This is a genomic window from Actinomadura barringtoniae (assembly GCF_017573505.1).
Lineage (GTDB): Bacteria > Actinomycetota > Actinomycetes > Streptosporangiales > Streptosporangiaceae > Spirillospora > Spirillospora barringtoniae.
In genome coordinates, this window is record NZ_JAGEOJ010000019.1 from 112,171 (window position 1) to 169,054 (window position 56,884).

At 69.8% G+C, this 56,884-nt stretch carries 54 protein-coding genes (2 of these 54 running past the window's edge); 32 read left to right on the top strand and 22 right to left on the bottom strand.

Annotated elements, in window-relative coordinates:
* The 10 genes from J4573_RS39190 to J4573_RS39235 form a co-directional block, all read left to right on the top strand.
* Positions 1-472: the end of an FAD-binding protein gene (locus J4573_RS39190; protein ID WP_208261192.1), read on the top strand. It extends 1,292 nt beyond the left edge of the window; only the last 472 of its 1,764 coding nucleotides appear in the window; the start codon falls outside the window, past its left edge; its stop codon occupies positions 470-472.
* Positions 469-1,335: a branched-chain amino acid ABC transporter permease gene (locus J4573_RS39195; protein ID WP_208261193.1), complete on the top strand. Its 867-nt coding sequence runs from the start codon at positions 469-471 to the stop codon at positions 1,333-1,335. Before J4573_RS39190 ends, J4573_RS39195 begins: the two co-directional genes overlap by 4 nt.
* Complete coding sequence (locus J4573_RS39200; protein ID WP_208261194.1) at positions 1,332-3,200, top strand: branched-chain amino acid ABC transporter ATP-binding protein/permease; 1,869 nt, start codon at positions 1,332-1,334, stop codon at positions 3,198-3,200. Before J4573_RS39195 ends, J4573_RS39200 begins: the two co-directional genes overlap by 4 nt.
* On the top strand, positions 3,197-3,922 hold the full coding sequence (locus tag J4573_RS39205; RefSeq protein WP_208261195.1) for an ABC transporter ATP-binding protein: 726 nt from the start codon (positions 3,197-3,199) through the stop codon (positions 3,920-3,922). The genes J4573_RS39200 and J4573_RS39205 overlap by 4 nt, the downstream gene beginning before the upstream one ends.
* Positions 3,923-3,980: 58 nt before the next feature.
* Entirely contained in the window at positions 3,981-5,198 is a 1,218-nt protein-coding gene (locus tag J4573_RS39210; RefSeq protein ID WP_208261196.1) for an ABC transporter substrate-binding protein, read from the top strand.
* A gap of 39 nt (positions 5,199-5,237) precedes the next feature.
* Positions 5,238-6,098: an alpha/beta fold hydrolase gene (locus J4573_RS39215; RefSeq protein ID WP_208261197.1), complete on the top strand. Its 861-nt coding sequence runs from the start codon at positions 5,238-5,240 to the stop codon at positions 6,096-6,098.
* Positions 6,095-6,910 carry a 2-keto-4-pentenoate hydratase gene (locus J4573_RS39220; RefSeq protein ID WP_208261198.1) on the top strand — a complete coding sequence of 272 codons (816 nt, stop codon included), beginning with the start codon at positions 6,095-6,097 and terminating at the stop codon, positions 6,908-6,910. Before J4573_RS39215 ends, J4573_RS39220 begins: the two co-directional genes overlap by 4 nt.
* 1 nt (position 6,911) lies before the next feature.
* Positions 6,912-7,847 carry an acetaldehyde dehydrogenase (acetylating) gene (locus J4573_RS39225; RefSeq protein ID WP_208261199.1) on the top strand — a complete coding sequence of 312 codons (936 nt, stop codon included), beginning with the start codon at positions 6,912-6,914 and terminating at the stop codon, positions 7,845-7,847.
* Positions 7,844-8,854 (top strand): 4-hydroxy-2-oxovalerate aldolase, encoded by a 1,011-nt coding sequence (gene dmpG / locus J4573_RS39230; RefSeq protein WP_208261200.1) that lies wholly within the window; start codon positions 7,844-7,846, stop codon positions 8,852-8,854. Before J4573_RS39225 ends, dmpG begins: the two co-directional genes overlap by 4 nt.
* A gap of 102 nt (positions 8,855-8,956) precedes the next feature.
* Positions 8,957-9,679 carry an IclR family transcriptional regulator gene (locus tag J4573_RS39235; protein ID WP_208261201.1) on the top strand — a complete coding sequence of 241 codons (723 nt, stop codon included), beginning with the start codon at positions 8,957-8,959 and terminating at the stop codon, positions 9,677-9,679.
* A 102-nt stretch (positions 9,680-9,781) separates the two neighbouring features.
* Here the strand turns inward: J4573_RS39235 and J4573_RS39240 are convergent, their stop codons facing one another.
* Together J4573_RS39240 and J4573_RS54585 are read right to left on the bottom strand one after the other, a co-directional pair.
* Positions 9,782-11,581, bottom strand: a complete 1,800-nt coding sequence (locus J4573_RS39240; protein WP_208261202.1) for a flavin-containing monooxygenase — start codon at positions 11,579-11,581, stop codon at positions 9,782-9,784.
* An 82-nt stretch (positions 11,582-11,663) separates the two neighbouring features.
* Entirely contained in the window at positions 11,664-12,653 is a 990-nt protein-coding gene (locus J4573_RS54585; protein ID WP_208261203.1) for a cyclase family protein, read from the bottom strand.
* Positions 12,654-12,940: 287 nt separating this feature from the next.
* Between J4573_RS54585 and J4573_RS39250 the strand changes: the two genes are divergently transcribed.
* Genes J4573_RS39250 through J4573_RS39270 form a run of 5 tightly spaced genes read left to right on the top strand, consistent with a single transcriptional unit; the run spans position 12,941 to position 18,069 of the window.
* Positions 12,941-13,945, top strand: a complete 1,005-nt coding sequence (locus J4573_RS39250) for a 3-carboxyethylcatechol 2,3-dioxygenase (protein ID WP_208261204.1) — start codon at positions 12,941-12,943, stop codon at positions 13,943-13,945.
* The gene (locus J4573_RS39255) at positions 13,942-15,639 is read left to right on the top strand and encodes an FAD-dependent oxidoreductase (RefSeq protein WP_208261205.1); all 1,698 of its coding nucleotides are present in this window, start codon (positions 13,942-13,944) and stop codon (positions 15,637-15,639) included. The genes J4573_RS39250 and J4573_RS39255 overlap by 4 nt, the downstream gene beginning before the upstream one ends.
* Positions 15,636-16,475 (top strand): alpha/beta fold hydrolase, encoded by an 840-nt coding sequence (locus J4573_RS39260; protein WP_208261206.1) that lies wholly within the window; start codon positions 15,636-15,638, stop codon positions 16,473-16,475. The genes J4573_RS39255 and J4573_RS39260 overlap by 4 nt, the downstream gene beginning before the upstream one ends.
* Positions 16,472-17,296: a coniferyl-alcohol dehydrogenase gene (locus J4573_RS39265; protein WP_208261207.1), complete on the top strand. Its 825-nt coding sequence runs from the start codon at positions 16,472-16,474 to the stop codon at positions 17,294-17,296. Before J4573_RS39260 ends, J4573_RS39265 begins: the two co-directional genes overlap by 4 nt.
* The gene (locus J4573_RS39270) at positions 17,293-18,069 is read left to right on the top strand and encodes an SDR family NAD(P)-dependent oxidoreductase (protein ID WP_208261208.1); all 777 of its coding nucleotides are present in this window, start codon (positions 17,293-17,295) and stop codon (positions 18,067-18,069) included. Before J4573_RS39265 ends, J4573_RS39270 begins: the two co-directional genes overlap by 4 nt.
* Before the next feature lie 341 nt (positions 18,070-18,410).
* Here J4573_RS39270 and J4573_RS39275 read toward each other — a convergent pair whose 3' ends face one another.
* Positions 18,411-18,566 (bottom strand): hypothetical protein, encoded by a 156-nt coding sequence (locus J4573_RS39275; RefSeq protein ID WP_208261209.1) that lies wholly within the window; start codon positions 18,564-18,566, stop codon positions 18,411-18,413.
* Between the two features lie 200 nt (positions 18,567-18,766).
* On the bottom strand, positions 18,767-20,140 hold the full coding sequence (locus tag J4573_RS39280) for a COG1361 S-layer family protein (RefSeq protein ID WP_208261210.1): 1,374 nt from the start codon (positions 20,138-20,140) through the stop codon (positions 18,767-18,769).
* Between the two features lie 991 nt (positions 20,141-21,131).
* Here J4573_RS39280 and J4573_RS39285 point away from each other — a divergent pair.
* Complete coding sequence (locus tag J4573_RS39285; RefSeq protein ID WP_208261211.1) at positions 21,132-21,587, top strand: hypothetical protein; 456 nt, start codon at positions 21,132-21,134, stop codon at positions 21,585-21,587.
* A gap of 934 nt (positions 21,588-22,521) precedes the next feature.
* Here the strand turns inward: J4573_RS39285 and J4573_RS39290 are convergent.
* Together J4573_RS39290 and J4573_RS39295 are read right to left on the bottom strand one after the other, a co-directional pair.
* Entirely contained in the window at positions 22,522-23,193 is a 672-nt protein-coding gene (locus tag J4573_RS39290) for a response regulator (RefSeq protein ID WP_208261212.1), read from the bottom strand.
* Entirely contained in the window at positions 23,190-24,377 is a 1,188-nt protein-coding gene (locus J4573_RS39295; RefSeq protein ID WP_243774284.1) for a sensor histidine kinase, read from the bottom strand. The genes J4573_RS39290 and J4573_RS39295 overlap by 4 nt, the downstream gene beginning before the upstream one ends.
* Positions 24,378-24,518: 141 nt before the next feature.
* On the opposite strand from J4573_RS39295, the gene J4573_RS39300 reads away from it, so the two are divergent.
* Both J4573_RS39300 and J4573_RS39305 read left to right on the top strand, forming a co-directional pair.
* Entirely contained in the window at positions 24,519-25,280 is a 762-nt protein-coding gene (locus tag J4573_RS39300) for an ABC transporter ATP-binding protein (protein WP_208261213.1), read from the top strand.
* Positions 25,281-25,479: 199 nt separating this feature from the next.
* The gene (locus J4573_RS39305; RefSeq protein WP_208261214.1) at positions 25,480-27,801 is read left to right on the top strand and encodes an ABC transporter permease; all 2,322 of its coding nucleotides are present in this window, start codon (positions 25,480-25,482) and stop codon (positions 27,799-27,801) included.
* A 403-nt stretch (positions 27,802-28,204) separates the two neighbouring features.
* On the opposite strand, the gene J4573_RS39310 is transcribed toward J4573_RS39305, so the two are convergent.
* From J4573_RS39310 to J4573_RS39320, 3 genes are all read right to left on the bottom strand, one after another.
* A complete protein-coding gene (locus J4573_RS39310; RefSeq protein ID WP_208261215.1) occupies positions 28,205-29,101 on the bottom strand; it encodes a lysylphosphatidylglycerol synthase transmembrane domain-containing protein in 897 nt (298 codons plus the stop codon).
* A 217-nt stretch (positions 29,102-29,318) separates the two neighbouring features.
* Positions 29,319-29,930: a phosphatase PAP2 family protein gene (locus J4573_RS39315; protein ID WP_208261216.1), complete on the bottom strand. Its 612-nt coding sequence runs from the start codon at positions 29,928-29,930 to the stop codon at positions 29,319-29,321.
* A gap of 258 nt (positions 29,931-30,188) precedes the next feature.
* A complete protein-coding gene (locus J4573_RS39320; RefSeq protein ID WP_243774286.1) occupies positions 30,189-31,004 on the bottom strand; it encodes a PIG-L deacetylase family protein in 816 nt (271 codons plus the stop codon).
* Positions 31,005-31,014: 10 nt separating this feature from the next.
* Between J4573_RS39320 and J4573_RS39325 the strand changes: the two genes are divergently transcribed.
* The 4 genes from J4573_RS39325 to J4573_RS39340 all read left to right on the top strand — a co-directional run bounded on the left by J4573_RS39325 (position 31,015) and on the right by J4573_RS39340 (position 35,003).
* Positions 31,015-32,247: a glycosyltransferase family 4 protein gene (locus J4573_RS39325; RefSeq protein ID WP_208261217.1), complete on the top strand. Its 1,233-nt coding sequence runs from the start codon at positions 31,015-31,017 to the stop codon at positions 32,245-32,247.
* A gap of 32 nt (positions 32,248-32,279) precedes the next feature.
* Positions 32,280-33,095, top strand: coding sequence for a phosphatase PAP2 family protein (locus J4573_RS39330; RefSeq protein WP_208261218.1), 816 nt, complete (start codon positions 32,280-32,282; stop codon positions 33,093-33,095).
* Between the two features lie 31 nt (positions 33,096-33,126).
* Positions 33,127-33,885 (top strand): polysaccharide deacetylase family protein, encoded by a 759-nt coding sequence (locus J4573_RS39335; RefSeq protein ID WP_243774287.1) that lies wholly within the window; start codon positions 33,127-33,129, stop codon positions 33,883-33,885.
* Between the two features lie 155 nt (positions 33,886-34,040).
* On the top strand, positions 34,041-35,003 hold the full coding sequence (locus J4573_RS39340; protein WP_208261220.1) for a YncE family protein: 963 nt from the start codon (positions 34,041-34,043) through the stop codon (positions 35,001-35,003).
* On the opposite strand, the gene J4573_RS39345 is transcribed toward J4573_RS39340, so the two are convergent.
* Positions 34,970-35,641: a response regulator gene (locus tag J4573_RS39345; protein ID WP_208261221.1), complete on the bottom strand. Its 672-nt coding sequence runs from the start codon at positions 35,639-35,641 to the stop codon at positions 34,970-34,972. The two genes, J4573_RS39340 and J4573_RS39345, sit on opposite strands and share 34 nt — an antisense overlap.
* Positions 35,638-36,777, bottom strand: a complete 1,140-nt coding sequence (locus tag J4573_RS39350) for a sensor histidine kinase (RefSeq protein WP_208261222.1) — start codon at positions 36,775-36,777, stop codon at positions 35,638-35,640. Before J4573_RS39350 ends, J4573_RS39345 begins: the two co-directional genes overlap by 4 nt.
* A gap of 164 nt (positions 36,778-36,941) precedes the next feature.
* On the opposite strand from J4573_RS39350, the gene J4573_RS39355 reads away from it, so the two are divergent.
* Both J4573_RS39355 and J4573_RS39360 read left to right on the top strand, forming a co-directional pair.
* Positions 36,942-37,658: an ABC transporter ATP-binding protein gene (locus J4573_RS39355; protein WP_208261223.1), complete on the top strand. Its 717-nt coding sequence runs from the start codon at positions 36,942-36,944 to the stop codon at positions 37,656-37,658.
* Positions 37,655-38,467, top strand: coding sequence for a hypothetical protein (locus J4573_RS39360; RefSeq protein ID WP_208261224.1), 813 nt, complete (start codon positions 37,655-37,657; stop codon positions 38,465-38,467). Before J4573_RS39355 ends, J4573_RS39360 begins: the two co-directional genes overlap by 4 nt.
* A 120-nt stretch (positions 38,468-38,587) precedes the next feature.
* On the opposite strand, the gene J4573_RS39365 is transcribed toward J4573_RS39360, so the two are convergent.
* The 6 genes from J4573_RS39365 to J4573_RS39390 all read right to left on the bottom strand — a co-directional run bounded on the left by J4573_RS39365 (position 38,588) and on the right by J4573_RS39390 (position 42,593).
* A complete protein-coding gene (locus J4573_RS39365) occupies positions 38,588-38,914 on the bottom strand; it encodes a winged helix-turn-helix domain-containing protein (protein WP_208261225.1) in 327 nt (108 codons plus the stop codon).
* Between the two features lie 7 nt (positions 38,915-38,921).
* On the bottom strand, positions 38,922-39,659 hold the full coding sequence (locus J4573_RS39370; RefSeq protein WP_208261226.1) for a hypothetical protein: 738 nt from the start codon (positions 39,657-39,659) through the stop codon (positions 38,922-38,924).
* Positions 39,660-39,825: 166 nt separating this feature from the next.
* Positions 39,826-40,584, bottom strand: a complete 759-nt coding sequence (locus J4573_RS39375; protein ID WP_208261227.1) for a hypothetical protein — start codon at positions 40,582-40,584, stop codon at positions 39,826-39,828.
* Positions 40,581-40,880, bottom strand: coding sequence for a PadR family transcriptional regulator (locus tag J4573_RS39380; RefSeq protein WP_208261228.1), 300 nt, complete (start codon positions 40,878-40,880; stop codon positions 40,581-40,583). The genes J4573_RS39375 and J4573_RS39380 overlap by 4 nt, the downstream gene beginning before the upstream one ends.
* A gap of 112 nt (positions 40,881-40,992) precedes the next feature.
* The gene (locus tag J4573_RS39385; RefSeq protein ID WP_208261229.1) at positions 40,993-41,685 is read right to left on the bottom strand and encodes an ABC transporter permease; all 693 of its coding nucleotides are present in this window, start codon (positions 41,683-41,685) and stop codon (positions 40,993-40,995) included.
* Positions 41,682-42,593 carry an ABC transporter ATP-binding protein gene (locus J4573_RS39390; protein WP_208261230.1) on the bottom strand — a complete coding sequence of 304 codons (912 nt, stop codon included), beginning with the start codon at positions 42,591-42,593 and terminating at the stop codon, positions 41,682-41,684. The genes J4573_RS39385 and J4573_RS39390 overlap by 4 nt, the downstream gene beginning before the upstream one ends.
* 40 nt (positions 42,594-42,633) lie before the next feature.
* Here J4573_RS39390 and J4573_RS39395 point away from each other — a divergent pair, with 40 nt between their 5' ends.
* The gene (locus tag J4573_RS39395) at positions 42,634-43,641 is read left to right on the top strand and encodes a hypothetical protein (protein ID WP_208261231.1); all 1,008 of its coding nucleotides are present in this window, start codon (positions 42,634-42,636) and stop codon (positions 43,639-43,641) included.
* A gap of 60 nt (positions 43,642-43,701) precedes the next feature.
* Here J4573_RS39395 and J4573_RS39400 read toward each other — a convergent pair whose 3' ends face one another.
* The 3 genes from J4573_RS39400 to J4573_RS39410 form a co-directional block, all read right to left on the bottom strand.
* The gene (locus J4573_RS39400) at positions 43,702-45,915 is read right to left on the bottom strand and encodes a bifunctional glycosyltransferase/CDP-glycerol:glycerophosphate glycerophosphotransferase (RefSeq protein WP_243774289.1); all 2,214 of its coding nucleotides are present in this window, start codon (positions 45,913-45,915) and stop codon (positions 43,702-43,704) included.
* A 62-nt stretch (positions 45,916-45,977) separates the two neighbouring features.
* Complete coding sequence (locus tag J4573_RS39405; protein ID WP_208261233.1) at positions 45,978-46,322, bottom strand: DedA family protein; 345 nt, start codon at positions 46,320-46,322, stop codon at positions 45,978-45,980.
* Between the two features lie 141 nt (positions 46,323-46,463).
* Positions 46,464-47,699: an MFS transporter gene (locus tag J4573_RS39410; RefSeq protein ID WP_208261234.1), complete on the bottom strand. Its 1,236-nt coding sequence runs from the start codon at positions 47,697-47,699 to the stop codon at positions 46,464-46,466.
* A gap of 226 nt (positions 47,700-47,925) precedes the next feature.
* On the opposite strand from J4573_RS39410, the gene J4573_RS39415 reads away from it, so the two are divergent.
* From J4573_RS39415 to J4573_RS39425, 3 genes are all read left to right on the top strand, one after another.
* Positions 47,926-48,087, top strand: coding sequence for a hypothetical protein (locus J4573_RS39415; protein ID WP_208261235.1), 162 nt, complete (start codon positions 47,926-47,928; stop codon positions 48,085-48,087).
* Positions 48,088-48,126: 39 nt separating this feature from the next.
* A complete protein-coding gene (efeU, locus tag J4573_RS39420; protein ID WP_208261236.1) occupies positions 48,127-48,966 on the top strand; it encodes an iron uptake transporter permease EfeU in 840 nt (279 codons plus the stop codon).
* Between the two features lie 76 nt (positions 48,967-49,042).
* The gene (locus J4573_RS39425) at positions 49,043-49,648 is read left to right on the top strand and encodes a phosphatase PAP2 family protein (protein WP_208261237.1); all 606 of its coding nucleotides are present in this window, start codon (positions 49,043-49,045) and stop codon (positions 49,646-49,648) included.
* A gap of 91 nt (positions 49,649-49,739) precedes the next feature.
* Here J4573_RS39425 and J4573_RS39430 read toward each other — a convergent pair whose 3' ends face one another.
* Positions 49,740-51,230 carry a sensor histidine kinase gene (locus J4573_RS39430; RefSeq protein WP_208261238.1) on the bottom strand — a complete coding sequence of 497 codons (1,491 nt, stop codon included), beginning with the start codon at positions 51,228-51,230 and terminating at the stop codon, positions 49,740-49,742.
* On the opposite strand from J4573_RS39430, the gene J4573_RS39435 reads away from it, so the two are divergent.
* From J4573_RS39435 to J4573_RS39450, 4 genes are all read left to right on the top strand, one after another.
* A complete protein-coding gene (locus tag J4573_RS39435; protein ID WP_208261239.1) occupies positions 51,229-51,876 on the top strand; it encodes a hypothetical protein in 648 nt (215 codons plus the stop codon). The genes J4573_RS39430 and J4573_RS39435 overlap by 2 nt on opposite strands.
* Positions 51,864-52,610 carry an ABC transporter ATP-binding protein gene (locus J4573_RS39440; RefSeq protein ID WP_243774323.1) on the top strand — a complete coding sequence of 249 codons (747 nt, stop codon included), beginning with the start codon at positions 51,864-51,866 and terminating at the stop codon, positions 52,608-52,610. The genes J4573_RS39435 and J4573_RS39440 overlap by 13 nt, the downstream gene beginning before the upstream one ends.
* A gap of 137 nt (positions 52,611-52,747) precedes the next feature.
* Positions 52,748-53,503: an ABC transporter ATP-binding protein gene (locus J4573_RS39445; RefSeq protein ID WP_208261241.1), complete on the top strand. Its 756-nt coding sequence runs from the start codon at positions 52,748-52,750 to the stop codon at positions 53,501-53,503.
* A complete protein-coding gene (locus J4573_RS39450) occupies positions 53,500-56,295 on the top strand; it encodes an ABC transporter permease (protein WP_208261242.1) in 2,796 nt (931 codons plus the stop codon). Before J4573_RS39445 ends, J4573_RS39450 begins: the two co-directional genes overlap by 4 nt.
* Before the next feature lie 64 nt (positions 56,296-56,359).
* On the opposite strand, the gene J4573_RS39455 is transcribed toward J4573_RS39450, so the two are convergent.
* On the bottom strand, positions 56,360-56,884 hold the 3' portion of the coding sequence (locus tag J4573_RS39455; RefSeq protein ID WP_208261243.1) for a response regulator transcription factor. It continues 174 nt past the right edge of the window; the window shows 525 of its 699 coding nt (coding positions 175-699); its start codon lies off the right edge, out of view; it ends in the stop codon at positions 56,360-56,362.

Genomic DNA, 56,884 nt, shown 5'->3' on the forward strand with positions numbered 1-56,884 from the left:
ACTCGACGAGATCGCCGGGCGCATCGGCGTTCCGGCCGACCGGCTGCGCAGGACCGCCGAACGGTACGACGCCATGGCCAAGGCCGGGCGCGATGCGGACTTTCGGCGCGGGGACAGCCTCTATGACCGCTACTACAGCGACCGCACGCTGCCACATCCGAACCTGGAGCCGCTGGGGGAGGGCCCCTACTACGCCTTCGCCCTCGTGCTGTCCGACCTGGGCACCAACGGCGGCATCGTCACCGACGAGCGGGCCCGCGCGCTCGGCGCCGGCGGCGCGGTCATCGACGGGCTGTACGCGACCGGCAACGCCTCCGCGACGGTCATGGGCCGCAGCTATGCGGGCGCGGGCGCCACGCTCGGGCCGGCCATGACGTTCGGATACGTCGCCGCCAACGACATCGCCAACGACATCGCCGACGGCACCGGGGACGGCACCGGGGACGCGGCGCGACAGGGGGACCCGTCGTGACCGACATCATCGCGGGGCTTGCGATCGGGGCCATCTACGCCATGGTGGCGCTCGGCTACAACGTGACCTACCTGGCGTCGGGCGTCCTCAACTTCGCGCACGCGAACATGATGGTCGTCGGCATGTACGTGGCCTACTGGGCCTACAGCTCCGGCGGCCTGCCGACGCCCCTGGTGTTCGGGATCGCCTTCCTGCTCGCCGGATTGGCCGGTCTCGTGGAGGAACGGTTCGCGATCCAGCCGCTCCGCCGGGCCACCGGAAGCGCCGAGCTGGTGACGATGATCGGGGTCGCGACGGTCATCACCGGGATCGTCGAGCTGAGCTACGGCACCGACGCCCTGCGGGTGCCGTTCTTCGGACCCGACCACACCCTCGTCCTGGCCTTCGGCACCCGGACACAGCCGGTCGATCTCATGATCATCGCTGCCGCCGTCCTGCTCGCCGTGCTGCTTCAGCTGGGGACTCGGCGTACGAGGATCGGCCTCGCCGCGCTCGCGCAGATCGATGACCGGGAAGCGGCACAGCTACGCGGGATCAATGTCGGCGCGCTGTCGATGTGGGGGTTCGCCTTCGCCTCCGCGGTCGGCGGGCTGCTGGGACCACTGCTGGTGGCCAAGACGTTCGCGGCGCCCTCGCTCGCGCTCGTGCTGGCCGTGAAGGGATTCGTCGTGCTCGTCCTCGGGGGTGTCGGAAGCCATCGGGGCGTCCTCCTCGCCGCCTTCGCGATCGGGGTCGCCGAAGCACTGGGCGCCCGGTACATCGGGCCGCTCTATCGGGACGTCGTCGTGTTCGCGGTGTTCGCGGTCACCTTGCTGGCCTTCCCGCAAGGCCTGGCGAGGCGGCAGAAGGTGAGGCTGGTATGACGCCGACTGCGACGGCACGCACCGCGCTCGCCGGATGGCCCATCGTCGTCGGCCTGGTCTGCGTGCTGCCCTGGCTGGGCCTGAGCGGCGCGACGATCCGGCTGGTGACGCTCATCGCGATCCTCTCGCTCGTCGTCAGCGGGCTGAACCTGACGCTGGGCTACGCCGGTGAACTCGCCCTCGGGCAGGTCCCGCTCTACGCGGCGGGTGCGTACGCGACCGGCTACATAGCGATCAACGTCGTCAACGACCTGCTCGTCTGCATGCTGGTGGCCGTCGTGCTGGCCGTCGTGCTGGGAGTGGTCACCGGTCTTCCCGGTCTGCGCCTGGGCGGCTGGGCGCTGGCCATCACCTCCTTCTTCATCGTGTTGCTGATCCCCTCGGTCATCAACATCTTCGGTGACCGTCTCGGCGGGCTCGAGGGGCTGAACGGGATCCCGGTCCCGGCCGTCCTCGGCGTCGAGCTGGACGGCAACGCCTTCTACGTCGTGGTCATCGGAGTCACGGCCTGCTGGTTCGCCGTCTTCCGCAACATCGCCGTCTCCCGGCACGGGGCCTCGTTCCTCGTCCTGAAGCAGAGCCCGGTGCTGGCGACCGCCGTCGGCACGTCCACCTTCGCCACCAAGGTCACCGTCTACGCCCTCAGTGCCGCACCGGCCGGCCTGGCCGGCTGCTTCAGCGCCTATCTGGACTCCTTCCTGTCGCCTTCGACGTTCGGGCTGGAGCTGGCGATCGTCATCCTGGCGGCCTCCATCCTCGGCGGGGCGACGAGCGTTTACGGAGCGATCGTCGGTGCGGCGATCATGGAGATCGGGCCGCTGCGGATCACGGCGTTCGACAAGTACTCGCTGGTCGCCTACGGCGCCTTCCTGGTCGTCGGGGGGCTCCTTCTCCGCAACGGGCTCGCCGGTGTCGCCACCAGGATCGGCCGCAGAGCGGCCGTCAGGATCGGCAGCCGGACCGCGCCGGCGGACGCGGCGCCGACCGAGGCGGCCACCGTGGACTTTCCGGCCGTGCAGGGGCTGCCGCTCACCGTGGTGGGGGCCACCAAGCGGTTCGGCGGCAACGTGGCCGTCGATGACGTCTCCTTCGAGGCGGAGCCGGGCCAGATCACGGCGCTCGTCGGCCCCAACGGGTCCGGCAAGACCACGCTGATGAACCTCATTTCGGGCTACTACACGCTCGACGCGGGCACGATCAGGCTCGGCGACCAGGTGATCTCCGGCCTTCGCGGCCATCAGGTCGCCCGCCGGGGCGTCGGGCGCACGTTCCAGACACCGCTGATCCCCGAGGGGCTCTCGGTCCAGGACTCGATCATCACCGGGCGGTTCGCCCGGCATCGGGTCTCGCTCCTGGCGACGGCCCTGAGGTTGCCCCGCCACTGGAGGGCGCTCGACGCCGAACGCCGCCTCAGCCGGCGGATCATGCGGACCCTCGGCCTGACGCAGCAGGCCGACACCCGGGCGGCCGACCTCGCGCTCGGCACGCGCCGGATGCTCGAGCTGGGCCGGGCGATCGCCGGGGGGAGTTCGGCGGTGCTGCTGGACGAGGTGGCGTCGGGCCTCGACGAGGACGACATCCACGGGCTGGTCCGGGTGCTGACCGGGATGCGCGATGCCGGCATCACGATCCTCCTGGTGGAACACAACTTCGCCCTCGTCAGGGCGCTCGCGGACCGCATCGTCGTCCTCGCCGAAGGACGGGTGATCGCCACCGGCGGCCCGGACGAGATCGCGGCCCATCCCGAGGTCCTGCGGATCTACCTCGGCCAGGGCGGCGAGATCACCGGGACCCGCATCGCGGCCGACCGGCTCGACAGCGCGGTCGACACTGCGCTCGACAACGCGAAGGCGGACCGGGCATGACCACGCTGGACATCAAGGGACTCGCCACCGGTTACGGTGACCTGCGCGTCGTCAGCGATGCCACGCTGCGCGTCGACAGCGGATCGGTGACCGCGTTGCTCGGGCGCAACGGCGCGGGCAAGACGACCACGCTGCGCGCCGTCGCCGGGCTGAACAAGATCAATGCCGGCACCGTCACCCTCGACGACGCCGACCTGTCCCGAACGCCGCCGTACCGCAGGGCGCGGGCGGGCGTCGGATACGTCCAGGAGGGCAAGCGGGTCTTCGGGTCCCGGACGGTGGAGGAGAACCTCCTGCTCGGCACCTACGCGGGCCGGGACAGGGCGCGCGGACGCGAGCTCACCGAGGAGATGTACGAGCGCTTCCCGGTGCTCGCCCAGCGCCGGAAGCTGCCGGCCGCACAGCTCAGCGGCGGGCAGCAGCAGATGCTGGCCATCGCGCAGGCGCTGGTCGCCGCCCCGAGCGTCCTGATGCTCGACGAGCCCTCCGCCGGCCTGGCACCGGCGATCGTCGGCCAGGTGCTCGAGGTGATCAACGACCTCCGGGCGCGCGGCCTGGCCGTGCTCCTGGTGGAACAGGCGGTCGACTTCGCCCTCGCGGCGGCGGACCGGGTCGTGGTCCTGAACGTCGGACGCACCGTCTACTCGGGTCACGCCGATGACCCCGATCTTCGCGACGCGATCCAGCGCGCCTACCTGGCCGAGGAGAGCGAGCCTTCGTGACGCGGCCCGTGCCTGCGCGCAGGCCGGCCACCTGTTCGAAACGAGAGAGGCACACCCGATGAAGTCACCCACCCCAGCGATCGGGCGCCGCCCGGTCGCCGCCACCATGCTCGTGGCGGCATCCCTCCTGCCGGTCCTGTCCGCCTGCGGCACCTCCGCGGGAGACGACAAGGAGTTCGACGTCCTGTTCATCGGCGGTATCACCGGTCCGACGGCCGCGACGGTCAAGGCGACGACCACCGCGTTGGAGGCGGCCGCGCAGTCGGTCAACGACGCGGGCGGGATCAACGGACGCCACATCAAGCTCCAGCTCAAGAACTCGCAGGGCGACCCCACCCGGGCGGTGAGCCTGCTGCAGGAGTCGTTGTCCGGGTCGGACCAGCCGGACGTGGTGATCCCGAGCGCGTCGAGCGCCGAGGCGCTCGCGATGGCGCCGCTGCTCACCCGCAAGAAGATCGTGTCGGTGTCGTTCGGGGCCAGCCCGCTGCTGAACGACCCGAAGAAGTACCCCTATCACTTCCAGACGACGCCGAACAGCGCCGCCCAGCTCACCGGCCTGCGCGGGCACCTGGAGAAGAAGGGGATCAAGAAGCTGGGCGTCCTGGTCTCCAAGGACGAGTACGGCAAGGGCCTCGTGCAGGCGATCAAGTCGCAGCTGAGCGGGAGCTCCATCCAGGTGGAGACCTTCGAGTTCGTACCGACCGATGTCGACCTGTCGGTCTCCTACCGGCGCATGCTCGCCTCCAACCCCGGCTTCGTCTACCTCGACACGACCGGCGAGGCGGCCGTCCGGCTGCTGCAGGCGCGGGTGCAGGCCGGCGCGACGAACATCCCGACCATCGCCGGCAGCGGAATGTCGCTCACCGCCGGCGGCCCCCACAAGTACGGGTCCGCCGAGGCCAACAAGAACCTCGAGATCCTGGTGTTCAAGGTGGAGAAGGCGGTCCCGGAGGGTCAGCAGTCGCCGACGTTCAAGGACTTCTTCCGGCGCTACTCCGGGGGCAAGCCCGTTAGCACGAGCCTGTCCACGCCGTCGCTGGCATGGGACCAGGTCCGCCTCATCGCCGCGGCGGCCAAGCGCCAGGGCGCGCTTGACGACACTCCCAAGTCGCTGGTGAAGGCGTTCTACGGATTGCAGATGCCGGAGGGCTACTGGCTCACCGAGAAGCAGTTCTCGTTCACGCCGGACAAGCACACGCCGACTCCCACACCCGACGATTTCCCGTTCATCCCCTCGTCTCCTCAGGAGAACGGCCAGTACCAGATCGGCTCGTGACCGGTCGATCGGAGGACTCGATTGGAGGAGGAGCATCCGATGACGCTCTGGACCGACCTGGCCTCGACCCCGTTCACCCTCTCCCGGATACAGGTGGGGGAGTGGTCGACCCGGGTGCTGGAGGCAGGCACGGGCACGCCGCTGGTTCTGATGCACGGGACCGGCGGGCATCTGGAGGCGTTCGCGCGCAACGTGCCGGCCCTCGCCGAACACTTCCGGGTGATCGCCTACGACTTCCCCGGTCACGGCCGGACGTCCCTGGCGACCGCGGACCTGGAGATCGCCGACTACCTGGAGCACCTCGCCGGGCTGCTGGACGCACTGCGGATCCCCCGCGCCCATCTGAGCGGCGAGTCGCTCGGCGGCTGGGTCGCGATCAAGTTCGCGGCGGCCCATCCGGAACGGGTCGACGGCCTGGTCCTCAACACCCCCGGTGGCACCATGGCGACTCCGGAGGTCATGGAGCGCATCAGGTCGCTCAGCCAGGCGGCGGCCGACGAGCCGACCGAGGAGCGCATCCGCACCCGGCTGGAATGGCTCATGGCCGATCCCGCGTCGGTCACCGACGAACTCGTCGCCGTACGCCGCGGGATCTACACACGGCCGGGGTTCGCCCGATCGATGCGGCACGTCCTGTGCCTGCAGGATCCGCAGGTCCGGCGGCGCAACATGGTCACCCCTGACGACCTGTCGGCGATCAAGGCGCGGGCGCTGGTGATCTGGACCAGCCACGACCCCTCCGGGCCGCCGAGCGCGGGGGTCGAGATGGCCGAGCGCATCCCGCACGGTGAGTTCCGGCTCATCGATGGCGCCGGACATTGGCCGCAGTGGGAGCGGCGCGCGGAGTTCGACCAGGCCGTTCTGGAGTTCCTGGGGCGACGGCCGGTGAGCGGCCGGTGAGCGGTGCCGAGGCCGCGGCCGAGACCGCGGCCGTCCAGGCGGCCGCCGACCGCCTGGACCGTGCCGCGATCGAGCGCGAGGCCTGCGCCCCGGTCGCCGACCTCATCGGTCCTTCGGACGTGGACGCGGCGTACGCGGTGCAGTCGGTGCTGACCGATCGCAGGATCGAGCGGGGCGCCCGGATCGTCGGCAAGAAGATCGGCCTGACCTCCGCGGCCGTCCAGCGCCAGGTGGGGGTCGACCGGCCGGACTTCGGCGTGCTGTTCGACGACATGCGCTACGGCAGCGGCGACGTGGTGCCGATGGAACGGCTGCTGCAGCCCAGAGCCGAGGCGGAGATCGCCTTCGTGCTCGCCACCGACATCCTCGATCCCGGCCCGGCCGGCGTCCGGGAGGCCATCGGCTCGGCCATCGCGGCGCTGGAGGTCGTCGACAGCCGGATCGAGGACTGGCGAATCGGGATCACCGACACGGTCGCCGACAACGCCTCCAGCGGCGTCTTCGTGCTCGGCGACCGCGCGCTGCCGGTCGGCCGGTTCGCGCCGGTGGAGGTCACGATGCGCATGTTCCGCAACGGCGAGGCGGTGAGCGGCGGAACGGGCCGCGACTGCCTCGGCGACCCGCTCAACGCCCTGGAATGGCTGGCCCGGACCGCGCTGGACATCGGTGCGCCGCTCCGCCGCGGCGACATCGTGCTGTCCGGTGCCCTGGGCCCGATGGTCCCCGTCCGGGACGGGGACCTGATCGAGGCCGAGATCCACCCGCTGGGGCGGGTGGCGGCGACCTTCGAGAGATTCGAGAGAGGAGACTGACGTGGCACGCCAAGTGGCGATCATCGGGTCGGGCAACATCGGCACCGACCTGCTCATCAAGATCCAGCGGGAGTCCGCATCGCTGGAGGCCGTGGCGATGGCCGGCATCGATCCGGCGTCGGACGGCCTGGCCAGAGCCCGGCGGCTGGGCGTGGCGACCACCGCCGAAGGCGTGCGCGGTCTGATCGCGATGCCCGAGTTCGCGGGCGTCGACATCGTCCTGGACGCCACCAGCGCCGCGGCGCACATCGCCAACGCGGCGGAACTGCGGCCGTACGGCACACGGCTGATCGACCTGACGCCGGCGGCCCTCGGCCCGTTCGTCATCCCACCGGTCAACCTCGACGATCACCTGGACGCTCCGAACGTCAACATGGTGACCTGCGGGGGCCAGGCGACGGTGCCCGTCGTGGCGGCCGTATCCCGCGTCACCGACGTCGCCTACGCCGAGATAGTCGCCGCGGTGGCCTCCAGGTCGGCCGGGCCGGGGACCCGGGCGAACATCGACGAGTTCACCGAGACGACCGCGCACGCGCTGGAGGTGGTCGGCGGCGCGCGCCGCGGCAAGGCCATCATCATCCTCAATCCCGCCGAGCCCCCGCTCATCATGCGGGACACCGTCCTCTGCCTCATCGGCGACGCCGATCACGACCAGGTCCGCGAGTCCGTCCACCGGATGGTCGCCGACGTCGCCGCCTACGTGCCCGGCTACCGGCTGAAGCGGGAGGTTCAGTTCAACCGGATCGACCCCGACGAGGTGAGCATCCTGCTGCCCGCCGGCGCTCCACCCGTCGCCTGGAAGGTCACCGTGTTCCTGGAGGTGGAGGGCGCCGCCCACTACCTGCCTGCGTACGCGGGCAACCTCGACATCATGACCTCGGCCGCCCGGCGTACGGCCGAACGCCTCGCGCTGTCGATGAAGGAGAACCCCCGATGAGCGGACCCGCGATCTACCTCCAGGACGTCACGCTCCGGGATGGAATGCACGCCATCCGGCACCGCATCTCCCCGGAGCGGGTCGGCGAGATCGTCGCGGTGCTCGACCGAGAGGGCGTGCCGGCGATCGAGGTGACCCACGGCGACGGGCTGTCCGGGTCGAGCCTGACCTACGGCCCCGGCAGCCACACCGACTGGGAGTGGATCGAAGCGGCGGTGGCGAGCGCCTCGCAGGCGACCATCACCACCCTGCTGCTGCCCGGCGTGGGCACCATCGCGGACCTGCGCAGGGCCTACGGGCTCGGCGTGAGGTCCGTCCGCGTGGCGACGCACTGCACCGAGGCCGACGTCGCCGCCCAGCACATCGCCGAGGCCCGCGACCTGGGCATGGACGTCTCAGGCTTCCTCATGATGAGCCACATGCTGGAACCCGCGCAGCTCGCCGCCCAAGCGAGGCTGATGGACTCCTACGGTGCCCATTGCGTCTACATCACCGACTCGGGCGGACGGCTGACGACCGAGGACGTTCGCGAGCGCGTTCGTGCCTACCGCGACGTTCTCGACCCGGAAACGCAGATCGGCATCCACGCGCACGAGAACCTGTCGCTCTCGGTCGCCAATTCGCTCGCCGCCGTGGAAGAGGGCGCCTACCGTGTCGACGTCTCCCTCGCCGGTCAGGGCGCCGGTGCCGGCAACTGCCCGATCGAGCCGTTCATCGCCGTCGCCCTCCTGCGCGGCTGGGACGTCGGCTGCGACCTCCTCGAACTCCAGGACGCCGCCGAAGACCTGGTACGACCACTCCAGGACCGCCCTGTCCGCGTCGACCGGGAGACGCTGACCCTCGGCTTCGCCGGCGTCTACTCCAGCTTCGTCCGGCACGCCGAGATGGCGGCCGAGGCCTACGGAGTGGACGCCCGGACCCTCCTGATCGAAGCCGGCAACCGTAAGCTGGTCGGCGGCCAGGAGGACATGCTCGTGGACATCGCCCTGGAACTGGCGGCGGGGTGACCGAAGCGGCGAACCGTGTCACCTGTGCCGTGCGCTGGTCACCTGGCGTGGGCCGGTGGGCCAGTGGGCCAGTGGGCCGAACGGGACGTGTTGAGGAGGCGCATGGCTGAGAAGAACGCGGGTGCGGGGGCGCAGGCGGGCAGCCAGACGCTGGCCCGCGGTTTGACGGCTCTGATGACCATTGTCGAGTCCCCGGACGGCATGTCCGGGCAGGATCTCGCCGACCGCCTCGCCGTCCACCGCACCATCGCCTACAGGCTGCTGCAGACGCTGACGTCCTTCGGCCTGGTCGCTCACGGCGCCGACGGCCTGTACCGGCCGGGGGCCAGGCTCGCGATGCTGGCCGACTCGTATCTGCCGGCGTTGCGCGAGGCCTCGCTGCCGATCATGAAGGAGGTCGCCGACGAGCTGGGGTGCACGGTGTCGCTTTTCGTCGCCGCGCGCTCCGAGGCCGTGTCGATCGCGCTGGTGGAGCCGACGACGGTGTCCTGGCACCTGCGGTTCAAGGTGGGAATGCGCACGCCGATCGACCGCGGCGCGGCCGGCTACGCGCTGCTGGCGGCGGGGGAGCAGCTGCCGGGCGAGCCCGCTGCGGTGACCCGAGCCCGCGAGTGCGGCTTCGCCGCCAGCCACGGCGAGGTGGAACAGGGCGCGTACGCGGTCGCCGCGGCGATTCCGCAGGCGCGGCCCCGCGCCTGCCTGAATCTCATCACCTACCGCGAGGACCAGGCCAAGGCGGCCGAGAAGCACATCGGGGCGGCGGCCGCGCGTCTCGGCCAGGTACTGCATGTCGCGCGTTCGGCCGATGGGGCGGACGCGCAGTAGCCGTTCTGCCGAGAACGTTCAGGGTTCGGCACTGGTCGATCCATATTCGTACGGCAGCGCCCGGCCACGGCATCGCAGGTGGCCGGGCGCGTCGGACCTGGCTTACGCGCCGGGGTCCTTCGGCGTGAGTCCCGTCTCGATCGCCTTGATCAGCATCGTGAGCGACCGGGAGTAGAAGCGCGCCATGGTCACGAAGCCGGTGGCGAACCAGAGGCCCGGCTGACGTGAGCGCCGCCAGGCCTCGCTGTACTCGCCGTCGTCGGCCAGGCCGTACACCTTCTGGACCTTGGCCGCGGCTGGGCCGAGCAGTCCGTGGACGGATTCGTCCATGGACTCGTAGCCGGTGGCGAAGACGATCAGGTCCACGTCCATGGCGGTGCCGTCGGTGAAGACGACCCCGGTGGGCGTCGCGCGGTCGATCTCGACGCCCTGCTTGACACCGATGTGCCCGTCGGCGATCAGTTCCGATGCGCCGATGTTGATCTGGTAGCTGTCCCGGCCGGCCATGTGGCTGCCGATGATGCCCGTGCCGTCGGGTCCCCATTCCAGCTTGAAGCCGCGCTGCCGCAGGCGGTCCAGCAGGTCGCGGTCCCGCTCGGCCGCGGCTGTCACGAGCTCCTTCAGCGTGGCGCGATTCGGAATGTTCGGGGTGGCGTAGGCGACCATGTCGGCGAACTCGGTCCCCAGCCCGGAGCCCTCCGCGTAGACGCCGTAGAAGAGGTCGTTGAAGGTCTGGAAATCGATCACGTAGGTGGCGTTGCGCTGGAGCATGGTGACCCGGGCGCCGTGCTCGTACAGGTCGTGGGAGATCTCGTGCCCGCTCACCGCGGCTCCGACGACCAGGACCCGTTTTCCGTCCCACTCGGAGCCGCCCTGGAACTCTCCGGAGTGGACGGCGACGCCCTGGAAGCCGGCGAGTCCGGGGACCTCGGGCATGCGCGGCTTCCCGTTCAGGCCGACGGCGAGGACCAGATGCACCGGCCGCAGCGTCCGCTCGCCGCCGGGGCGGCGCAGCGTGATCGTCCACCGGCCGTCCGCGTCGTCGTAGGCGGCGCCGGTGAGCTCGGTGCCGGTCCACACGTTCAGATCCATCGCCCGGGCGTACGACTCGAGGTGATCGGCGAACTTGTCCTTCGGCGTGTGCGCCGTCCACGTCGGCGGGAACGGGTAGAAGGGCAGATGATCGGCGTTCAGCAGGCTGTGCAGTGCCAGCGAGGCGTAGCGCTTCCGCCAGTTGTCGCCGACCCTCTCGTTGCGTTCGACGACCAGCGTGGACACGTTGAGCGAGGCGAGGCGGGCCGCGACCGACAGGCCGTTGTGGCCGGCGCCGAGAACGACCACCTGCGGGTCGTCGTTCTCGAACTCTGATTCGGCGGCGCGGTCGTCCGACCACCGGGTGCGGCCGGGTACGTATCCGTGCGCCTTGCCCTCGGGCCGGTGGGCGCCGACCGCTGCGGGGAAGTCGGTGAGGCCCTCGGCCTGGGTCATCAGGGTGGCGGCCTGCCATCGGCCGTCGCCGCCGAGCGTCAGCCGCGCGAAGCCGCTGCACCGGCGATGTTCCGTGGCGAATTCGAAGAACATGAGGACGCCGTCGTCGGTGCGGATCGGCGCCTGCCGGACGGCGGGGCTCAGGTCGTGTGGACGGACGTCCGCGCTCAGCCTGCCGAGCGCGGAGCGCACGTCCTTGAGGCCGACGTGGTTGGTGACCCCCCAGGTGAAGGCGAGGAAGTCCCGCCACGTCACATCCGGAGTGAGCAGCGCGTCGATGTCCTCGTGCGCGGGTGAGTGGACGGCGGCGGCGAATCGTTCGAGCCAGGCGGCGGAGACGCCGAGCGCGGTCTCCTCTTCGGCTTCGGCGGCGGCTGTGGCGGTGTCGGCGGCCGTGACGGCGGTGGTGGTCATCGTTCTCCTCGGGTCGGGTGGCGGAAGAGACGGGGGCAGCACGACGACCGGGGAGGCGACCGTGCGCCGCGGCCGGGCCGGGTCACTTGATGGCGATCGGGTTGACCGGGGAGCCGACCGCTCCCACGACCGCCAGAGGAGGCGCGATGAGCTGGAACTCGTAGACGCCGTCGCCCGCGCAGTCGGCGGCGAGCGCGGTGACGTCCCAGTACTCGCCCAGCATCATGCCCATGTCCCGTTCGCACAGCAGGTGGAACGGGAGGAACACGCCGTCGAACTCGGGCATCGGCACCTCGACGGTGACGTTGTCGGAGGCGACGGCGGCGGCTCGTCGGGCGTGCAGCCATTCGGCGCACCGCCAGCTCAGTCCCGAGGTGAACGCCGACCTGTCGCCGGTGCGGCGGAAGTTGTCCCACCAGCCGGTTCGGACGATCACGACGTCCCCCTGCTCCACAGCCACCCCCTGCCGGTCGGCGACCTCGTCCAGCTCGTCGGGCGTGACGGGCCGGTCGGGATCGAGGTGGACGTCGTCGCCGCGGTGGGCGACGACGTCGAGCAGGACCCCCCGCGTGGTGATCCCTTTGTCGATGACCTTGTCGATCCCGCAGCGGGTCGCTCCCTGGCTGGTCACCGCCGACGCGGGGAAGCCGTTGTAGAGCAGGCCGTCGTAGTAGGTGTGGGACAGCGCGTCCCATTGGGTGGCGGCCTGCAGCGGCATGATGATCATGTCGTCGTTGAACCGGAACGGGTTGTCGGCGAAGTACTGGCCGATCTGCTCGGCGACCGGGTTCGCGCTCCAGCCGCGGGAGTGCTCGACGAAGTGGTCGGCGTCGCCGCCGTCGACCGTCATCAGGTGGATCGGGTTGGGGCGGAACAGGTAGTCGCCCTGCGGTCCCTTCGCCCCGAACTCGACGCCCAGCGGGAACACCGAGCCCTTGCGCACGAGCCCGGCGGAGGCGCGCACCTTCTCCGGAGTGATCAGGTTCAGGGTTCCGACCTCGTCGTCGTCACCCCATCGGCCCCAGTTGCGGACCTGCTCGGCGACGGCGCGGAACTCGGTGATCGAGGACACGGTTGGCTCTCCCGGGGTGGTCGGGTGCGTCGAGTGCAGTGCTGTGTAAATAACGCTCATAAACGAGCGTTAGCTGCACGATATGCCTGAGTCTCAACGCGTGGAGACGCGAATGTCAAGCGCGAAAGCCAAGGCGGCCGGAGGGGGTTGACAAAGGCGCACGCCGAGGAAGAGGGTCGATGACATGCATTTATCGCACTGAGAAGTACATTATTTGCACACGTCGGCTACGGACGGCGTCTCCCGCGCGCTCGCCAACGCCTTGCCACTCGACCCTGGAGAGCACGATGCCACTGGCCCTGTGCTGCATGTCGCACAGCCCGCTTCTGGAGATCACCCGGCAGCGGGCGGAGCTCGAAGCGGACATCGACTCGGCGATCGGCTCCGCGCGCCGCTTCGTCGCGGACTTCGGCCCGGACGTGGTCGTCGTCTTCGTTCCCGATCACTACAACGGGTTCTTCCACCGGCTGATGCCGCAGTTCTGCATCGGGACGCGGGCACGGACGGTGGGCGACTACGACAGCGCGGCCGGCGCGCTCGACGTCCCCGAGCAGCTGGCCGCCGATCTCGCGCGCGGCGTTCTCGACGCGGGTGTCGACATCGCGTTCTCCCGCCGGATGGAGCTCGACCACGCGACCGCGCAGCCGCTCACCGCACTGTTCGGCGCGCTGGACGCCCGCCCGGTCGTCCCGGTCTTCGTGAACGCCGCCGCCGAACCGCGTAGTCCGCTGCGGCGGTCACGGGCCCTGGGCGCGGCCATCGGCGGCTTCTTCGCCGACCGGCCGGAAAAAGTGCTGGTCCTGGGCTCGGGCGGGCTGTCGCACGATCCGCCGATGCCCACCCTGGAGACGGCTCCGCCGCCGATCCTGGAGCGCATTGTCGAGGGCCGTCCTTTGACACAGGCAGAGGCGGAGGGCAAGCACGCCGGCGCGATCGCCGAAGGCGCCCGGCTCGCCGCCGGGACCAGTGAGCGGATGCCGCTGTCCCCGGACTGGGACCGGGCTTTCCTGGACCTGCTGGCGGGGCCCGGCCTGGACGAGCTCGACCAGTGGACCGACGAGGACATCGGCCGGCACGGGTGCGGCGCGCACGAGATCCGCACCTGGGTCGCCGCGCACGCCGCGCTCGCCGAACACGGCCCGTACGAGGTCATCGACCGTTACTACCGGCCCGTTCCGGAGTACATCGCGGGATTCGCGGTGACCACCGCCCGCCCGCGCGAGGCGGCGCGATCCGGGGGAGCCGCGCGACCGAGCGGCAGCGCACCTTCGCGAGAGGAAGAATCCGTATGACCCACCCCGTCAACGAGACCTACGACGTCAACGAGACCTACGACGTCAACGAGACCTACGACGTCAACGAGACCTACGACCTCGTCGTCCTGGGCACCGGAGCCGCCGGCCTGTCCGCGGCGGTGACCGCCGCCGCGCAAGGGGCGTCGGTGGCCGTGCTGGAGAAGACCCCGAAGGTCGGCGGGACGACCGCGGTGTCCGGTGGAGTCGTGTGGGTGCCCGCCCACGAACGTCCGGACGCGCCGGTACCGCTGCCCGTCGAGGACGCGATGGCTCATCTGCGGGCACTCGCGAACGGCACGATCGACGAGCACCTGGCCGAGGCGTTCGTCCGCTCGGCGGCCCCGGCGGTCGAGTTCCTCGAAGCGCACACGCCCCTGCGGCTCTCGGTCGCCGACGGGTTCCCCGACTACAAACCCGAACACGACGGCGGCAAACCGGAAGGCGGCCGGTCGTTGAATCCGGCACCGTTCGACTTCGCCGATCTCGGCGCCTGGTCCGGCCGGGTGACGGCGTTCCCCAACGACTACAGCAACGTCGGCTTCGACGCCGAGACGCAGGATCGGCTCTGGGGCGGCCGCGACACCGGAGACGAAGCCGCCGGCGGTGGCGATGTGCGCGTGGCCGGACAGGCCCTGGTCGGAGCGCTGCTGCGCGGGCTGCTCGATCTCGGAGTCGAACCGCGGACCCGCGCACGCGCGGTCGAGCTCATCGTCGACGACGGCGCGGTCACCGGTGTCGTGGTGGAGAGCCCGGAAGGCCGGTGGGAGGTGCGCGCCCGGCGAGGCGTCGTCATCGCGACCGGCGGGTTCGAGTGGGACGCCGAGCTGGTCCGGACCTTCCTGCGCGGGCCGATGAACGGGCCGACGTCCCCGCCGAACAACATGGGCGACGGACTGAGAATGGCGATGAAGGCCGGCGCCGCGTTGGGCAACATGACCCAGGCCTGGTGGGTGCCGATCGTCCAGATCGCCGGTGACACCCTCGGGGGCCACCAGCGCAACCGCAGCGTACGGCTGGAGCGCACCCGGCCGCGCAGCATCATGGTCAACCGGCACGGCCGGCGGTTCACCAACGAGGCCGGCGACTACAACAGCATGGGCGGAGCGTTCCACCAGTTCGACCCGGCACTCTTCGAGTACCCGAACATCCCCGCGTGGATCGTGTTCGATCACGAGCACCTGGCCCGGTACGGCTTCCTCGGAGTCACCGCCGACGACGCGATCCCGGAGTGGTTCCACGAGTCCGCCGGCATCGCCGAACTGGCGTCCGCGACCGGAATCGACGGGCCGTCACTCGCGTACACCCTCGGCACGTGGAACCGCCACGCCGCCGACCTGCATGACCCGGACTTCCAGCGGGGCCAGAGCGTCTACGACGGTCACTGGGGTGACACCGCGGCGCCGACGCTCCCCGAGCGCACGCTCGGGCCGATCGACACCGCGCCGTTCTACGCCGTGCGCGTGGACATCGGCTGCATGGGCACCAAGGGCGGCCCGCGTACGGACGAGAACGGGCAGGTGCTGGACATCGACGGCCGGCCCATCAAGGGCCTGTACGCGGCCGGCAACGCCATGGCCGGGACGACGGGAATGGCCTACGGAGGCGCGGGCGGGACGATCGGCCCGGCGGTCACGTGGGGTCACCGGGCCGCGCACCACGCGGTCACCGGGACGAAGGCGGCGACGCTGTGAGCGCAACACCGACCGTGTACAGCAGAACCGTCGAGGTCGACGGCCTCACCACCGGATACCTGGACGCCGGCGACGGCGAACCGGTCGTGCTCCTGCACGGGGGAGAGTTCGGCGCCGATGCCGAAGTCTCGTGGGAGCACACCATCGCGGCGCTGGCGAAGACGTACCGTGTCGTGGCACCCGACCAGCTCGGCTACGGACGGACCGCCAAGGTCATCGACTTCGCCGACGGCCGAGGCATGCGGATCCGCCACGTCGCCCGATTCTGCGAACTGCTCGGGATCACCGGGGCGACGTTCGTCGGCAACTCGATGGGAGCGGTCAACATGCTCGTCGACGCCGCGTCCGCCGCCCCGCTGCTCCCCGCTCGGCGGCTCGTGGCGATCTGCGGCGGCGGTGAGATCCTGCGCAACGAACACGTCTCCGCCCTCTACGACTACGACGCCTCGCTGCCCGCGATGCGCAGCATCGTCGCGGCGTTGTTCCACGACCAGGCCTACCCGGATGATGACGCGTACGTGCGACGCCGGTACGACTCGAGCATCGCCCCGGGCGCCTGGGAGGCGATCGCGGCGGCGCGCTTCCGCCGCCCCCGGGCCCAGCGACCGGCGACTCCGGAGCCGGAGTACGAACGCATCAGCGTCCCGGCATTGTTCATCGAAGGCGGCGCGGACAAGCTCAAACCGCCCGGCTGGGCGAAACAGCTGGCCGAACGGGTCGTGCACGGCCGCAGCGCGGTGGTCGACGGCGCCGGGCACTGCCCGCAGATCGAGCGCGCCGGGGTCGTCAACGACCTGCTGCTCGGCTTCCTCGCCGCGGACTCGGAGGGACGATGACCACAGGCGACTACTCCGGCCGCCGCGTCGTGGTGACCGGCTGCGCGTCGGGCATCGGCGAGCGGCTCGCGGCGCAACTCGCCGACCGCGGCGCGCAGGTCATCGGCCTCGACCGCCGGCGCCCCCGCGTCCACGTGGAGTCGTTCCACCCGGTCGACCTCAGCGACTCGGAGTCCATCGGAGCGGCGGCCACCGCCATCGACGGTCCGGTCGACGCGCTGTTCAACGTCGCCGGGATCTCGGGCACGGTCGGCTCCGCCGCCATCGTCGGGGTGAACTTCGTCGGCACACGCGAGCTCACCGACGCGCTCCTGCCCCGCATGCCGGCCGGCGCCGCCATCGCGAACACCGGGTCGATCGCCGGCTCGCACTACCAGCGGCGCCGTGATCTGGTCACCGGCCTCCTGGCCACCACCACCCGCGACGGCGCGCGACGCTGGTGCGACGAGCACGCCGACGAGCTGGGCACCGGCTACTCGGTCTCCAAGGACGCGGTCATCTGGTACACGCTGCACCGGTCGGTCGAGCTGGCCGAGCGCGGCATCAGGATGAACTGCGTCTGTCCCGGTCTCACCGAGACCCCGATCCTCGCCGACTCCCGGCGCGCACGCGGTGCGGCGTTCCTCGACGGCATCCCCATGCCGCTGGGCAGAGTGGCCGAGCCGGCCGAGCAGGCCTCGGTCCTGGCGTTCGTCAACAGCCCGGGCGCGAGCTACCTGAACGGCCAGGTCCTGTGGGTCGACGGCGGCTACATGGCCGGAGTCCAGACCGGACGGCTCCCCAACACCACCGGCGCGGCGGGCAAGGCCGACGGCTCATGACCCGCTACACCGACCTCCTCCGCCTGGACGGCCGAACGCACGTCGTCGTCGGCGTCGGCCCGGGCATCGGCCGCGAGACCGCGTGCGCGCTGGCCGCCGCCGGCGCGCACGTCGTCTGCGTCGACATGGACCCGGCCCAGGCGTCGGTGGTCGCCGAGTCCATCGGCGGAACGGCGGCGGCCTGCGACATCACCGACCACGGGCGGTTCGCCCAGGTCCTGTCGGACATCGGCCGCATCGACGGCGTCACCGATGTCGTCGGGCTCGTCCGCTGGACGCCGCTGGCGGAGACCGGTGACGACGACTGGGCCTGGCAGGACGGGATCGTCGCCCGGCAGGCCCTCGCCGTACTGCGGACCGCGGTCCCGTACCTGCGCGACAACGGCGGCGGATCGTTCACGTTCATCGCGTCGGTGTCGGCCCTGGCCAGCGCACCCGGACACGGCCTCTACGGAATGTCCAAGGCGGCACTGCTGTCGATGGTCCGTACCGCCGCCGTCGAGCTCGGCCCCCTGGGCATCCGGGTCAACGCGGTGTCGCCCGGAGCGACCCTGACACCGCGCATGGTCGCAGACCCACGCTTCACCGACGCGATCCGCACCAACTCCGCGCGAACCCCGCTGGGAAAACTCGCCTCACCAGCCGACATCGCCGCCGCGGCACTGTTCCTGACCAGCGGCCTAGCCACCCACGTGACGGGACACAACCTCGTAGTCGACGGAGGCCTGAGCATCACCTGGCCCCTGGCCCGCCCCGACCACTCGACCATCTGACCGCACGCGGCCAGGGCCGGCATCCCGATCACGCAACGCACCGTCGGCCCCTCACTGAGCCACGGTCTGGTGTGAGGGCTGCCAGCTCAGCAATGCGGGCCTCGGCGGCGTGCAGCTTGGTCCGCCATGCGGCACTTCCCTGCGCAGCGTCCGCACTAGGGTGGCGCGGTCGGCCTGGCCCTCGCTGTTGTCGGGTCGGCTGACCTGCGCACGCCCGTCACTGCACCGGCGTAGCCCTGAAGATCATTCCGCGCATGTTCCGGATCTTGAAACACCCGGCTCGCGCTGCTGACACCCGTGGCGACTGGCCATCGGCGCGCTCACTCCACAGGGTGGAACGATCACCGTTGCCAGAACTTCCAGCGTGAGGGGCGCTCGATCGAGGCGCTGGCCTCCGCATCCTTGACCAGGTCGGGCAGCTTGGTGCTCATGGACTTGTAGAGCTCGGCGGCCTCGGCCTGCTGTGCGGGGTTGAGATCGGAGACCGCTTCGTCCATCTGAGGGTCGTAGGCGATCAGCCCCGTTTCCTCCTGGACGATGATGGCGAGCTTGAAAACCTTGTCGATCAGCTGACCGGCCAGCTCGCCCGTATGCCAGTTCCTCCCCAGGCCCGCCGAGACCTGAACTGAGCGGCGGTCGGGTTCTGTCAGGGCCTTAAGCCACGGCTATCTCATCGGGTCGCGTATAGAGACCGGCGTCAGCCGGGGAGTGGGGTAGGGGACCGTTCGCCGGGGCCGGGGCCGGGGCCGGGGCCGGAGCAGCGGCATGCGGGGTGGTGCTTGGGTGGGTGGGGGTGCTTCTTCCTCGGCTTGGTCGGCTTGGGGTTCGGCTTCGTGGTGGGGGTTGGGGTGCGGTCTTCGACGTCGGTGTCGGCGCAGGAGGCGTTGTCTCTCATGTGCGCGTCCCGGACGGTGGTGTGCGTTGTGGCGCAGTTGACGATGTGCGTGCCCGCTTCGGTGCCGGCGTTGACGTGTTCGGTGATGGTGATCGTCCTGCTGGCGCCGGCTTTGAGGGTGCCCAGGTCGCAGACCAGGGTGGAGCCGCTCTGCCTGCACTCCTCCGGGTAGTCGGTCAGTGTCACATGCTCGTCGATGGGGTCCATGACGATGATGTCGGGGGCCGGGGAGGAACCCTCGTTGACCACCTTCAGCTTGTAGGTGATCGTGCCGTCGGGATTCACGGTCGCTGGGCCGGTCTTCTCGATCGACAACTGGGCGGCGTTGGGGCCGGGCGGCCCGACGATGGTGTCCATGCACGAGTTGTTGTTGTCGGTGTCGGTCTCTCGGCTGCCGGTGTAGACCATCGCGCAGTTGGCGATCGAGGTGCCGTCGTTCACGCCGGCGTTCACTTTGACGGTGAACGTGAAGGTCTTGGTCTCGCCGGGACCGAGCCTGCCCAGCGGGCAGGTGACCGTCAGGCCGCTGGCGGGGCACTCGGCGGGAAGGTCGACGATGGTCGTCAGGTTCCCGTTCGTCGGGTCCTGCACGGTGACGTCGACGGCGTCGGACGGGCCGTGGTTGACGACCTTGATCGTGTAGGTGATGGTGCCGTCGGGGTTCACCGTCGCCGGGCCGGTCTTGGTGATCTCGACGTCGGTCAGTGTCCGGGTCTGGCTGATCAGCTGGGTGCCCTGGGCCTGCGCTCCCGGCGTCGAGGTCGAGACGTCGGCGCGGCTGGTGAGGTTGGTCCCGTCGGACAGGCTCGGGTCGACGGTGACCGGGATCTGGTACGTGATCGAGCCGCCCGCGGGCACGGACACGCCCGTTCCCCCGCAGGTCACCTTCTGCCCGGAGACGGCACAACCGCTGGGCGCTGTGCCGACGGTGACCTCGCTCGGGAGGGCGTCGGTGACCGTCACGTCAGAGGCCGCGCTGTCACCGCTGTTGGTCACCGTCACCGTGTAGACGGCCTCGGCGCCGATGGTCATCGGGTCGGGCGACACCGACTTGGTGACCTGAAGGTTGGCGTTGCGCGCTTCCCGGGTGACCGCGTCGGCCATCCCCGTCGCGGTGAGCGTCGTGATCAGCGCGGAGGCGGCGACCCCGGCCACCACCGTGAGAAGTCCCGCCATCCCCGTCCCCCAGCCATGCCGTGTCTACGGGGAGATCGTCTCCGATGGGGGGCCCAGGTCATGATCAAGTCGCGGCCCAAGTGTGGTTCCTTGTCCCGCCCTTGGCCATCCGCAGAAGCGCTTGCTGAACTCCGGGGCGACCGACTGCCAGGTGCAGAACAGACGGCCGAAGGACTCGAGGGCTACGAGGCTCCAGACTTGAGGAAGGTGCGAACTGCTCAGAGCGACGGCGGCGAACGCGTCGTAATCGTGACGACGTCTTGGGCCGCTCGTAGGCCACGGTGATGCTCTCCTCGCAAGGCTGCAAAGCGATTTGGTGACTTCGCCGTTTGGCCGACTGTGCCCGAGATCGGCGAGTGCCTGGCCGCTGGCTTCCCAAGGTGGTGGCGGTGCTCACGGCCGCCTGGCTCGCGGTCTCCACGGTGCGGGCAGTTCAGCTGGCGAGCCCGTCCGGCCGTTCCGCGGAGGTGGGCACCACTGCGGGAGTTTCCGCTGCGGGTCAAGATCCATACGGATCGCGCGGCAGGAGGAGACACCACCTCCCTCGAGCGCGGGGGAGGACCCACCCCAGGCCAGGGCGGATGGTGGGCTGGGAGTCCCTCAGGGAAGAACGACCTTGGCGCGAGCCAAATTGGTCCTGGCAGGCGACGACTACATGCCGTTTGTTCTGGCGGGCGTACACCTCCCACGGCGGGCCGTCCGGGTCGACCACCCAGGCCTTCTCCTGGCGGACGCCGCAGCAGACACCGCTGTCGGAGGCGATGTCCAGGCCCACGTCGCGTAGCCGGGTGGCGGCCGCGAGCGACTCTCTGACGCTCACCAGCTCGACCCCCAGGTGATCCCAGGGCAGTCCTTGCGGAGACCCGCCCGGCCGACCCGTACAGCAGCGAGATCAGGGCCAGGCCGACCGGCCATGGGCAGCTCTTGCGGCGGGAGTGATCTTGCCACCAAGATCGTTAAGCGCTTTCCCCTCGCACCAGAAAGGCTCTTCATGATCACTCGAACGAAGATGATCCCGGCCGTTCTCGCCGCCTCCGCGTTGACGGCGGCGCTGTCCGTCACGACGGCGGGCCCCGCGCTCGCCTCCGGCGGCTCCTGCGCCTCCGGTTACAACTTCCTCGACTCCTACAAGCTCACCAACAACGTCGAGAACGAGATCGGCGGCTACCTGAGCCTCTACTACAACCCCTCCACCGGCAAGAACTGCGCCATCACCCGCGCCAAGGCGGCCTGGGACGGCAAGGCCAGCCAGATCTACGTCTCGCTGAGCGACGGTGACGCCCACATCGTCCGTGACCCGAGCCTGTCCAGCAACGCCAACTACCACTACTACGCGGGTCCGGTCTACCTGGCCCTGAAGAACAAGTGCGCCTACATCCACGGCAGCCTGCACTACGGCGGTGACGTGTACTACACCCGCGTGGACACCGGCGTGCACTGCGGCTGAGCGACCCCCCGGCGAGCGGCGACCGCACGGCGATACCGTGCGGACGCCGTTCAGCATCACCGGCCGACCAGCCCTCGCCGGGAACTGCCACGACGAGATCCACCGGAAATCAATCCCGCGCGAAGTACTGATATCAACTCCGCGCACAACAGACCGCCCCGTCACATGATTCCGAAGCAGCCTCTGTGGTCGCCGTCCACATCAGCGCGCGGCGGCCACACTCACCTGCATACACAGCACCTACGAAAGGCGCTTCGACCGAACACCTCGGACCAGGCCGTCGCAACGTGCCTTACGTGCCAGAAAAGATCAACGCTCATTGACCTGCAAGGAGAGCCTGTACTCGCCGGTGAGTCGCCGCGAGATCGTTCTGTCGGAGTCAGGTCCTACGGTCATCACCATGAGCGACAGCATCGTCGGCCTGCATGCTACGACCAGGCAAAACACACTGGGGACCGGACGGGCCCGCGCACTGCCGCGGATCCTTACCTTGATCCTCATGGTCATCTGCTCCACCGTCTGCGCTGTGCTGACAGCTAGGGATGCCACTGGCCCGGCTGGGCTCTTTCTTGTCGTCTTGGTCGCCCTCCTGGCCGCATACCGAGCCTGTCGTTGAGGAGGGCGCCGGCTGGGCGAGCGCGATGCATTGACGCCAAACGAGAGTCTGGCCGACATGGCTGCAAGGCGCTGACCACAGGCACGAGGACGAGTTCGGCTTAGAGGGCAGCACCTCCTCAAACACACTGCCAATCAGCGATGAAACCCTTCCCAGCCACCAGTGCCATGGCTCTGTTGGCCCATCGAGAGACAGGAGTGGAGCAGTGGGCCGCGGTCGTAAGTAAGCGTCTGGCAGCCTGATCGCGGCCATCATTTGGCCGCCGAGGTTCTAGAGACGACGCAGATCCGCTTTGACGATCAGAAGACCTGATCATCTTTACCGTCTATGCGGCGTGAGTCCGGTCTGGAAGGCGATGATCGCCAGGTGGACGCGGTCCCGGGCCTCGAGTTTGGCGAACAGACGCGCGACGTGGGTCTTCGCCGTCGCCGCGCTGATCACCAACCGCTCGGCTATCTCTGTGTTCGACAGTCCCTGTCCGACCAGTGCCAGTACCTCGCGCTCGCGGTCGGTGATCCCCGCGATGAGGCTTGAGTCCGCGGCGGGCTCGGGGGCCGTGGGGCCGGGCGTTCCGGCGAAGTCCGCGATCAGCCGTCGGGTCACGCTCGGCGCGATCAGCGCGTCGCCGGCCGCCACCACGCGGATCGCGTCCAGGATCGCGTTCAGGGCCATGCTCTTGAGCAGGAATCCGCTGGCCCCGGCACGCAGCGCGCCGTAGACGTACTCGTCGTCGTCGAAGGTCGTCAGCACCAGCACCTTGGGCGGGTCCGGCTCGGCGGTCGCCTGCCGGGTCGCCTCGATCCCGTCCATGCCCGGCATCCGGATGTCCATCACCACGACGTCCGGCCGCAGCTCACGCACCAGGCGCACCGCCTCGCGGCCGTCGCGGGCCTCGCCGGCCACCTCCAGGTCGTCGGTGTCGCCGATCAGGATCCCGAGCCCGACCAGCATCAGCGGCTGGTCGTCGACCAGTAGCACCCGCACGCTCATGCCGGGAGCCTCGCCGCCACCCGGAATCCGCCCTCCGGACGCCGGCCCGCGCTGAACTGGCCGGACAGCAACGCCACTCGCTCGCGCATGCCGAGCAGGCCGAAGCCGCTCCCGCCGGCCGCGGAGAGCCGCGAACGGCCTGGCCCGTCGTCCCCGTCGTCCACCACCTCGATCGTCACTCCTTTCGGCTCGTAGCCGACCGCGACCCGGCACGTTCGCGCCCCGGAATGGCGCACCACGTTCGTCACCGACTCCTGGATGATCCGGAACGCCGACAGTTCGATCTCCGGCGGCAGCGGACGCTGCTCGCCCTGCCAGCTCACCTGGACCCGCACCCCGGCGTCGGCGGTGCGTTCGGCGAGCTGCGGGACGTCGGCCAGGCTGCCGGCCGGCGCCAGCGGAGCGGCCTGCGGCATGGCGTCGTCCGGCTCGGCGCGGCGTAGCGCCCCGAGCATGCGCTGCAGCTCGAGCAGCGTCTCCCGGCTGGTGGTCTCGATGCCGGTCAGCGCCTGCCGCGTCTGCTCGGGCTTGGTCTCCACGACCCGCGCCGCCGCTCCTGACAGCACCGTGATGATCCCGATGCTGTGCGCGACGCTGTCGTGCAGTTCGCGGGCGATCCGCAGCCGCTCGGTCACGATGGCGTGGGCCGCGGTCTGCTCGCGCAGGGCTTCGCGGTATTCACGGCGTTTGCGGTTCACCCTCCCGAAGACCCACGCGACCGCGACCCACAACGGGTACTGGCCGGCCCATTGGACCGCGTCGCCGACGGACTGCCCGGGGACGTGCATGTCGTTGACGAACGCGGCGGCGACGGCCGCGACGGAGCCGACGGCGGCGGCCTTCGGGCGCCGGACGGCGAGGTACCCGCCCAAGGCGATGATCAAGAAGAACACGATCGAGGGCCGTGCGCCGAGGATGTCGCCGAGGATCGATTCGCCCAGGACCGTCGCGAAGACCACCGTCGGCAGACGGCGCACCAGCAGAACCGGAAGGGCGAGCACGACGCACAGCCCCATCGTCTGGAAGGTCCCGAGGCCGGAGAACTGGTAGTGGTCGTCGTAGTGCGCGACCATCGACTTGTAGAGCGCCAGCGCGTAGAGGCAGGTGGTGGCCAGCACCACGGCTTGTGACATGAGCCAGATCACGGGCTTCGATGTCGAGAGACGCTGGAGAAGCTCTTCCATACGGAGATCGTATTCAGCGGCGTCGGCTCCGCGCGTCGCCCCGGGGATGTACGCGGGTACACCGCCGGGCCGATGACCTGGGGAACGGTGACATCCCCCGGCCGACGCGACGGACGGCGGTCCGTTCGTAGCTTCAGGGCCATGACGAACGCACCAGTGATCGATCTTGTCGACACGACGAAGAGATACGACGACGGCCCGCCCGCGCTGGCCGGTGTGACCTTGTCCGTGGCGTCCGGTGAATGCGTGGCGATCCTCGGCCATTCCGGCAGCGGCAAGTCCACCCTGCTGAACCTGATCGCCGGTCTGGACAGGCCCTCCAGCGGCACCGTGACGGTCAACGGCACGCGCGTCGACCGGCTCGGTGAGGCCGGTTCGGCGAAGTACCGCCGGGCGTCCATCGGCATGATCTTCCAGTTCTTCAACCTCCTGGACGATCTGACCGTTCTGGACAACGTCATGGTCCCGGCGCAGCTGGCCGGGATGGGCAAGGGCGAAGCGAGGCGCCGGGCCGTCGAGCTGCTCGGCTCGCTGGGCATCGAGCGGCATGCCAGGGCCTATCCGCAGCGGCTGTCGGGTGGTCAGCGGCAGCGGGTGGCGGTGGCCAGGGCCCTGATGAACAAGCCGGCGCTGCTGCTGGCCGACGAGCCCACCGGCGCGCTCGACTCGAACTCGGCCGAGGGCGTTCGCCGGCTGTTGCTGGACCTTAACGGCGAGGGCCAGACCATCCTGCTGGTGACCCACGATGTGCAGCTGGCCGCGAGCACCGCGCACCGCACGATCGAGTTGGTGGACGGTGCGGTCGAACGCGACGTCGTCAACAGCGGCAGCGGCAGCAGCGGCAGCGGTGCCGGGCCGGCCGCCCGCACGCCGCTGACCCGTCCGGCGGGAGCGGCCGGATGACGCTGCGCACGCCTCCGCTGCCCCGGCGCCTCGTCGAGGTCGGATTCCACGTTGTCGGACTCCACGTTGTCGGATTCCACGTTATGGCCCGACTGCCGCTGGCGGTGAGCCGGTGAGCGCCCTTGGCAAGGTCGTACGCTCCGGCGTCGGACGACGTCGGGTCCAGACCCTCGTCATGGCCCTGACGACGTTCGCCGCAGTGACGTCGTCAGTGCTCTCGCTCGGCCTGCTGACCGTCGTACAGGCCCCGTTCGAGCGCGCCTTCACTGCTCGGAACGGGGCGCACCTGGCGGTCCAGTTCAACGGTACGAAGGTCACGGTCGCGCAGGCCGCCGCCACCGCGCACGCCGCCGGCGTCACCGAGGCGGCCGGACCGTACCCGATCGCCGCCGCCCTGGACACGACCATCGGCACCGACTGCCCCAAGGCGGCTTGGGCCGGTCACGACAACGGTCCGATCACCGTCACCACCAGGCCCGACCTGGGGAGCACCTCCGGGATGGACCAGCTGGCGCTGACCCGGGGGCGCTGGCCGACCGGCCCTGGCGAGATCGCCCTGCCGGGACAGAACTATGCCCTCGCCTGCTTCGGCGATTCGGTGGTGTTCTCCTCCCTGCCGGGCAGGCCGTCGTTCAGGGTCGTCGGCTTCGCCGACTCGGTGACCAGCAGCGCGACCGCCTTCGCCACCGCCGACGGCTTCGCGCGGCTCACCGCCGCCGGGGCCACATCCGACCAGCAGATGCTCTACCGGTTGGCCAAGGCCGGGACCGACGCCGACATCGCCACCGGCAGGCGGGCGGTGGCCGCCGCCGTGCCACCCGGCACGGTCGAGGCCGGACAGTCGTACCTGACCGCGCAGCAGCAGGTGACCGGCAACGCCAAGGCCTACGTGCCGTTCCTGGTCGCCTTCGGGATCTTCGGGCTGCTCCTGTCGGTGCTGATCATCTCGATCGTGGTCAGCGGGGCCGTGGCCGCGGGAGTCCGGCGCATCGGGATTCTGAAGTCGTTGGGCTTCACCCCCTCGCAGGTGGTCCGCGCCTACACCGCGCAGGCCATGATCCCGGCGACACTCGGCGTGGTGCTCGGCACGGTCTTCGGCAACCTCCTGGCCGTGCCGATCCTGGGCGGGGCCACCGAGCAGTTCGGCGCGGCCAGCGCCACGATTCCGTTGTGGGTCAGCGCCGTGGTGGCGCTGGGCACCCTGCTGGTCGTCGGCGTCACGGCTTCGATCCCGGCACTGCGGGCCGGCCGCATGCCGGCGGTGCAGGCCCTGCTCGTCGGCCGCGCCCCCAGGGCCGGCCGCGGTCGGACGGCGCAACGCCTGGCCTCACGGCTGCCGCTACCCCGGGCCATGTCGCTGGGACTGGCACAGCCCTTCGCGAAACCGGCCCGGGCCGTACTGGTCGGGGCGGCGGTGCTGCTCGGCGCGGTGAGCCTCACCTTCGCGGTGGGGCTGGAGGCCGGGTTCAGCAAGTACGTGGAAGCCACCACCTCAGGCTTCAACCACGCGTCGGCGTACGTGATACCCACAGCCGACGTAGGCAAGCCGTGGGGCCTCTACGGCCCCAACGACCCGCGCCACCGGTACCTGGACGCCGCCAAGGTGGCCGCCGCGCTCGCCGAGACCCCGGGCACGAAGGCCGCGTTCGGCTGGGGCGACAGCGGCGCGACCATGGTCGGCGCGCCGCCCGGCGGCGAAACGCCGAAGGTGTTCACGATCAGCGGTGACTTCTCCTGGACGAACCTGGAGCTGCTGTCCGGCCGCTGGTACTCCGCGCCCGGCGAGGCCGTCGTCGGCGACAAGCTGGCCACGGCGGCAGGGGTCCACGTCGGTGACGACGTCACCGTGATGCAGCGGAACAAGCGATCGTCACTGAAGGTCGTCGGTATCAACTTCGACACCAACTTGGGCGACTACACGGTCATGACGGATGCGGATACCTTCAGCGCCGCCGGTCTGACCCCGCGCATCGACCAGTTCAACGTCGAGCTGGCCTCGAACGTCAACGGATCGGACTGGTCCACCTCGGCCGCCGCCGCGCTGACCCCGCTGAACGCCTCGGTCCAGCCGAGCTCGGGCGGGCTCGGTAACCTCGTGGTGATCACCATGGGCGCCCTGGTGGCCACGCTCACGCTGATGCTGATCGCGGTCGCCGCGCTCGGGGTGCTGAACACCGTGGTGCAGGAAACCCGGGAGCGGGTCCATGACCTGGGGATCTTCAAGGCCCTCGGGATGACGCCCAAGCAGACCATCGCGATGGTTCTGACCTCGGTGACGTTCACGGGCCTGATCGCCGGGCTGATCGGGGTACCGATCGGCGTCGCGGTGGAGAAGGCGACGCTGACCCCGATGGGGAATGCGATCGGCCGCCACCTGCCGCCGAGCGTGACCCACACCTACACGCCCGGGCTGCTGCTCCCCCTGCTGGCCGGCGGGATCGTGATCGCCCTGCTCGGGGCGCTGCTGCCGGCCACCTGGGCGGCACGCTCCCGGACCGCCACTGCGCTGCGGACCGAGTAGGAGCCGCCGGTCGCCGCAGCAACAGCGGTGCCGAACGCTGCACGCCCATCCCCATCGGCCTGTGTGGTCTGGCCGGGGTGGCGTTCGTCTCCCCGGACACCTTCCGGGCCATTGAGAACGGTCCGCTGCCCCTGCTGTTCTCCGCTGCGTGGATTCTGCTCGGGCCGGCCCTCGTTCCGCACGATCACACACCTCGGACACGACCGACCGTCTAGTGCGATCGCCGCACTCGCCGAAACCGTTGGTGGCTTCTCCGGCGCGGCGGCCTGGTTCGAACAAGGTGTCGCGGAACCAGGCGGGCACGCCGGGTCCGTCGTCGCTGACGATCACCCTTGCGTCGGCTGTGCATTCGACGGATCCGGGGCGTTCCGCCGCCGCGTCCTCTGCCTGTGTCACACGACTGTCAGAGGACGCGGCGGCGGAGCAGATATGCCAGCACGAAGCCACTGGGCAGTAGCGGCGCCCACACCGTGATCAGCCGGTAGGCCAGCACGCTCCCGAGCGCGGCGGCGGATGGGACGTTCACTGCGGCGAGTCCTGCCACGAGAGTCACGTCCAGAGAACCGAAGCCGCCGGGTGAAGGCACCAGCGCCGACACCGATGACGCCACCAGATACACGGCGAAAGCCGTGGCCATGGAGATCTGGACGTCGAGTCCGCGCAGCACGGCGAACAGGATCAGCGAGTGCAGCAGCGGCATCGCGAACGAACCGAGCCACAGCGCCGTCGCCCGAGCCGGATCGCGTGCGACGTCCGCCAGGATTCGCGCCTCCTGCACCACCAGCTTGAGCGCCTTCCTCCGGAAACGCCACAGCGACGCCGCACCCGCGAGGAGCAGTGCCGACACGCACAGCAGGGCGATCAGACTCCCCGGCCCGAGGCCGGGCTGCCATCCGTGCCAGGGTGTGGCCACCCCGCTCATTGAGGCAGGGCTGAGCAGCAGGACGCCTGCGAGCAGCATCAGATGGGTGATGGCTCCGGCAGCCGAGTTGAGCCCGAGTGCCCCGGCCGCCGACGCTCGGCTGAGCCCGTTCATCGTCAGGAAGCGCAGATTCACGGCGATGCCGCCGGCGCCGGCGGGCAACACGTGGTTGGCGAACGATGCGGCCACCTGGACGGCGAACAGGCGCCGGACCGATATGGGGACAGAGATCGAACCGAGCTGGCTGACCGTGCCCGCTCCCCACAGCGCCACCGCGCAGAGCGATGCGAGAGCGATCCACTCGCCGTCCGCGGTGCTCAGCTGATCGCTTCCGGCGTCGACGGTCGTCCAGTGCCGCACGCCCAGGGCCGCGACCACCGCGACGACGAGCAGTGCCGGAAGGAGCCTGGCCACCGGCACGATCCGGCCCGGTCCGTCTGGCGGAACCCCCACCGGAACCCCCATCGGAGCGCCCCTCGTCTTCGTCCAACGCGTCTTCGTCCAACGCGGCGCGCCACATCGACTGGCTTCTACATTCTAGTAAAAGTTCACATAAGGCCAGCATGTGGACTGGGTGCCTCGCCTGGCGGCAGGCTCACTTGAGAAACCTCCTGGTCACTGCGACGGCCGCGAATGCCCAGGTGATTCCGAACAGGCAGCCGCCGAGGGCATCGGTCGGCCAGTGTGCGCCGAGGTAGACGCCGGTCAGGGCGACGGCCGCGGCCCACAGGGCGACCAGTACGCGGGCCGCCGGTCGAGTGAACGCCGTGGCAAACAAGATCGCGACGATGGTGGCGGCGGTCGTCTGGCTCGAGGGGAAGGCCCATCCGTCGGCGGCGTCGATCCAGTCACGGGCAAGGGGTGGAGGGCGGCCGATCGCGGCCGAGATCAGTCCGCGTACGGCCTGCCCGACAACGAGGATCAGCACTCCGATCAATGCGGCGTCCACGCGCTGACGTCGCCCCAGGCAGGCACCTGCCGCCGCCGCCAGGAGATAGGTGGCGATGCCCGTTCCCGTCAAAGTGACCAGGCGTGCGGCCGCAGTGAGGCCCGCTGCCCGGTGGAGCATCGCCCAGTGGTGAAGCCACCCGTCAGCGAGCACCGGTCGTCCATGCGTGCCGATGACCAGGCCGGTGAAGACCGCGAACAGAGCGGCGGCCAGAACTGCGGTGACCGGACGTGCTGCCCGATCAGGCAAAAGGCGCACGCCGGAGATCCAGGGTGTTCGGCGGTGTCGGCGCGGTGGCGGTGACGGTGACGATCGGCATGGGGGGTGCTTGTCGATTCCGGTTGTGAGCACGGGCGATGGCGCATCCGTTCAACGGAAGTCGCGCTCACGGTAGCCAGTGCAAGGTAAGCGTCAGGCCAACGTGGATCCCCTCTTGCAGGAACATCTGGACCTCTCGCCGTCCCCCGATCTATCTTCTACAGTTCTGTAGATGTTGGGGTAGGGTTCCGTATCGGGTCATGAGGGGCGGGGGAGGCTGGCGAAGATGTCGTCGAGCAGCGGCCGGGCCGCGACGCGCCCGTGTTCGACGTACCACTCGTGGCCGAGGACCCACCTGAACACCGGGCCGGGAAGCCGCAGCAAGAAAGCCAGCGTCCGCAGCCCGGAACCGCCACCGGCCTGGCTGACATGCGCGGCCATCGCGGCTCGCTTGAGGCAGCTGAAACGGCGAACGTCGACCCGGTGGGTGAGGCGTTCAGGGGCGGTGTACGCCGAGGCGAACCGGGCCGGAGCGAAGTCGCGCGGGACGCCTGGCAGAAAGCAGACCAGGCGCAGCGCACGCAGGAGCAGACGGCGGTCCAGCGTGGCCTCCAGCACGACGGGCGTGCCTGCCAGCTGTGCTGCCAGGACTCCCACGTCATGGACGCGGATGTGGTCGGGATGACCGTAGCCACCTGCCGGATCGTAGATCGTCAGTACGTCTGCCCGTTCCTCCCGCAGGATCCGCGCGAGCCGCTGCGCGGCCTCCTCACGGTCGGCGTGGGCGAAGGCGTTCGCCGCCTTGGCAGGGGCCCGGGCCATGCCGGAGTCGTCATAGCCGAGGCATTCGACGCGGGCGCAGCCGAGGACCGCCGCGGACCGCCGCAGTTCCGCGAGGCGGCGTTCGGCCAGATCGGTCCCGGTGAGATTCGCAGCGGCCAGGCCGGCCGCGCCGGAGGTGGCGACGACGATCACCGCGCGATGCCCCTCGGCCGTGACCCGAGCCAGCGTTCCTGCGGTGAGCAGGGCCTCGTCGTCGGGATGGGCGTGGAACGACACCAGAACATGCGGCATGGCTGCAGTCTTGCGCACCTGCCACCGGCACACGGCCGACGATCGCGAACACCCCCGGAGGCGGCCGCGCATGAGGATCGCCCACGTCACCGACTTCTACCTGCCTCGGCTCGGCGGCATCGAGGTGCATGTTCACGACCTCGCCGAGAGGCAGTCGGCGGCCGGCCACGATGTCGAGATCATCACGTCGTCGCCGCTGGGGGATAGGGCCTGCCGGGAGCGGAACGACCGGGAACGGTACGCCCGGGAACGGTACGCCCCGGACGCGGGACCTCGTGTGCACCGTCTGACCGGAGGCGGCGTTCTTCGTTCGGCGCTCAATCCCCAGGCATCCTGGAGAGGGCGGCGGCTACTGCGAGAAGGCCGCTACGACCTGGTGCACGCCCACGCGGGGGTCGTCTCGCCGTTGGCGTTGGGGGCTGTGGCGCTCGCCCACGAGATCCCCGTCGTGGTGACCCAGCATTCTCTGCTCTCCTACGCCGAACCCGCCTACCAGGTGCTCAACGCCGCGGCACGCTGGTCGGAACTGCCCGCCGTATGGACAGCGGTCAGCTCCGTGGCCGCCGAACCGGTGCGGCGGCTGGTGCACCCCGCGCCCGTGCAGGTCCTGCCGAACGGCATCGACGCCTGGCGATGGCGGATCGATCCGGTTTCTCGGGAGCCCCATCAAATGGTGGTCGTGGCGGTGATGAGGTTGGCCGTGCGCAAACGGCCGCTACCGCTCCTGCGCATCTTGCGGCAGGCGCACCATGCGCTGGGCGATCAAGTCGACCTACGCGCAGTGATCGTGGGCGATGGTCCGGAGCGCGCGCTGGTCGAGCGATTCCTCAGCCGGCACCGCATGGACCACTGGGTGAGCCTGCCCGGGCGCTTGTCGCGGCACCAGATCCGGGCGCTGTTCGCCCGTGCCGATGCCTTCGTCGCTCCGGCGACGCTGGAGTCGTTCGGCATCGCCGCGCTGGAGGCCCGATGCGCCGGCCTGCCGGTGATAGCACGGGCCGAGGGCGGCATCGGCGAGTTCATCAGCGACGGCAAAGAAGGCATCCTGGTGGGCGGAGACGGGGCCATGGCCGAGGCGATCGTTCGGCTGGCCCGTGATCCCGCGGAACGAGAACGGATCATGGAGCACAACCGGGAGACGCCGACCTCGATGGACTGGTCGGATGTGCTTCCCCTCACCATCGAACTGTACGAGAGGGCGCTCCGGCGGGAACGCCCTCGACCGGCCCGGGCGGGGAGTTGACGGGGGCCGCGGCGCGCCGCCGCCCCAGGCTGGTGGGCGAGCTGGTCGTCGTTCTCGCCCTGGTGAAGGTCTATGACTACGTTCGGTCGCTGGCCGCCGAGCGTGAGCCGCTCGCCCGTGGCCATGGCGAGCACCTCCTCTCGGCGGAACGGCTGCTCGATCTCGATTGGGAGCATGCGGGCAACCACTGGCTGGCCGGCCATCGGACGCTGGGGCTGGCCGCCGCGTACTGGTACCAATTCGCCCACATCGGGGTGACTCTTACCGTGCTCGTCTGCTGCTATGTCGCCCAGCCGAGCCGCTACCGACCGGCTCGCAACGCCCTGGTGGTCACCAACCTCGTGGGCATGGCCGTGTTCTTCACCTTCCCGGTGATGCCGCCCCGGCTGCTGCCGGGCGGCGGTTTCACCGACTCCGTCGCGGCGGCCGGATTCGGCTCGGAGCACGGCGGCCCCATACCCGCCGATCAGTTCGCCGCGATGCCCTCACTGCATCTGGCCTGGGCCACCTGGACCGGGCTGGTGGCCGCGGGGTTGCTGTCGAACAAGCTCGCCCGGACGTTGTGCCATGCCTATCCGGTCGCGACGGCCCTGGTCGTCGTCGTTACCGCGAACCACTACGTTCTGGACGTCGTCGCCGGTGTCGTCGTGGCCCTGGCCGCGGTGTGGACCACCAGCCGCAGAGCCGTTCGGCAGCAGGCGGCCTCGGGCGGGACCGGCTCGGGCGGGACCGGCTCGGGTGAGACCGACTCAGCGCCTTTCCGAGATGAACGCGAGCAGGCAGCCCCTCCGGCTGAGGAAACGGGCACTGTAGATGCGATAACCGGCCGCTTGCCTTCGCCTCCCTAGCCTGCTCGGCATGACGATCGCACGTCGCCAGATGCTGGAAGCCGGGCTCGTGACGCTGGCGGGACTCACGGCGGCCTGCTCTTCTCCGCACACCGACACCAAGCAAGCCGAACGCACTGGGCCGACCTCGCCCAGTGTCCCCGCGACCTCCCCGAGCACCGATGGGCCGGCCTCGACACGGAAGGGCAGGGGCGGTGAGGTGGTGCACGGCCCAAGGTCCCGCCGCGAAGTCGCGCTCACCTTCCATGGCGCCGGAGAAGTCGCTCTGGCCGAACGGCTCCTCACAGCGATCGAGCAAGCCAAGGCAACGGTCACCGTGATGGCCGTCGGGACATGGCTCGACTCCAGCCCTCACATGGCCTCCCGGGTGCTGCACGGAGGACATGAGCTGGGAAATCACACTCAGCACCACCTGGACATCAAGGCGATGAGCGCCGCTCAGGCGCAGGCCGAGATCAGTGAGTGCGCCCGCCGGCTGAAAAGCCTCACCGGAACGATAGGCGCCTGGTTCCGGCCATCGCAGACCCGTCACGCACCTCTGAACCTGCAGCGCGAAGCCGCACGCATCGGCTACCAGGCATGCCTGTCGTACGACGTCGACTCGCTGGACTTCACCGATCCGGGGCCAAGGGCCGTGGCCCGCAACGTCCTCACCAAAGTTCAGCCGGGCTCCATCGTCAGCCTGCACTTCGGGCATGCGGGCACGATCCAGGCGATGCCCGTGATCCTCGATGGCCTGAAGGCACGCGGGCTCACCCCGGTCACCGTTTCGCGCCTGCTGAGGTCGTGATGCGCAGATCAGCCGCCGTCGCGGCCGTTCTCCTCGCCGCCGCGTGCAGCGGCAACACGACCAGTACCCGGGTGCCGCGTCGGGCCGATGCCCCACAGACGGGTGGTCCACCGCGATCCCAAGCCATCGATGTCTACGCCCATGACCGCCCAGGAATGCTCAGCCCCGTCACCAAGAGCTTCCCCGCGCGCATCTACGTGCCTGACAGCGGGAGCAACGACGTCATCGTCATCGACCCGCACTCGTTCAAGAAGATCGCGCGCTTCAAGGTCGGGCGCCGCCCCCAGCACGTGGTGCCTTCCTGGGACCTGAAGACACTGTGGGTCAACGACAACGACTCCAACGACCTGGTCCCGATCAACCCTGCCACCGGCAAACCCGGCCGGAAGGTCCACGTCACCGACCCGTACAACCTGTACTTCACCCCGGACGGCCGCTACGCCATCGTGATGGCCGAACGCAACGACACCCTCGACATCCGCGACGCCCACACGATGAAGCTCGTCCGTCAGGTGCGGCTCCCGTGCAGGGGCATCAACCATGCCGACTACACCGCCGACGGCACCGGCTTCATAGCGACCTGCGAATTCTCCGGCCAGGTCCTCAGATTCGATGACCGCGACTGGAAGCTCACAGGCGAACTGCTCCTGAGACCCGGTGCCATGCCGCAGGACGTCAAGGTCTCGCCAGATGGCAAGACCTTCTACGTCGCCGACATGGCCGGCAACGGCGTATGGACCATCGACGCCGCAACGTTCCGCAAGACCGGTTTCATCCACACCGGCAAAGGCGCACACGGCCTGTACGTCAGCCGCGACGAAACCCGCCTCTACGTCTCCGACCGCGGCCAGGGATCGGTCTCCGTCATCTCGTTCGCCGATCGCCGCGTCGCCACCCGCTGGAAGATCCCCGGCGGCGGCTCGCCGGACATGGGCGGCATCTCCGCCGACGGCAAGGTCCTCTGGCTGTCGGGCCGCTACAACTCCGTCGTGTACGCGATCTCCACCACCGACGGTCACCTGATCAAGAAGATCCACGTCGGCGCAGGCCCGCACGGCCTGTGCGTCTACCCCCAACCCGGCCGCTACTCCCTAGGCCACACCGGCTCCTTTCGCTGACCGGAGAGCGGCTGCCCGAGGCCGGAGCGGTGGGCGAGGATGACCAGCTGGATGCGGTCGCGGGCCTTGAGCTTGCTGAGCAGCGCGGCGACGTGGGTGCGGGCGGTGCCTGGGGCGATGTCGAGGTGCACGGCGATCTCGGCGTTCGACAGGCCCTCGGCCACCAGGAGGAGGACGTCACGTTCTCGCGCGGTGAGGTTGGCGAGGGCCGCTGAGTCAGGCGGGATCGGGCGGGTGGTGAACGCGGTGATGAGGCGTCGGGTGATGGCAGGGGACAAGAGCGCGTCACCGCGGGCGATGGTCCTGATCCCGTCGAGGAGTTCGCGGGGCGGGGTGTCTTTGAGGAGGAAGCCGCTGGCTCCGCCACGTAGGGCTGCGTAGACGTACTGGTCCAGGTCGAAGGTGGTCAGTACGAGGACGCGGGAGCCGGTGATCTGCCGGGTGGCCTCAAGCCCGTCCACGCCAGGCATCCGGATGTCCATGATGACGACGTCGGGCTGTAGTTCGCGTGCGAGCGCGACGGCTTGTGCGCCATCGGCCGCCTCGCCGACGGCCTCGAGATCGGGGGCCGTGCCGATGATCCCGACGAGGCCTGCTCGCACGAGCGCCTGGTCGTCGGCGACGAGGACGCTGATCATGTCGGCAGCGGCAGGATCGCCGTGACCTGAAAGCCGCCCTGGGGGAGTGGAACGGCCTCGAGGGTGCCGCCGTGGGTGAGCGCGCGTTCTCGCATGCCGAGCAGGCCATGGCCGGGGCGGTGCCCGCGCGCCGGTCCGTTGCCGTTGTCGCTGACCTTGATGGTGAGGTCGGCTGGTGTTCTTGTGATCAGGAGGTGTGCGTGCTCGGTGGCGGCGTGCTTGATCACGTTGGTGAGGGCCTCCTGGGTGATGCGGTAGGCCGAGAGCCCGACGGATGCGGGCAGATCGTCGAGCGTGCCGTTCAGCTCGACCTCGGCCTGAACGCCTGCGGCGGCGGTCCGTTCGATCAACTGCGGCAGATCGCTCAGGCTGGGCGCGGGTTCCATGTCGATGCCGGTCGACGCCGGGCGCAGTACCTGGAGGAGCGCGCGCAACTCGGTGAGTGTGGCTCGCCCGGCCGTCTCGATCGTGGCCAGCGCGGCCTGGGCCTGGTGCGGCTGGTCCAAGGCGATGAGGGCGCCATAGCCGGCCTGGACGGTGATCACGCTCATGCCGTGCGCGAGCAGGTCGTGCATCTCGCGGGCGATCCTGAGCCGTTCCTCCGTCGCCGCCTGCTCCGCGCGGTGCCGGGCTTGGCGGCGCTGAATGCCCAGCGTGTGGCCGACCGTCCAGATCACCAGGTAGAGGACGGTGAACGCGGTCGCGGCGCCTCGGTGCCGGAAGTCGGGCAGCGCCGTCGCCCAAGCGCAGGTGAGGGAGAGTGCGAGCGCGGCGTAGGCGTACGATCCGGATGCCAAGGGCCACAGGACATAGCCGAAGGCCACCAGCCCGGCCATCGTCGAGGGCGGGTCCACCGCGCCGACCAGGCACAGCCCGGTCAGAAGCAGGCCGAGTGATGGCAGCGGCCGCGCTGCGAGAGCGACGGCCAGCGAGAACAGCACGGCGCCGGCCGTGAGCCCGAGTGCCTGGGCCACGCCTCGGTCTGCGTGATTGAGCATCATCAGCGTCGCGGGCACTGAGAACGTGATCGCCGCCAAACGGTCTCGAGCGGGAGGCGTCAGGCAACCGGCCAGCCGATCCCGCACGCGCACATAGGTCTGATCTCGTGCGGGCGAGAGCACCGGACGACCGTTCATCGCCCCAGCGTAAGAGCGCTTTCGTGGCTTTCACATCCCTCCAGAGGCCTATGCCTGCAGGCAGAGACACCGGCCTCCAGACAGAGCGCTGAGACCACTCCCGTAGCGGACGCGGCCGATGAGTCTCGACGGCCACCGTTGAGACATCTGCGAAGGAGACACGAATGCTCGAAGTACGCGAAGTCACCAAGACGTACGGCAGAACCACCGCCGTCGACGAACTGTCGGTCACGATCCATCCGGGGCGGGTCACGGGTTTCCTTGGGCCCAACGGCGCGGGCAAGACCACGACGATGCGGCTGCTGCTCGGCCTCGAACGGCCGGACGCCGGTAAGGCGCTGGTGAACGGCCGGCCGTACCGTGCGCTGGCCCGCCCCCTCCACGAGGTCGGGGCGCTCCTGGACGCGGGGGCGGTTCATCCTGGACGGACCGCTCGCGCTCATCTCGGTTGGTTGGCTGCCGCGGCGGATCTGAAGGGCACACGGATCTCGCAGGTCCTGGAGCTCACCGGGCTGACGGCCGTCGCGGGTCGACGGGTCGGCGGCTTCTCGCTGGGCATGCGGCAGCGACTCGGCCTGGCCGCCGCGCTGCTGGCCGACCCGCGGATTCTCATCCTGGACGAACCGGTCAACGGCCTGGACCCCGAGGGCGTCCGCTGGATCCGCGACCTGCTGCGCGGCCTGGCGGCGGAGGGCCGGACCGTCCTGGTCTCCAGCCATCTGATCAGCGAGATGGCGCTGACCGCCGACCATCTGGTGGTGATAGGACGCGGGCGGCTGCTCGCGGACACGCCATTGACGGCTCTGGGCGACGGCCCGCTCGAGGACGCCTACCTTCGGCTGACCGAGCAGTCCGTCGAATACCGGGCGGGTGACCGGTGAGGGCCGCACTGAGGGCCGCACTGAGGGCCGCACTGAGGGCCGCACTGACGGCCGCTCTGAGGGCCGAGTGGATCAAGCTGCGAACGGTCCGCTCGATCGCCCTGGTCCCGGCCATCGCGGTCGTGTTCGGAGTGGGCGTCGGGTTCCTGGACGTCTCCTCGATCGACTGGACGACCACCGACCCGGCCACGCTCGACCCGGTCAGCGAGTCGTTCGCGGGATTCCAGTTCGCCGAACTGGCGTTCGCGGCGCTCGGCGTCCTGGCGATCAGCTCCGAGTACGGGACAGGCCTGATCGACACCACCTTTCTGGCCATGCCTCGCCGGGGCATGACCTATGGAGCCAAGGTCGTCGTCCTGGCGGCGTTCGTGCTGGTCATCTGCGTGATCAGCGCATTCACCGCGTTCTTCCTCGGCCAGGCCGTCCTGTCCCGCCATCACGCGTCGGTCTCGCTCGCCGACCATGGAGTGCTGCGGGCCGTCGTATGCGCGGCGGTGTACATGACCGTGGTGACCCTGGTCGGATTCGCGGTCGGCGCACTGATCCGGCATACCGCTGGGGCGATGGGGGCCATGTTCGGGCTGGTGTTCCTCGCCTGGCCGTTGGCCCGTGCGGTCGAGGGGGTCTCGACGCTGCCCAGCAAGCTCCTGCTGGTGAACGCCGCGCAGGCACTGACCACGATCCGCCCGATCACCGGTCCTCCGGCCGCACGAGTCCCCTCCCCGGGGCAGGCCGCCCTGATCCTTCTCGGCTACGTCGTCGTCTTCATGGCAGCCGCGTACTGGAGGTTCACCAGCGACCGAAGGTGAGCGATCTCGTCGCGAAGCTCCCCGCTCTGCACGGCCTCCTCGAAGCCAGCCGCGGACGAAACGGGTTTCCCGAACGCTGTCCCACCAGTGGGCGATCCGGTGAACTTACTGGTCAGAGTGCTAGGCCTCGGAATCTTCGACCTGCTGGATGAGGCGTTTGAGGTTGGAGATCTCGTCGCGGAGAGCCCGTTCTCCGGCCTTGGTGAGGTTGATCCATGTGCGGGGGCGGCGCCCTTCGTAGCCCTTTTCGATGCTGACGAGCCCGGCCTTTTCCAGGACGGTCAGGTGCTGGCCGAGGTTGCCGGCGGTGAGATCGAGCGTGGTGCGCAGAAAGCCGAACTCGACGCGTCTGGCCTGATGGGCGATGGTGAGGACGCCGAGACGGACCCGCTGGTGGACGACGTCGTCGAGATCGGTGGCCGGGTGCCCGACTGGTTGATCGGTCATGGCGCGGTCAGCCGTCTCCAGCGGGGCGTCGTACGGATTGGGCCAGGGCGAAGCCGACGCTGCCGAGCAGCAGCAGGGCGGCGGCGATGGTCAGGTGGGGAAGGAAGAACCAGGGCGAGGGACGGGCGATCGTCCACCCGAAGGTGACCGGGACCAGCACGATCGCCAAGTAGAGCAGAGTGAACGCCGCCAGTGCCAGGTTGCGCTCCACCCACGACAGAACCAGCAGTGCCAGGCCGATGGCGCCGGCCGGAGCGGCCAAGCGGTAGAGAAATGCCGTCACGCTGGATTGCGGGTCGAGACGCAGTCCCCAGATCTCGTGCGAGAGACCCGGCGGGTGGTGGACCGCCCAGATCGCAGCCGCGGTCAATGCGGCAGCGATGCCGATCCCCGCTGCGATGTACGGGCGGACGGCGGTCCCGACACCGCGAGCCCGGGAACGGCGCACAGAGAAATAGGCGATGACGGCATAGGCGAGCACCAGCGCGGTCGTCCAGTAGATGAACGACCAGGTGTCGGAAATGGTGCAGACCTGACCGCCGACGTCACCTCGACGGAAGCTCTGGCACGTGGCCGTGTAGTGGCCGTACCTGTCGGCGGGGATCGCGCCCAAGGTGAGCAGTCCGAGCAGCCCGAGCGGGAACCAGGCGCCCCGCTGAGCCTCGCGGACCTGGCGGGTCAGTCGGTGAACGGAGTCTAGGAGTTCGTGAGGGGTGCCCGGCGACGGCACCGGTCCGTCTGTCATGGCAACAGCTTTGCATTACAGACCTATCGGATCCAGAGACTAATCTGGCCATGAGCGGACGCTGACAGAACCGATGGGCGGCGCCGACGCCGTTCCAAGGCATGCTCGAAGGCTCGGAACACCGTTCACGCGCCGTGGGCTGTGGCCGGCAGCGGCAGGTGGTCGGCTACCGGCAGGCGCGCAGGACCGGGACGAAGGCCGGGATGACCGCGAGGACCGCCGCCGAGAATCCGAGCGCGGGCAGCTCGGGGTGCGTGATGGTGGAACCGAGCAAGGTCGCCGCTTCGATCCCTGCACCGGTGATCAGAACCCAGGTGCCGAGCCGGAGCCGGCCCGGCCGAGGCGGGATGACGAACCGGGCACCGAGTTCGGCCGGGATCCGGCACGTGCGCAGGGCACCGACGGCCAGGGCCGTCCACCAGCCGGCGAGCAGGATCCCGCGAAGGAGAAGAGGAGCCTGACCATCGACTCCGAGATGAACCGCGGCGACGGCGACCATGCCCATCGACGCCGGGAGCGTGTACGCGGCGGCGGCAGCACGGGCCAGGGCGAGGAGCCCGGCGACGCTCGGCCGCGGCAGGGGAGCGATCAGGACGAGCCCGGCCACCATGAGGATGAGCCCGGCCGACAGGGGGAGGGAATGGCCGGCGGCGCGCGACAGGCCGGTGTCGGTCTCGAGGCCCACATGGCCGACGAACCAGCAGAGCGCCGTCAGCGAGATGGCCGAGGTGGTGATTCGCAGCCGTCGCTGGGCGTGGGAGCCCGCAGGCCATAGCGCGGGATGGAGCCACATGTCGGCGATGCCCAGCAGGGTGTTGGGCCACGACCGCCATCCCGCCATGACGATCTCGGCCTCGAGATCGGGTCCCCATTGCTCCCGGAAAGCCGCCGGGTACATCCGCACGAGGGCACGGGCGGGTGTCATGTCGGCGACACCCCGAGGTTGCGCAGGCCGACGGCGGCCACATGGGCCATGGCCCGCAGCTCCTCTTCCAAGGCTCGCCGGCCCTCGGCGGTCAACCGGACCGGCTGCTGGCGGCCCTCACCTTCGAGCGGCTCGATGAAGTTCTTGTCCTGCAGGCGAGCCAGCGCACCGTACAGACTGCCCGGGCCGAGCCTGGTCCCGGTGAGCTGCTCGATCGCGGTGTTGATGGCGTAGCCGTGCATCGGCCCGTCGGCCAGCACGCACAGAACGAGCGTCTGTGAATCGTTGACCTGCACGAGTCCCCCTCCGCTCCACGACGATTACTACGTGGCAAGTATTACTCCATCGTCGGCCATCGCGCCAACGCGCCAACGTGTACTCAGCTGTTGACGTCCCGCCAACGTGTACTCAGCTGTTGACGTCGCGGCGGAGGAACAGCGCGAGTGCCACGGCGTCGAGGACGATGAAGGGCAGGGCGGCGTGGAGGGCGGCGCCGAGCGGCGTCATGCCGTGCTGGAGCTGGTTGCGGGTGATGTCCTGCGTGACGTTGCCGGGCAGCCATGCGTCGAGGCCGCCTGAGTGTCCCTGCAGGCCCTTCTCCGCGGGCAGGATCCACACGAGCGTGAGTGTCAAGGCGACCGGGATCGACCGGGTCAGGACGCCGGCCGCGTGACCGAAGAACGTCAGGACGCCCGCCGCGAACGCGAGCTGCCCGGCCGCCACCAGCATGGCGCCGACGCTGGGCACCGCGCCCATCGTGCCGCTCAGCGCGTAGCAGGACAGGCTCGTGGCGGCGGAGGTGATCACTGCGAACGACAGGGACGCGGCGAGCTTGCCACTGAAGACCTCCGCGCGGTTCGGACGCGAGATGAGCCAGGCGCGGATGGTCCCGCTGCTGAAGTCGCCGGAGGCCAGCACCGCGGCGCGCCCCATGAGCAGGGTCGCGGTCAGGATGCTCATTTGCCTGAAGCCCCAGAGCGGGGTCTGGTGCTGTGGACCGGCGTTGCTCATGGAGAAGAGGGTGGCGCCCACGCACAGCAGGATCATGGCGGCCGACGACCGGTTGACGAAGCGGATGAGTTCGGCGCGGTAGGACTTCACGACTGTGCTCCTGCGGTGGTCGCGGTTCGGAAGGCTTCTTCGAGAGTCGGGGCGACGTGGCTCAGCTCGGTCAGGCGGATGTCCGCGCCGGCGGCGGCACTGAAGACGCGCTGGGCGATCTGATCGCCCTCACCGTCGCCGTCTTGCTTGATATGGATGGCGGGACCGTTGATCTCGCCCTGAATGCCGTCCCTCTCCAGCAGGCTCATGAGGGTGCGGGTGGAGTCCTCGCTGGTGGCGCGCACACGCAGACTGGGCGGGCCGACGAATGCGCCGAATGGGCCGTCATAGCGGATCCGGCCCTCGTGGATCAGGGTCAGGGCGTCGGCGGTGCCCTCCAGTTCGCGCAACTGGTGGCTCGAGACGATCACGGCGGAACCCTCGTCGGCGATCTGCCGAATGAGCCCGCGCAACTGTTGGATGGCCTCGGGGTCCAGGGCGTTGGTGGGTTCGTCCAGCAGCAGGATGCGGGGCCGGGCGAGCAGCGCGACGGCGATGGCGAGCCGTTGCCGGTAGCCCTGCGACAGGGCGCCCACCCGACGGCCGAGAACCTCGTTCACACGAGCCAGTTCGGCGACCCGCTCGACCTCGCCCGCGCCCGCGCCGGTGAGGGCCGCGTGCAGGCGCAGGTTGCGGCGTGCGGTGAGGCCGCCGAACAGGGCAGGGGCCTCGATCATCGCCGACAGCGCGCGGCCGTTCTGGGGCGCGCTGATCGATACCCGTCCCTCCGTGGGGCGGACGAGGCCGGTGATGACCCGCATGAGGGTGGACTTGCCCGCGCCGTTGAGGCCGACGAGCGCGGTCACCCGGCCGAGCCGTGGAGCCCAGGAGACCGACTGGACGGCGGCGGTGGTGCCGAACCTCTTGGTCACGTTGTCGAGCACGACAGGAACGTCACGTGTAGTCACGAGCGAGATAGTACACGCCGCGTAGTACGATGCGCGTACTATGACGAACGAAGAACTCTTCGGCGAGAACTCGCCGGACACCTCAGACAAGAACGTGACGCGGGCCTGGAGCGCGATCGTGGCGAGCCTGGGCGTGGCGGGTCTGTTCGAGGTGCTCACGGTGCTGGCGACCCAGGACAAGGCGGTCAGGGCGGTGAGCCCTTGGCAGGACGACCCGTACGACGCCGTGGTCTCCCTCTGCCAGTTCGCGGTGCCGATGCTCGCGCTGGTGATCGTGCTGCGGCTGCTCGTCTGGCACGCGCCGGGCGCCCCGGATCGTGCGCAGCAGACGGTGCGGGCGGCGGGCGCTATGAGCACGCTGGTCGGGCTCACCCTGATCGCCGAGTGGAGCGCCGTCATCGCGGGGGAGCACAAGCCGTTCTGGCACGGGTGGACCGCGGTCCTGATCGGCGGCCTGGCCGTGAACTCGGCGCTCGTCGTCGGGGCGGCGGCGCTGCTGTGGCGGGCGCGGCGATCGCCCGGCCCGTCTCGAGGATGGCGGCACGACTGGCTCGGCGACGTCGTTCTGCTCGCCGAACGGACACCGCTGCCGCGACGCTGGATCGGCCCGGGAATCGTCGCCTGGGTGCGCAGCCACGCGATGACGGTGTTCTTCTCGGCGAGCCTGATGGCCGCGATCGGGATCACCGGCATGCAGGCGATCGGCGAACGATGGACCGACCCTCTGCTGATCGCCTGGATGCTGGTGGTGGAACTGGCCTCCTACCTGGCCTTCTGTGTGGTCAGCAATGCCATCGCCGGATTCATCGCCCGTCCTCCGGCCGGTAGGACCCGCCGGGTGGCCGAAACGTCGGTCGTCGTCGGGAGCATCGCGCTCCACCTCACGATCGCCTTCCGTGAGGCACTCTGGCCGGGATCAAAGCCGCTCTCGTCAGTTTCTGAACTGGCGTTGTTCACCCTCGGTACCGGGCTGATCGTCGGTCTGGCGACCGCGGGGCTTCAACTCGCGCGCACACGCCGTCCCGGCTTGCCGGCACGCCCGAGCTGAGCGGGCGGCTCAGGCCGCGCGGGGTTCGGGTTCGGACTCCTGGGGCGGCACTGTCGCGGTCTATGGCTTGCGAGGTTGGTTCAGGAAGACGCGGCGGACGGCGCGTTCGGCGGCGTGGCCGTCGTCCCAGGGGCAGTGGCGGGTGCGGAAGGCGTCGCGGGCCTTGGCGGTGGTGTCGGCCCAGGGCGTGCGGTGGCGGAACGCGTCGAGTAGTTCGTCTTCGGTGCGGGTGAGGATGCCGGGTGGGTGGGCGGTGATGTCGAGGTTGACGCCGCGGGTGAGCCGGTAGGTGTCCCAGTCGTTGGCGAGGATGACGATGGGGCGGTCGTCTAGGAGGGCGTAGTCGAACATGACCGAGGAGTAGTCGGTGAGGAGGGCGTCGGAGGCGATGCTCAGGTCTTCGATGCTGGGGTGGTCGGAGACGTCGATGACGTGTTGGGGGTCCCAGTCCTGCTTCTCCGGTGTGTAGAAGTAGTGGGCGCGGACGAGGAGGACGTAGTGGTCGCCGAGTTCGCGGGTGAAGCGGCCGATGTCGAACATGGGGCGGTAGGAGTCGCGGTATTCGCGGTGGGTGGGGGCGTAGAGGATCGCGGTCTTGTCTTGGGGGATGCCGAGTTGTTCGCGCAGTGTGTGGCGTTCGGCGGGGGTGGTGTGGACGAGGCGGTCGTTGCGGGGGTAGCCGATCTCCAGCATTTCGTAGTGGCAGGGGTAGCCGCGTTCCCAGGCTTGGGTGGACAGGGGGTTGGAGGAGATGAGGTAGTCCCAGCGGTCGGAGCGGGTGATGAGTTTGTGGAAGTCCATTTCCTGGGCGCCGACGGGGAAGTCCAGCTGGTCCAGGCCCATCTTTTTGAGTGGGGTGCCGTGCTGGGTCATGAGGTGGACTTGGCCGGGGCGTTTGATGAGGTTGTTGGGGAAGTTGACGTTGTTGACGAAGAACTTCGCGCGGGCCATCAGCCGCTGGTAGGCGAGTGTGCCCTGGATGACGTAGTCGATGCCGTCGGGGACGGCCTTCACGTTGTCGCGGGTGATGACCCAGACGCCGTGGATGTCGGGGGCGATCTCGCGGGCTTTGTCGTAGATGGCTTTGGGGTTGCAGGCGACGCCGCGGAACCAGTACGCGCCGTACACAGCGAGATGCTCGTCGATCGGGCGGAGGAACTGCGTCCGGTAGTAGAGCCGCAAAGCCCGGCGCCTGCCGTACCTCAGCCCCCGCCGGGCCAGACGCTTAGCGGAGGCGAATCGCCTCCTGGCCCATCGTCGGGCGGCCGCTAGGCGGAGAACGAGCTCGTAACGGCGGCGGTCATTGTTCGCGATGAGTCGATACTTGATCTTCATCAGGCGGCCGCCTGGCGGCTGGTGATCGACGGGTCGATGACGGCGGTAGAGGGACGAGAGCTGGCCGAAGAAGTCGGCGCGGTCCCGGGGGAGTATGCGGTCCTGTTCAAGGATGACGAGGGCATGCCCGATCAGCCGATCGAACATCACCGACCGGAACGGATCGGTGCCGCCATGTTCGGCCATGAACGAGAACACCCGCTCGTACTGAGGGACCGCGGCGAAGTGGCGGCGGGACGAGCTCTTGGTGATGGCGCCACTGCGGCGCTGCCGGTATACGTAGCACACCCTGTGGAGAAGGCTGATTCGTTCGGCCATCATCAGGACGGGGAAGGTGAGATTGATGTCCTCGTAGTAACCCCGGCTGAAGTACAGCCCGAGATCGAGCAGGTACTCACGGCGGATCACCTTGCTCCAGGTGGTCATCATGGTCCCGAGCACGCTGGGCCGCTCCGCGCAGGTGAAGACGTCCGGCGCGCCCTCGAAACGGTGCTGCGCCGTGCCCGTGCGCCGGCCGTCCCAATGCTCGCGGACGTGGTCCACCACCAGCACATCGGGCCAGGTGTCCTTCAGACGGCCGCGGATGGCGCGGATCGCACCGTCGGTTGCGTAGTCGTCGCTGTCGAAGAACCACACGTACTCGCCGGTGGCCATGCCGAGGCCTATGTTGCGGGCCTCGCCGAGCCCGACGTTACTGGCCAGGTGCAGGACGTGGATGCTCGGGTCGCGTTCGGCGAACTCGTCCAGGACTGCGCCGCAGTTGTCGGGCGAGGCGTCGTCCACCGCGACGATCTCCACATCCGTCAAGCTCGGATCCAGAAGCGATTCCAGGCACTGGGGGAGGAAGCCCTGCACCTTGTGAACGGGGACGATGATGCTGAGCAAGGGGCGTGTCGGGGGAGGTGAGACCACCGGTGTCCTCGGGTTTGTTCGCAGCATTCAGGAGAGCAGCCGGTCGGCTGCCCGGGGGCGGCATGGTCTTCGCGCGTCGCGGTGCGCTCTCAGCAGGAGCGATCGGCACGAGAGATAACGGCGATGACTCCCACGATGGGCAACAAATACTTGTCGATTCCCGGGATCGAACTGCCCAACAGGTAGCCTGCGACGACGATGCTCACGGCCCATAGCAGGCCGCCGAGCACTTGCCAGAATGTGAAGACCCTCGCTGGAACGTCCAAGGCTCCGGCGATGGGGTTGAGAACTGTTCTCACAATCGGAATGAACCGAGCCGGCACACTGGCCTGGAGCAGCCCGGTTTCGGCGAACAGGATCGCCACGATTCCCACCGTGCCGAACGCCGCCAAGAGCGAATGGGCATCGAGGGGATTCAGCGTGAGAACGGTCATGCACCAGTCCATTCAACGAAGACGGTGCTCACCGTAACCAGCGCAAGGTAAGCGTCAGGCTAACTCAGATTTCCGTGTATTAGCCCGATTCGGATCAGCTCACCTCTGAATGGTGCGCCTTGATCAGCGGGCGCCGGATCATCATGCCTGGACCGGGGTGTCGCGATAGGAGCGCCAGACCGTGAGGTCGTAGCCGAGTCCGAGTGCCGCGCCGATCAGGAGCGGGCCTCCGAGCGCGGCGAGCGGGCCGGTCAGCAGGGTGGTCGCCGCGATCGGGCTGACCGACACGGCGATGCTGCGGGCCAGGCTGGTCATGCTCGCCGCGGCGGTCCGGTGGGCCGGGCCGACGATCGCCGCGGTGAACGTCTGCCGCGCAGGCACGTCGATCTTCGAAAGAGCCTGGCGGCACAGCAGCAGTGCGACCGCCATGCCCAATGTCGGCGCGAACGGAATGAAGGCCAGCAACAGGTTGGCGCCCGCGTGGGGGAGGAGCATCGCGGCCAGGAGCCCGCGGCGTGCGGCGAGCAGCGGAGCGGTCAGCTGCGCGAGGGCGGGCAGGAGGTTCGCCGCGAAGAAGATCAGCCCGAGCTGGGCGGTGGTGGCACCGAAATGATGGGCGAACCACCAGGCCAGCACGGCCTGCACCGCGAGCCCGCCGGAGAACGCGTCCAGCGCGAACAGCCCGGCCAGCCGCTTGACGTGGCCCGGCAGACGGACCGGGGGCAGGTCCGGTTCCGCGCTGGAAGGGGTGGTCGGCACGGTGGGCGCCTCGGCGTCCGCGGGCAGGTGCCAGAAGAGCAGCACGCTGACGGCTGCCAGCAGCGAGTAGAGCGCGAACGCCGCGTCGCCCGCGGAGACGCCGTGCTGCAGGCCGAGACCGGCCGCGGCCAGCCCGCCGAGTGCGCCGGTGGCCAGCGCGGCCACGTTGTAGCAGGTGAAGACCTGGGTATGGCGCTCCGCCGGGCAGGACTGCGCGAGGATCGACTGCTCGACCCCCGAGAAGGGGGTGTTGTCGTTGGTCGACGGTGAGATCGTTCCGATGAACGCCGCCGCGACCAGGACGGGATAGGACTCCGAGACCGCGAACAGGATGCCGGACGCGGCCATCAGGCAGCTGCAGGCGATGAGGACGCGGCGGCGGCCCCACACGTCGGCGAACAGGCCGAGCGCCAGGCTCGCCACGACCGATCCGGCCGACGCGACGGCCAGCAGCAGACCGGTCTGCCACGGCGCGTCGCCGTCCTCGGTGAGCATCTGGGCGAGCAGGACGCTGGTGCATCCGTACCCGAACGTGCGCAGCGCGCGCGTCGCCACCACCAGCCGCCCGGTTCGCCCGAGCCCGCTCCAAAATGTCGTCCTGACCTGCGTCGATGTCACACGTCATGATGAGCCACCGGCTCACCGCCCCGTGCACTGACGGCGACTTGTCCGTGTCGTCCGGGCGGTCTGGCGGGTGAAGCGTCGGCTTGTTGCGGTCTGGCCAACTTAGGCTAGTCTAACCTAAAATCTACATGCCTGTAGTTGTTGGCAGGGTGAGAGCCCCTTCCCCCCTGGAGTCGCTCGATGGTGGGTGCCGCCGTGCCGGCAGGCTCAGGATCGATCTGTGATCGAGCCGGCGTCGCTCCTCAACCGGTATCGGACCGGACGTGGAGCCGTCGACCTCATCTCCTACGACAAGGTCTCGGCCGCCGACCGCAAGGAACTGTCGGACCAGGTCAACGCCTTGGCCGAGCCCCTATCCAGGCTCGCCGCCGCCGTGGCCTGATCGCGCTCACCGACCTGACCCGCCCCTCTTGGAGGACGCATGATCGGCAACTATCTCATCGGGCTGCGGGAGGGGCTGGAGGCCAGCCTCGTCGCGTGCATCCTGATCGCCTACCTCGTCAAGACCGGTAACCGGAAGGCGCTGGTACCCGTCTGGGGCGGCATCGCCCTGGCCGTCGCGATCAGCCTGGGCTTCGGCGCCGCACTGCAGTTCGGCTCGTCCACCCTGACCTTCCAGGCCAAGGAGGCGCTCGGCGGTGGCCTGTCGATCCTTTCCGTCGCACTGGTGACCTGGATGGTGTTCTGGATGCGCCGAACGGCTCGCCACCTGCGCTCCGATCTGCAGGGTCGCCTGGACACCGCTCTGGCCGGTGGCGCGGCCGCGCTCGTAGCGACCGCGTTCCTGGCCGTGGGGCGAGAAGGACTGGAGACCTCGCTGTTCATATGGACGGCGGTCCAGGCCACGGGCCAGGGCTGGCAGCCCCTCCTCGGTGCCTCGCTCGGTCTGCTGACCGCCGTCGCACTCGGCTGGCTCTTCTATCGCGGGGCGCTGCGGATCAACCTGGCGCGCTTCTTCACCTGGACCGGTGTGATGCTCGTCGTGGTAGCCGCAGGCGTGCTCGCCTACGGCTTCCATGACCTGCAGGAGGCCGACTTCGTGCCCGGGCTGCACAGCCTGGCCTTCGACATCAGCGAAACCGTGCCCCCTGACAGCTGGTACGGGACCCTGCTCAAGGGGATCTTCAACTTCCAGCCCAATCCGACCGTGCTCCAGGTCGTCGTCTGGCTGCTGTACCTCGTTCCGACCATGACGTTCTTCCTGCTGCCGACCCGAACCAGCCCAGCCCCTCAGAAGACCCAGGCGCCCGTCTCTCCATGAGCTCGCCGCCGATCCCGGCGTCCATCGCCCGTTCATCAGTTTCACCCCCTCTCGTAACTTCTACTAGAATGTAGAAGTGTTGAACTTGACGGCGGCTGGGATCGACGGGTCGGAGTACCGGGCCGTGGTCTCGTTCGCCCAGCACACGGCCTGGCTCCAGCCCGCGATGAAGGTCTACACCTCCGCCGGGCTGGTCGCGCTGTGCGTCATGGCGGTGCTCGCCTGGTGGAGAGCGCGCCGGAGCGCTGACATGGCCGCCATGGCCGTGATCGCCTGGATCGCCGCGGGCACGGGGGTGTCGGTCGCCGTTGGACTGGGATTGAAGCAGGTCTTCGCCGAAGCCCGGCCGTGCCTGGCGATCCATACCGCGACCGTGGAGGCCTGCCCCGGCCCCGGCGACTACTCGTTCCCCTCCGACCACACGATCGTCGCCGCCGCCTTGGCCGCGGGAATCTGGCTTGCCGACCGGCGCCTGGGCATCCTCGCCGCCGTCCTCGCGCTTCTGGAGGCGTTCTCCCGCGTCTACCTGGGCCAGCACTACCCACACGACGTGGTGGCCGGTGTCGTTCTGGGAGCCCTGATCATCCTGGCCGGCTGGCCGTTGGCCCGCCACCCGCTCGCCGCCCTGACACGCACGCTCTCCCGCAGCCCGCTACGGCTGCTCATCACCCGCGATAACTGACCACGGCTCGCACGAGCCTTCTCCTCATCGCTGCCCGATCAGGCTGGCGGGCCGAACGGGCTGGCGTGCCGGTGGCGTGCCGAACGGGTGGCTAAGGCGTTGTTGGGGGGAGCAGGAGGGTGAATGTCGTGGGTGCTTGGCTGCTCAAGGTCAGCCGGCCGCCTTCGGCCTCGGCGAGCGCTCGGGCCATGGCCAGTCCGATTCCGTGGCCGTCGGGCCCGCCGGTACGGCGGAACATGACATCGGTGTCCTGCCCGGTCACGTCGCCCTGGTCGGCCACGTCGATCGCGAGGGCGCCGGTGGCCTCTCGCGCGCGCAGGCTGACCGTTCCGACGCCGTGCTGAAGAGCGTTGTCGATCAGAACGGCCAGGATCTGCCGGACGGCTGCCTCGGACGCGGCGGTCTCGGGCAGGGACGCGGTGGTGACACGGAGCGGGCGTGTCTGGGCGGCGAGCGCACCGTGCCAATGCCGCTCGAGTTCGTCGAGCAGCGCCCGGATGTTCAGCGGCTCACCCGAGCGGGGCAGGTCGCGGGCAAGGGCCAGCAGGTCCGTGATGGTGGTGTCCAGACGGTCCGCGGCCGCCGCGGCCGCTTCGAGCGCAGGGCGTTGCGAGGCCTCGTCCTGCAGGGCCGCGTCCAGGATGAGCTTGAGGCCGGTGAGCGGGGTGCGGAGTTGATGAGAGGCATTGGCCGAGAAGGCCCGCTCGCGTTCCAGCACCTCGCCCAGACGACGGGCCGTCGCCGACAGGGAGGCGCCGGCCGCGTCGACTTCGCCGATGCCGGTGGCCGGTGTGGTGATGGTGAAGTCGCCGTCGCCGAGGCGGCGGGTCGCGCCGGCGAGGTCCTCGACCGGTGTGGCGAGGCGGCCGGCGAGGCGACGGGCCAGAATCCAGGTGATCCCGAGTGCCGCGAGCGCGATGGCCAGCATCAGACCCCAGGTGCTGGCGATCTTCGAGTAGACGTTGCCGCGCGGGACCGCCGCACGGACGACGGCGGTGACCTTCTCTTCGTCGGTCACGGGGACGGCCGCGACCAGATCGCCGTGCGAGTCCCCGGTGATGACGCGGGCCTGAAGGGCCTCCTGCACGGGGCCGTCGGCCGTCGCCGGTCCCTTGCCGCTGATCAGCTTTCCGGCGGGGTTGTAGATCCCCACCGCCATCTCCGGTTCCGATTCGGGGAGTTCGGAGGTGTCACGGCCGCGCAACAGGTCCGCCGAGACCGCGATCGTCGCCTCCGCTGCGACTCTTTCCAGTTCGCCCTGCTCATCGGTGAAGTAGTAGTGGGCCGCCCCGGCCGCCAGCGGGACCCCGAACAAGACGATGGCCACCGCGGCGGCCAGAACGCACAAAGCGGTGATCCGTGTGCGCATGCCCTTCCTTCCGCTTGGCTTCGTGGTCTCGCATGCCTCAGTCTGCCCGTCCGCCATGGCGCCTCCGGCCGCCGAAATGCGTTCGGCCAGAGTTTCGGTCTTCGCCAGCGGCGCGTTTGCCGTGCGCTGACTTTCGTCGAACGGGGCGTTATCCCGGGCTTGCCTAGCTTGAGCCCCAGGAGTGAACACACGGCTCCGGAGGAGGACGGTCATGGGAACAGCCGGTGGGAAGATCGCCGTGATGGTCGCCGGGACGCTCCTCGTCCTCGCGGCTGGCTGCGGCCATGGCGGTGGAAGCGGCCCGTCCCTTCCCGCGGCGGGCGGCAGCGGCACCGGATCAGGTACGGCGACGGACGACACCGAGCCGCCGACGCCCGGCGTCACCGAGTCCAACCCGGCCGGTGACATTCCTGACAACCAGGTCTACGTGCCGTTCACCGCGCCGGGCGGGCTGGTGGAGGTCCGGGTCCCGGAGGGGTGGGCCCGAACCTCGAACGCGGGCGAGACGACATTCACCGACAAGCTCAACTCGGTCCGCATTCAGGTGGTCCCGGCGGCGACGGCTCCGACGGCCCGGTCGGCGCAGCAGGACCTTGCCAAGATCAGGGTCACGGCGCATGGATTCACGGGCGGCCGCGTACGTTCGGTCACCCGGAAGGCCGGGCCGGTCACGTTGACTCAATACCAGGCCGACTCGGCGCCTGACCCGGTCACCGGCAAGGTCGTGGTGGACGCGGTCGAGCGGTACGCGTTCTGGAAGAACGGTCAGGAAGCGATCGTCACGCTCTCCGGACCGCGCGGAGCGGACAACGTCGACCCGTGGCGCACGGTGAGCGACTCGGTGCGATGGCTGAAGTGAGCCGGGGCGAACCCGCGCTGAGCCGGCGCGAGGCTGAGTCGGGCCGACGCGAGGCTGGGCTGAGCCAGGGCGAGCCCGTGCTCGAAGCTCGGTCGCTGTATCGATTCTTCCGTGCGGGTGATGAGGAGACGCTGGCTCTGCAAGGAGTCTCGCTCTCGCTGAGCGCAGGGGAGTTCGTTGCCGTGTCAGGCCCGTCGGGCTCGGGCAAGTCGACGCTGCTGGCTTGCCTGGCAGGACTGGACGATCCAGACGGTGGAACGGTCCGGATACTGGGCGAGCGGCTCAGTCACCGGCCCGAACCCGAGCGGGCACGGCTCAGATCGCGCCGGATCGGCGTCCTGATGCAGACCGGCAACCTCCTGGCCCACCTGACACTCGCACAGCACATCGTGCTGTGCCGGCGCCTGGCTGGTCGGCCGCAGCGGCGGCGCAGCAGTGTGAAGGAACTGCTGGCCTCCGTGGGCCTGGCCGATCACGAACACGCCTATCCAGGAAGGCTCTCCGGCGGAGAGGCCGCGCGGGCGGGACTCGCGGTGGCCCTGGCCAACGACCCGGCCGTCCTGCTGGCCGACGAGCCGACCGGCGAGCTCGACACCGCCACCGAACTGCAGATCCTGGCCCTCTTGGAGGAACGCCGCAGCCGAGGCCGGGCGGTCCTGGTCGCCAGTCACAGCCCCGCGGTGACCGCGGCGGCCGGCCGGGTGCTCAAGCTCAGAGACGGGAAGGCGATCTGATGGCTCCGCACGCTCCAGCCGGGCCGCCAGAAGGGCCGTACACGCCAGAAGGGCCGCACACACGGACGGTCGCGCGCTGCACGGGCGCCGGCCGCACCTACGGTGCCGGACCGACCGCCACCGTCGCCGTTCACCGGGTGAACTGCGAGGTCGAGTCGGGTGCCCGGATCGCCGTCGCGGGCCCCTCCGGGTCGGGCAAGTCCACGCTGCTGCATCTGATCGCGGGCCTGGAGACCCCGACGGCCGGGACCGTGAGCTGGCCGGTGCTGGAAGGCCATCCGCTGAGCCGACCCGGCACGGTCGGGCTGATCTTCCAGGGCCCCAGCCTGCTGCCCGCTTTGGACGTGACCGAGAACGTGGCGCTGCCGCTGTTGCTGGCAGGGACGTCGGAAGAGGCTGCCGCGCGGCAGGCTCGCGAGGCCCTCCGGCGCCTGGACATCGGTGAACTGCAGGACCGGCTTCCGGGTGAGTTGTCGGGCGGGCAGGCGCAGCGGGTCGCGGCCGCGCGTGTGCTGGCGGGGCGGCCGGTGCTGATCCTCGCCGACGAGCCGACCGGGCAGCTCGACCAGCTGTCCGGCGCCTTGGTGATCTCAGCGCTGATCCAAGCCGCCGACGAACTCGGCGCCGCGCTCATCGTCGCCACGCACGACCCGCTGGTGGAGGAACGCCTGGAGAGGCACTGGCGCATGCGCGACGGCGCGCTCATCGGCGGCGGCGCAGTCGATCCCAGGCCGGCAGTCGATCCCGGATCGGCAGTCGATCCCAGGCCGGCAGTCGATCCCAGGCCGGCAGGCGACCCCAAGGCGGCAGGCGATGCCAAGGCTGCAGCCGATCCCGGGGCGGCAGTCGATCCCGGCGGGGCGAAGATCCAGGAGAGCGAAGGATCGTCATGATCAGGGTCTGGCTGAACGGTCTGGTACGCCGCCGGAGCGCGCGGATGGCGGGCGCCGCCCTGGGCATCGCGGTGGCGGTCGCGCTGCTCGCCTCGCTGGGCTCTTTTCTGGCGGCGTCCAAGGCGACCATGACCGAACGTGCCGTGGCGGGGGTGGCAGTCGACTGGCAAGTCCAGGTGGCCTCGCCCGCCGACGGTGCCGCGCCGGGTGCGGCCGGTCGTGCGGGGCCGGCCGCACCCGGTGGCGCGGACCCGGAAGCAGTACGGCGCGCCGTGGGTTCGACCCCCGGAACCCTCCGAGCGCTGACGGTGCCGTTCGCCGCCACCACCGGGCTGACCAGCGCCACCGCCGCCCAACCGGGCTCGGCACCGACCACGCAGACCACAGGCCCCGGCGTCGTGCTCGGCCTGCCCGCCGACTATCGGCAGGCGTTCCCCGCCGAGTCGAGGACGCTCGCCGGCCCCGGCGGCGGCGTGATGCTGGCCCAGCAGACGGCCGCCAACCTGCACGCCAAGCCGGGCGACACGATTCAGGTCGGCCGCGCGGGACTGCCCTCCTGGCGGATCCGCGTCGACGGCGTCGTCGACCTGCCCCAGGCCGACTCGCTTTTCCAGAAGGTCGGGGCACCGCCGGGTTCACAGCCGTCGGCGCCACCCGACAACGTCCTCCTGCTCCCTCCGGACCAATGGCACCAGGCGTTCGATCCGCTCGCCAAGTCACGCCCCGACCAGGTCTGGTGGCAGATCCATGCTGCCCGCAGCCACCGGCTGGCGGCCGACCCGGCTGCCGCGTACGCCCACGAGACGGCCGCCGCGCGCAACTTCGAGGCACGCAGCACAGGTGCCGCGACCGTCGGCGACAACCTGGGCGCGGCCCTGGACGCGGCGCGCAGCGACGCCGCCTACGCGCAAGTGCTCTTCGTGTTCCTCGGCATCCCCGGTGCCGTGCTGGCGGCCTTGCTGACCGCCGCGGTCATCGCCTCAGGAGCCGAACGACGCCGTAGGGAGCAGGCTCTGCTCCGCGTGCGGGGCGCGGCGGCACGCCAGCTCCTGGTCCTCGCCACGGCCGAGTCGGTCCTGACCGGCCTGGTCGGCGTCGTCCTCGGCCTGGCGGGCGCCGCGATGGTGGGATGGGCGGCGTTCGGGTCCTCGAAGTTCGGCGCGTCCTCTGGGGCCGGGGCCGGCTGGGCAACGGCCGCGGCTGTGACAGGGCTCGCCATCGCCGTGGCCACGGGATTTCTCCCCGCGCGGCGAGACCTCCGGTACTCCACCATCGCCGCCGCGCACACAGGGACGCCTCGCCTTTCAGCCGGTGCGTCAGCCGGTGCCTCAGCGGGTGCCTCAGCGGGCGCCGCGTCGCGTGCCCGTGGTCCGTTCTGGCTGCGGTACGGCCTCGACGGAGTCCTGCTCGTTCTCGCGCTGGTCGTCTTCTCTGCGACGAGTAAGAACGGCTACCAGTTGGTGCTCGCGCCGGAGGGCGTGCCGTCGGTGTCGGTGTCGTACTGGGCCTTCGCCGGACCGGCGTTGCTGTGGGCCGGGGGAGCGCTGCTGGCCTGGCGGCTGGCGGACCTGCTCCTCGGTCCTGGACGGCGTGGTGTGGCGCGGGCCTTGAGGCCCCTTGCCGGTCGGCTGTCGGGCGTCGTCGCAGCCGGGATGTCCCGGCAGCGAGGCGGCCTCGTCCGCGCGATCGTGCTGCTGTGCCTGGCTGTCGCGTTCGCCTGCTCCACGGCGACGTTCAACGCGACCTACCGGCAGCAGGCCGAAGTGGACGCCCAGCTGACCAATGGCGCCGATGTGACGGTCGTACCCGCGCCCGGCGCCGCCCCGGTCCCCGGCCTCGCCGACCGGCTCGACCATGTGAAGGGAGTCCGGTCGGTCGAACCGATCCAGCATCGTTTCGCCTACGTCGGCACCGACCTTCAAGACTTGTACGGAGTGCGCCCGGACACCATCACCCGCGCCACGGCCCTGCAAGACACCTACTTCACAGGTGGAACGGCCCGGCAGCTGCTCCGCACCCTCGCCACCCGGCCCGATTCGATCCTGGTGTCGGCGGAGACGGTCAAGGACTTCCAGCTGAACACCGGCGACCTGATCAACCTGCGCCTCCAGGACGCCCGCACGAAACAGTTCACCACCGTGCCGTTCCACTACGTCGGAGTCGTCAAGGAATTCCCGACGGCACCGAAGGACAGCTTCTTCGTCGCCAACGGCTCGTACGTCGCCGCCAAGACGGGCAGTGATGCGGTCGGCGCCTACCTGGTCGACACCGGCGGGCACCACATCGGCGCGGTCGCGAACTCGGTCCGTTCCCTGGTCGGAACATCGGCCGCCGTGACCGAGCTCACCGCAGCCCGTTCCCAGGTCGGCTCGAGCCTCACCTCGGTCGATCTCGCCGGGCTGACGCGGGTGGAACTGGTCTTCGCGCTGGGCCTGGCCGTCGCCGCCGGCGGGCTGGTCCTCGGCCTCGGCATGGCCGAACGGCGCCGCGCCTTCGCGATCACCGCTGCGCTCGGTGCGACCGCGCGGCAGATGCGGGCGTTCGTCTACTCCGAATCGCTGGTGCTGGCGGTGGGTGGCCTGGCCTTCGGCGCGGCACTCGGCGTCGCGCTTTCGACGATGCTGGTCAAGGCGCTCACCGGTGTCTTCGACCCGCCACCGTCCGTGCCGGCCGTTCCGTGGAGCTACCTGATGCTCGCTCTGGCCGCCACGATCACGGCGCTCGCCGTGGCCTCCGCGTTGACCGTCCGCCGGGCGCGCAGACCAGCGATCAGTGTTCTGCGCCAGCCTTGACCTCTGCGCTGGCCTTGACCTCTGCGCCGGCCTTGAACTCTGTGCCGGCCTTGTGATCGTTCGGTCAGCTGGGAGGGCCTTCCAACCGGTAGCCGTGCCCGCGCAACGTCACGATCTGGGGGATGACCGCGCCGGACGGCTCCGCGGCCTCGGCCAGGCGGCTTCGTAGCGCGGCGATGTGGACGTCCAGGGTCTTGGTGGACCCCGACCAGTTGATGTCCCACACGTCGTCGATCAGCTGTTCGCGGGTGACGGCGGCGTCGAGGTCTTCGGCGAGGCGGGCGAGCAGGTCGAACTCCTTGGGGCGCAGCTTCACCTCCTGCCCGGCGACCGTGCTGCGGCGGGCGGCGGTGTCCACGACCAGGTCGCCGATCACGATGGTGTGGCGAGGTGCTGCGGGCACCCCGCGGCGCAGGTGGGCCCGTACGCGCGCGATGAGTTCGGTCAGCCCGAACGGCTTGGTGAGGTAGTCGTCGGCGCCCGCGTCCAGGCCGACCACGACGTCCATCTCCTCCTGGCGCGCCGTGAGCATGACCAGCACGCAGCCCGGCTGCGCCTGCCGCAGCTGGCGGCACACCTCGACCCCGTC

Bases quoted from the DNA above. Each gene is read 5' to 3' on its own strand.
- J4573_RS39270 (WP_208261208.1), top strand. From the start codon at position 17,293: ATGACCCGCTACACCGACCTCCTCCGCCTGGACGGCCGAACGCACGTC.
- J4573_RS39210 (WP_208261196.1), top strand. From the start codon at position 3,981: ATGAAGTCACCCACCCCAGCGATCGGGCGCCGCCCGGTCGCCGCCACC.
- J4573_RS39340 (WP_208261220.1), top strand. From the start codon at position 34,041: ATGCTCAGCCCCGTCACCAAGAGCTTCCCCGCGCGCATCTACGTGCCT.
- J4573_RS39405 (WP_208261233.1), bottom strand. From the start codon at position 46,322: ATGACCGTTCTCACGCTGAATCCCCTCGATGCCCATTCGCTCTTGGCG.
- J4573_RS39335 (WP_243774287.1), top strand. From the start codon at position 33,127: ATGCTGGAAGCCGGGCTCGTGACGCTGGCGGGACTCACGGCGGCCTGC.
- J4573_RS39350 (WP_208261222.1), bottom strand. From the start codon at position 36,777: ATGAACGGTCGTCCGGTGCTCTCGCCCGCACGAGATCAGACCTATGTG.
- J4573_RS39265 (WP_208261207.1), top strand. From the start codon at position 16,472: ATGACCACAGGCGACTACTCCGGCCGCCGCGTCGTGGTGACCGGCTGC.
- J4573_RS39440 (WP_243774323.1), top strand. From the start codon at position 51,864: ATGGCTGAAGTGAGCCGGGGCGAACCCGCGCTGAGCCGGCGCGAGGCT.
- J4573_RS39235 (WP_208261201.1), top strand. From the start codon at position 8,957: ATGGCTGAGAAGAACGCGGGTGCGGGGGCGCAGGCGGGCAGCCAGACG.
- J4573_RS39430 (WP_208261238.1), bottom strand. From the start codon at position 51,230: ATGACCGTCCTCCTCCGGAGCCGTGTGTTCACTCCTGGGGCTCAAGCT.
- J4573_RS39200 (WP_208261194.1), top strand. From the start codon at position 1,332: ATGACGCCGACTGCGACGGCACGCACCGCGCTCGCCGGATGGCCCATC.
- J4573_RS39280 (WP_208261210.1), bottom strand. From the start codon at position 20,140: ATGGCGGGACTTCTCACGGTGGTGGCCGGGGTCGCCGCCTCCGCGCTG.
- J4573_RS39255 (WP_208261205.1), top strand. From the start codon at position 13,942: ATGACCCACCCCGTCAACGAGACCTACGACGTCAACGAGACCTACGAC.
- J4573_RS39395 (WP_208261231.1), top strand. From the start codon at position 42,634: ATGACGAACGAAGAACTCTTCGGCGAGAACTCGCCGGACACCTCAGAC.
- J4573_RS39250 (WP_208261204.1), top strand. From the start codon at position 12,941: ATGCCACTGGCCCTGTGCTGCATGTCGCACAGCCCGCTTCTGGAGATC.
- J4573_RS39300 (WP_208261213.1), top strand. From the start codon at position 24,519: ATGACGAACGCACCAGTGATCGATCTTGTCGACACGACGAAGAGATAC.
- J4573_RS39290 (WP_208261212.1), bottom strand. From the start codon at position 23,193: ATGAGCGTGCGGGTGCTACTGGTCGACGACCAGCCGCTGATGCTGGTC.
- J4573_RS39400 (WP_243774289.1), bottom strand. From the start codon at position 45,915: ATGCTGCGAACAAACCCGAGGACACCGGTGGTCTCACCTCCCCCGACA.
- efeU (WP_208261236.1), top strand. From the start codon at position 48,127: ATGATCGGCAACTATCTCATCGGGCTGCGGGAGGGGCTGGAGGCCAGC.
- J4573_RS39375 (WP_208261227.1), bottom strand. From the start codon at position 40,584: ATGACACCCGCCCGTGCCCTCGTGCGGATGTACCCGGCGGCTTTCCGG.
- J4573_RS39205 (WP_208261195.1), top strand. From the start codon at position 3,197: ATGACCACGCTGGACATCAAGGGACTCGCCACCGGTTACGGTGACCTG.
- J4573_RS39345 (WP_208261221.1), bottom strand. From the start codon at position 35,641: ATGATCAGCGTCCTCGTCGCCGACGACCAGGCGCTCGTGCGAGCAGGC.
- J4573_RS39275 (WP_208261209.1), bottom strand. From the start codon at position 18,566: ATGGACGAAGCGGTCTCCGATCTCAACCCCGCACAGCAGGCCGAGGCC.
- J4573_RS39450 (WP_208261242.1), top strand. From the start codon at position 53,500: ATGATCAGGGTCTGGCTGAACGGTCTGGTACGCCGCCGGAGCGCGCGG.
- J4573_RS39435 (WP_208261239.1), top strand. From the start codon at position 51,229: ATGGGAACAGCCGGTGGGAAGATCGCCGTGATGGTCGCCGGGACGCTC.
- J4573_RS39295 (WP_243774284.1), bottom strand. From the start codon at position 24,377: ATGGAAGAGCTTCTCCAGCGTCTCTCGACATCGAAGCCCGTGATCTGG.
- J4573_RS39215 (WP_208261197.1), top strand. From the start codon at position 5,238: ATGACGCTCTGGACCGACCTGGCCTCGACCCCGTTCACCCTCTCCCGG.
- J4573_RS39370 (WP_208261226.1), bottom strand. From the start codon at position 39,659: ATGACAGACGGACCGGTGCCGTCGCCGGGCACCCCTCACGAACTCCTA.
- J4573_RS39320 (WP_243774286.1), bottom strand. From the start codon at position 31,004: ATGCCGCATGTTCTGGTGTCGTTCCACGCCCATCCCGACGACGAGGCC.
- J4573_RS39355 (WP_208261223.1), top strand. From the start codon at position 36,942: ATGCTCGAAGTACGCGAAGTCACCAAGACGTACGGCAGAACCACCGCC.
- J4573_RS39240 (WP_208261202.1), bottom strand. From the start codon at position 11,581: ATGACCACCACCGCCGTCACGGCCGCCGACACCGCCACAGCCGCCGCC.
- J4573_RS39285 (WP_208261211.1), top strand. From the start codon at position 21,132: ATGATCACTCGAACGAAGATGATCCCGGCCGTTCTCGCCGCCTCCGCG.
- J4573_RS39365 (WP_208261225.1), bottom strand. From the start codon at position 38,914: ATGACCGATCAACCAGTCGGGCACCCGGCCACCGATCTCGACGACGTC.
- dmpG (WP_208261200.1), top strand. From the start codon at position 7,844: ATGAGCGGACCCGCGATCTACCTCCAGGACGTCACGCTCCGGGATGGA.